This window comes from Pseudomonas sp. SG20052 (genome assembly GCF_031766055.1).
Taxonomy (GTDB): domain Bacteria; phylum Pseudomonadota; class Gammaproteobacteria; order Pseudomonadales; family Pseudomonadaceae; genus Aquipseudomonas; species Aquipseudomonas mandelii.
Window position 1 is genome coordinate 6698734 of the sequence record NZ_CP134498.1, and the last position, 57671, is coordinate 6756404.

The following is a 57671-nucleotide window of genomic DNA, read 5'->3' on the forward strand; positions in this document are numbered from 1 at the left end:
GGGGCTGAATCGTTTTTTCTTGAGACGGCTATTCACCTGAAGTACCAATGAAGAGTCACGGGTCAGAGGCACCCCCGGCATGATAGAGCTCGAACAAGAAGATCCAATTCCGCAAGGCGACCTTGCCCTGCAAATCACCGCGCTTCCGCGTGAAACCAACGGCTTTGGCGATATTTTCGGCGGCTGGCTGGTGGCACAGATGGATTTGGCCGGCACCGCAATGGCCAGCAAAGTTGCGGGTGGACGCGTAGCAACCGTGGCGATTGATCGCATGGCGTTCCTGGTCCCGGTGGCGGTGGGCGCTCAGCTTTCCTTCTATACCCAGGCGCTGGAAATCGGCCGCAGCTCGATTCAGATGATGGTCGAAGTCTGGAGCGACGATCCGCTGTCCAGCGAGTGGCGTAAAGTGACTGAAGCCGTGTTTGTGTTTGTCGCGATCGATGGCAGCGGCCGTACTCGTTCGGTTCCTCCGCGCGCGCGTTAAACACGGCGACCTTTCTGCGGTCCATTGCAGTCATTGTTCCTGATCGAGAGTTGCCCCATGAGCACGCCCAACGTTGAAGCCGTGAAACTGGATGAACTGAACTGCTGGCGCATCCGCCACGGTCAGGCCGAATTGCTGGTTGCCCAGCAAGGCGCGCACATCCTCAGTTATCAATTGGCCGGCCAACCGCCGCTGATCTGGCTTAACGATGAGGCCGTGTTCAAGACCGGCAAGAGCATCCGCGCCGGCGTGCCGGTGTGCTGGCCGTGGTTCGGCAATTTCAAGCGCAACCCGCAAAGCGTCCAGGCGATGCGCGTCAGCAACGAACCGCCGACTGCCCACGGTTTTGTCCGGGCGATGGATTGGGAATTGGGCGGCATAGAAACCGAGGGTGAGAGCCTGAAGGTGGAATTCGTCCTGCCCTACCCCGAAGGCGGCTTTCCAGGCTGGCCACATCAGGTGGATCTGAAGTTGAGCATCCGTCTGGATGAGCAACTGCACATCAGCTTGACCAGCCACAATCAGGGCACCGATACCGTCACCATCAGCCAGGCGTTGCACAGTTACTTCGCTGTCAGCGATGTGCGCACGGTGCATGTCGAAGGGCTGGATGGCTTGAGCTATATCGAAACGCTGGACGACTGGAAAACCGTGACCCAGACCGGCGATCTGCGCTTTACCGGCGAAACCGACCGTATCTACCTCAATACCCCGGCGAAGCTGAGCATTGTCGACCCGGCCTGGAAACGGCGCATTGAGCTGACCAGCAGTGGTTCGCGCTCGGCGGTGATCTGGAACCCGTGGATCGAACGCGCGGTGGCATTCAGCGACATTGCCGACGATGGCTGGCAGAAGATGCTGTGCATCGAGACGGCGAATGTGATGGATGATGTGGTGACGCTGAAACCCGGCGCCACCCACACTCTCGAAGTCAGCATCGCCAGCAACCCTTTATAAGCAACACCACAAAACCAATGTGGGAGCGAGCCTGCTCGCGATGACGTCATAACATCCAACATCAATATTGGCTGTTACACCGCTATCGCGAGCAGGCTCGCACACAGTGGATCTTTGTCAGTCTGGTTGGCGCTGTTACAAATCCGACTCCTGCACCACCCGCACCTTCGCCGCATCCAGCGCATACGCCGCGTCAGCCAAATCATTGTTGACCTTCTCGACCTTCAGCGTGCCGGTCACCCACAGCGGTGTGTAGATATCGTCCAGCTTCAAACCCTTCGGATAACGCACCAACACCAATTGGTTAGGTGGCGGTGGCGGCACGTGGATGCAGGCGCCCGGGTACGGGACAAGGAAGAACAGCGTGCTGCGGCCCTTGGCGTCGGACTCCAGCGGTACCGGATAACCGCCGATGCGGATGTTCTTGTCGTTCATCGACGGCACGGTTTTGGTCGAATACATCACCGCCGGCAAGCCCTTGCTCTGCTTCATGCCACCTTTTTCAGTAAAGGTGCCATCGCCTTCGGGGGAGTTGTGGTCGATTTCGGGCATGGCCTCGAGGGCTTTCTGGTCCGACTTGGGCATCAGTTCGAGCCAGTCGGTTTCCGGCAGTTCGCCGGCATGGGCAAGGCCCGTACCCAGTAAAAGAAAAGTCAGCAGAAAACGGCGCATGAAGGTGCTCGGCATAAGGAGAGGTCTGTGCAACGCCGAGCATTCTAGCCCTCCCCGCGTGCGGCGCGGAGAGGACTTCGTCGCTTGAATCAGTTCTTTCTGATCAAACCGTAGATCACCAGCAGCACCACCGCGCCGACCAGCGCACCGATGAAGCCTGCACCTTCGCCTGCGTGATAGATGCCCAGAGCCTGGCCGCCATAAGTGGCCGCCAGCGAACCGCCGATACCGAGCAGGATGGTCATGATCCAGCCCATGCTGTCATCACCCGGTTTCAGGAACCGAGCCAGCAGGCCGACGATCAAGCCGATAAAGATGGTTCCGATAATTCCCATGGCACTTCCCTCTGATTGAATGGCAATGCAGAAGCCTAGTCAGACTTTCGCATCCTGCCATGAGAGAACGGCGGACCTAGAATGGTTCCGCCGCTGCCACATGAAACTGTTTATTCGGCGATGAGCGCTTCGACCTTGAGGATCTGCGCGGCCAGTGTTTCGCGGTTTGCACAACGCAGGTTGGCGTGACCGACCTTGCGGCCAGCCTTGAACGCTTTGCCATAGTGATGCAGATGGCAATCGGCGATGGCCAGGACCTTTTCAGTCTCCGGGACTTTGCCGATGAAGTTGAGCATCGCGCTCTCGCCGACCTTCGCCGTCGAACCCAGCGGCAGGCCAGCAACAGCCCGCAGGTGGTTTTCGAACTGGCTGCACTCGGCGCCTTCAGTGGTCCAGTGACCCGAGTTATGCACGCGCGGGGCGATTTCGTTGGCCTTGAGGCCACCGTCGACTTCAAAGAACTCGAACGCCATCACGCCGACGTAATTCAGCTGCTTGAGCACGCGGCTGGAATAGTCTTCCGCCAAGGCTTGCAGCGGATGGTCGGTGCTGGCCACGGACAGCTTGAGGATGCCGCTGTCGTGGGTGTTGTGAACCAGCGGATAGAACCTGGTTTCACCATCGCGAGCACGCACGGCGATCAGCGAGACTTCGCCGGTGAACGGCACGAAGCCTTCCAGCAGGCAGGCCACGCTGCCCAGTTCGGCGAAGGTGCCGACCACGTCTTCCGGTTTGCGCAGGACTTTCTGGCCCTTGCCGTCGTAACCCAGGGTGCGGGTTTTCAGCACGGCCGGCAGACCGATCGACGCCACGGCAGCGTCCAGATCGGCTTGCGATTGAATGTCGGCGAACGCAGGGGTGGGAATCCCCAGGTCCTTGAACATGCTCTTCTCGAACCAGCGATCGCGGGCGATGCGCAGGGCTTCGGCGCTCGGGTAGACCGGGACGAATTGCGACAGGAAAGCCACGGTTTCAGCCGGGACACTTTCGAACTCGAAGGTCACCAGATCGACTTCATCAGCCAGCTGACGCAGGTGGTCCTGATCGCCATAATCGGCCCGCAGGTGTTCGCCCAACGCGGCTGCGCAAGCATCCGGTGCCGGGTCCAGGAAAGCGAAGTTCATGCCCAGCGGGGTGCCCGCCAACGCCAACATGCGGCCCAACTGGCCGCCACCGATTACACCGATCTTCATCGTCAACAACCTCAGGCGATGCGTGGGTCTGGATTTTCCAGGACGCTGTCTGTCTGCTCAGCGCGGAATTTTTTCAGCACCGCGTGGAACTGCGGGTGCTTGGCGCCGAGGATACTCGCCGACAGCAGGGCTGCGTTGATCGCGCCGGCCTTGCCGATGGCCAGGGTGGCAACCGGAATGCCCGCTGGCATCTGCACGATCGAGAGCAGCGAATCGACGCCCGAGAGCATCGACGACTGCACCGGCACGCCCAGCACCGGCAGGTGGGTCTTGGCCGCACACATGCCAGGCAAGTGGGCCGCGCCGCCGGCACCGGCGATGATCACCTCGATGCCACGCGCCTCCGCCTCTTCGGCGTACTGGAACAGCAGGTCCGGGGTGCGGTGGGCAGAGACCACTTTCACCTCGTAAGGGATGCCGAGCTTTTCCAGCATATCGGCGGTGTGGCTAAGGGTGGACCAATCGGACTTGGAGCCCATGATCACGCCAACCAGTGCACTCATCGTCGTGCCTCTTCTCTCTGGGCGCCCGCAGGCGCGTCAAAAAACAACAAGCCACGCAAAATGCGTGGCTTGATTGTACGAATTATGGCCAGTCAAGCCGGCCGAAGGCCGCGCAGTATACCTCAATGAAGCAGATAAACAGCCCCTGAAACGACCATCTGTCATACGGCGCAAAGTGCCGGTTTTATTGACTTGAAGGTCAGCGAAAGAACACCACAAATCCCCTGTGGGAGCGAGCCTGCTCGCGAATGCAATGTGTCAGTCGCCGACACTGTTGACTGAACCACCGCACTCGCGAGCAGGCTCGCTCCCACTTTTGATCTTCAGTGGTTTCAGGAACCCGTCGTGCCTTGGGCGGCGCCGCCTTCCAGTTTGCGCCACAGCAAACGAACGTTCGCCTTGCGCACCAGCGCACAGCGATACAGTCGGATCTCCAGCGGCACATGCCATTGCGGGCCGCCGCAGACCACCAGTTCACCGCGCGCCAGTTCGGCACGCACGCTCAATTGCGGCACCCAGGCAATCCCCAACCCCTCGAGCGCCATGCTTTTCAAGCTGTCGGCCATGGCGGTCTCATAGATGGTGGTGAAGCGCAGCGCACGCTGGCGCAGCAGCATATTGACCGAACGCCCGAGAAACGCACCGGCGCTGTAAGCGAGCAGCGGCACACTGGCCTCGCCTTCCAGATCGAACAAGGGTTTGCCCTCGGCATCCGCCGCGCACACCGGCAACATCTCGGTGTGGCCAAGGTGCAGCGACGGGAAGATTTCCGGGTCCATCTGCAAGGCCGCGTCCGGGTCATAGAACGCCAGCATCAAGTCGCAACCGCCCTCGCGCAGCGCATGCACCGCGTCGCCGACGTTGGTCGCCACCAACCGCGTGGCAATGTTCAGGCCTTCATTGCGCAACTGCGCGATCCAGCGCGGAAAGAAACCCAAGGCCAAAGAGTGAGCGGCAGCCACTTGCATCACTTCGCCCTGCCCGCCTTCCAGGTGATGAAGGTGGCGCAGCACTTCGCCGAGCTGTTCAACCACGGTCCGCGCGGTCACCAAAAACAACTGTCCCGCCGCCGTCAGTTCGACCGGCGTGCGCGAGCGGTTGACCAACGTCAGCCCCAGCGCGGCTTCCAGGCTGCGGATTCGGCGACTGAACGCGGGCTGCGTCACGAAGCGGCGTTCCGCAGCCTGGGAGAAGCTGCGGGTGGCGGCCAAGGCGCTGAAGTCCTCGAGCCATTTACTTTCCAGATTCATCACGTCCTCCCGGACACGCACCAATTTAGGTCACACGCTCGCCGCACACACGGCGTCACACCGGCATTATGCCGAATGTGCATAGGCCAGTGTTTAACAGCATTGGCCGAAAATTCTCTACAAGCCTAGCATTTGCAGCGTTCCGGCACAGACCGGGTCCTTATCGAGATGATTTCTATCATGTCCTCCGCTGCATCTTTCCGCACAGAAAAAGACCTGCTTGGCGTACTCGAAGTACCTGCTCAAGCGTATTACGGCATCCAGACCCTGCGAGCGGTGAACAACTTCCGTCTCTCCGGCGTTCCGATTTCGCATTACCCGAAGCTGGTTGTCGGCCTGGCGATGGTCAAACAGGCCGCCGCTGACGCCAACCGCGAGCTGGGTCACCTGAGCGAAGCCAAGCACGCGGCCATCAGCGAAGCCTGTGCCCGTCTGATCCGCGGCGATTTCCACGAAGAGTTCGTGGTGGACATGATTCAAGGCGGCGCTGGCACTTCGACCAACATGAATGCCAACGAAGTCATCGCCAACATCGCGCTGGAGGCCATGGGTCACCAGAAGGGCGAATACCAATACCTGCACCCGAACAACGACGTGAACATGGCGCAGTCGACCAACGACGCCTACCCGACCGCGATCCGCCTGGGTCTGCTGCTGGGTCACGACGCGCTGCTGGCCAGCCTCGACAGCCTGATCCAGGCGTTCGCTGCCAAGGGTGTTGAGTTCAGCCACGTCTTGAAGATGGGCCGTACCCAGCTGCAAGACGCCGTGCCGATGACCCTGGGTCAAGAATTCCGCGCCTTCGCCACCACGTTGAGCGAAGACCTGGCACGCCTGAAAACACTGGCACCTGAACTGCTGACCGAAGTGAACCTGGGCGGCACCGCGATCGGTACCGGCATCAACGCCGACCCGCGTTACCAGCACCTGGCCGTTCAGCGCCTGGCCCTGATCAGCGGTCAACCGCTGGTTCCGGCGGCCGACCTGATCGAAGCCACCTCCGACATGGGCGCCTTCGTGCTGTTCTCCGGCATGCTCAAGCGCACCGCGGTCAAGCTGTCGAAGATCTGCAACGACCTGCGCCTGCTGTCCAGCGGCCCGCGCACCGGCATCAACGAAATCAACCTGCCGGCGCGTCAGCCAGGCAGTTCGATCATGCCCGGCAAGGTCAACCCGGTAATCCCGGAAGCGGTTAACCAGGTAGCGTTCCAGATCATCGGCAACGACCTGGCCCTGACCATCGCTGCCGAAGGCGGCCAGTTGCAACTGAACGTGATGGAGCCGCTGATCGCCTTCAAGATTTTCGACTCGATCCGCCTGCTGCAACGCGCCATGGACATGCTGCGCGAGCACTGCATCGTCGGCATCACCGCCAACGAAGAGCGTTGCCGTGAGCTGGTCGAGCACTCGATCGGCCTGGTCACCGCGCTGAACCCGTACATCGGCTATGAAAACGCCACCCGCATCGCCCGTATCGCCCTCGAAAGCGGCCGCGGCGTGCTGGAACTGGTGCGCGAAGAAGGCTTGCTCGACGACGAAATGCTCGCCGACATCCTGCGCCCGGAAAACATGATTGCTCCGCGTCTGGTGCCTTTGAAGGCTTGACCGAACGCAGACTCTTGCGCTTTTAACGAAGAGCACCAGGAGCCACACGCTCACCAGGTCGAGGGACTAGACACCTCTCACCTTTTGAGGGCTTGGGGATTTATTCCCCAAGCCCTTTTTTTTAACTTCTGAAAGGAAAACCGTCTTCTGTAGGAGTGAGCCTGCTCGCGATGAACGATAACGCGGTGTAACTGAAATACCGCGGTGCCTGCATCGCGAGCAGGCTCACGCCTACAAAGGCCTGGCTCAAAAAGTCAGGTGTTTCAAAGGCTTCGTTTCGTCGCTTGCACCACAACCGTGCAGACGGACGGCACTCTCCTAGGTATAGTGCCGCCCCTCTTCGCGTGAGCGGTCGTCGGTAACGAGGCCCAAACCCATGCGAAACCCGAACTAATAACAAACCTGCGATATGGGCCCGGGACGAACACTCGCCTCACTGTTGTGCCACGTGCACACCGGTGTAACGCGATGTTTCTGCCTGCCCAACATTTGCCTACACAAAAAACAGCGAGGAATAATCCATGCTCGAAGTCATTAACGACTTCCTCTCAGGGAAAGTACTGATCGTGCTCATTGTCGGGCTCGGTAGCTACTTCACGATCCGCTCGCGTTTCGTTCAATTGCGCCATTTCTTCCACATGTTCGCGGTGTTCCGCGACAGCCTGAAAAGCAGCGCCGGCCAACTCAGTTCGTTCCAGGCCTTGATGCTCAGCCTCGCCGGCCGTGTCGGCGCGGGTAACATCGCCGGTGTCGGCATCGCCGTTACCCTGGGTGGCCCGGGGGCGGTGTTCTGGATGTGGGTGACCGCACTGGTCGGCATGTCCAGCAGCTTCTTCGAATGTTCCCTCGGCCAGCTCTACAAGCGCTGCGATGCCGACGGCACCTACCGTGGCGGCCCGTCCTATTACATCCAGCACGGTCTGCAGAAACGCTGGCTGGGCATGATCATGGCGTTCCTGTTGCTGGTGACCTTCGGGTTTGCCTTCAACGGCCTGCAATCCCACGCCGTGACTCACTCGCTGAACAACGCGTTCGGCCTCGACACCACCTACACAGGCCTGGCCCTGGCGGTGCTGCTCGGTCTGGTGTTCATCGGCGGGATCAAGCGCATCGCCAAGGTCGCTGACCTGCTGGTGCCGGTGAAAACCCTGGTGTACATCGGCGTGACTATCTATGTGATCGTGCTGCAGTTCGACCAGGTTCCGGGCATGTTGATGACCATCGTCAAAAGTGCTTTCGGTCTGGACCAGGCCTTCGGCGGCCTGATCGGCAGCGCAATCGTCATGGGCGTGAAACGTGGCGTTTTCGCCAACGAAGCGGGCCTGGGCAGTGCGCCGAACGTGGCGGCCGTGGCTTCCGTCGAGCACCCGGTGGCACAAGGCGTGGTTCAGGCGTTCAGCGTGTTCCTCGATACTTTCGTGATCTGCACCTGCACCGCGTTGCTGATCCTGCTCTCGGGTTTCTACACCCCAGGCTTCGAAGGCGACGGCATTGCCCTGACCCAGAACTCGCTGGCCGCCGTGGTCGGTGACTGGGGCCGCAGCTTCATTTCCGTGGCGTTGTCGTTGTTCGTGTTCACCTCGATCCTCTACAACTACTACCTGGGCGAGAGCAACCTGCGCTTCCTGATCGGTGAAAACCGCAAGGCGCTGATTGGCTACCGCGCGCTGGTGCTGGTGTTGATTTTCTGGGGCGCCATCGAAAACCTCGGCACGGTGTTCGCCTTCGCCGACATCACCATGACCATGCTCGCGTTCGTGAACCTGATCGCGCTGTTCCTGCTGTTCAAGGTCGGCATGCGCATCCTGCGTGACTACGATGACCAGCGTGCCGCCGGGATCAAGACGCCGGTATTCGATTCGAGCAAATTCCCGGATCTGGACCTGGACTTGAACGCCTGGCCAGCCAATCCGCCGGCCGCGGCTCCAAAGGCTGAAGCCGAACTGCAAGGCGTACCCGCAGCGCAACGCTGATGGGTAAACGACGGGCGCATCCTCTGCGCCCGTCAGTTAAAGTGCACAACTTGTGGGAGCGGGCAGGCTCGCTCCCACATGTCATCTCTTGCGGAGACTTTCCCATGGTTCCCAACTCCTACCCTGCCGCCCAGCACGTCATGGTGCTCTACACCGGTGGCACCATCGGCATGCAAGCCAGCGCCAATGGCCTGGCCCCGGCGTCCGGTTTCGAAGCGCGGATGCGTGAATATCTGCACAGCCAGCCCGGCGTGGTCGTGCCGCAGTGGCGCTTTCGCGAAATGTCGCCGCTGATCGACAGCGCCAACATGAGCCCGACGTACTGGCAGCAACTGCGTGAAGCGGTGGTCGACGCCGTTGATGTCCAAGGCTGCGACAGCGTGCTGATCCTGCACGGCACCGACACCCTCGCCTACAGCGCCGCCGCGATGAGTTTTCAATTGCTCGGCCTGAATGCCCGCGTCGTGTTCACCGGCTCGATGCTGCCGGCCGGCGTGACCGACAGCGATGCCTGGGAAAACCTCAGTGGCGCGTTGGTTGCCCTGGGCCATGGCCTGGCGCCGGGCGTTCATCTGTATTTCCACGGCGAACTGCTGGACCCGACTCATTGTGCGAAGGTTCGTAGTTTCGGTCGCCATCCGTTCAAGCGCCTGGAGCGTCAGGGCGGTGGTGTGAAGGCCACGTCGCTGCCGGCTCAATTGAATTACAACCAGAGCAAGCAACTGGCGAAAGTCGCGGTGCTGCCGTTGTTCCCAGGCATCGGCGCCGAGCAGCTTGATGGCGTGCTGAACAGCGGCATCCAAGGCTTGGTGCTGGAATGCTACGGCAGTGGCACCGGGCCGAGCGACAACCCTGAATTTCTCGCCGCTCTGGAGCGGGCGCGGGACAAAGGTGTAGTTGTTGTCGCCGTCACCCAATGCCATGAAGGTGGCGTTGAGCTGGATGTCTACGAGGCCGGTAGCCGGTTGCGAGGCGTGGGTGTGCTTTCGGGCGGCGGCATGACCCGTGAGGCGGCGTTGGGCAAGTTGCATGGGTTGCTGGGTGCCGGGCTGGACACCTCTGAAGTCCGGCGTCTGGTCGAGCTCGACCTTTGCGGTGAACTGGTCTGATACACCGCAGGACCTGTAGGAGCGAGGCTAGCCCGCGAAGACGTCCTTGAAGGCGCCAAAAGCTTCGCGGGCAAGCCTCGCTCCTACAAGTATTCATTCGCGGCATACAACTTGCTCGATTCCAGCATCCAATCGCTGGAACTTCCCATGCTCCACTCCCACCTCACCACCCTCAACGCCGTCTCCCTGGTGCTCAACACCTTCAAGGCCGAAGGCTTGTCCAGCGAAGCACTGCTGGCGGGAAGTGGCATCAGCGCGGCGGATCTGAGCCGGGCGGACACGCGCATCACCACCAACCAGGAGATGCAGGTGTGTGCCAACGCCGTCGCGCTCAAGCGTGATATCGGCCTGGAACTGGGGCGGCGGATGCACGTTTCGTCCTACGGCATACTCGGTTATGCGCTACTCACCTCTGCCACCTTCGGTGACGCTTTGCGCCTGGCGATGCATTATCCGGCGCTGTTGGGAACACTTTTCGAGTTGAGCCTGGAAGTCGACGGCGAGCGTGTGTGGTTCGTCGCTGCCGATTATCGAGAGAACCCGGCGCTGGCCGTGTTCAACGCCGAGTTCTGCCTGGTGTCGTTAAAAGTCATTTGCGATGACCTGCTCGGGCACCCGCTGCCATTGCTCGCCGCTCGCCTGGAACATATGGCGCCGGATTATCGGGCGAGCTACGCCGAACACTTCGACTGCCCGCTGCACTTCGACGCGCGAGATAACGCCTTCGCATTCGACAAGCGCTGGCTCGACCAGCCCTTGCCGCTGGCCGATGTCATCACCCATCAGGCCATGGTCGACCGCTGCCGCAAGCAGAACACCGAATTCACCGGGCGGCAGGCGTGGTTGGGGCGGATTCGGCAGTTGCTTCGTGCGCAACTGAATGCAGCCCCGGGGCTGGAAGGTTTGGCGTTGCAGATGAATTGCTCGGCGCGCACCTTGCGCCGCCATCTCAAGGACCTGGGGTGCAGCTATCAGGAATTGCTCGATGAACTGCGCTTCGAGCTGGCCAAGCAGATGCTCTGTGAGGATCAGCTGCCGATCTACCGGATCGCCGAGGCGCTGGGCTTCAGCGAAACCGCGAGTTTCCGCCATGCGTTCGTGCGCTGGAGTGGTGTGGCACCGAGTCAGTTCCGCCCTTGACCCCCAACTCTCTGTAGGAGCGAGGCTTGCCCGCGAAAGCGTCTTCAAGTACGCCAAACGCTTCGCGGGCAAGTCTCGCGCCTACAGGTGGTTGCCCAACACCGGGGCACTTGCGCGCCAATAAAGGGCGAATTCCGGTCAGATCTTTTGGCCATATCGATCCCCTTTTGGCCTTTCCTGCCGTTCTCCGAATCGCGCTACGCCGCAAGACTGTGTTCAACCGAATCAGCCTGCGGAGAACAAGAAATGCTGACGATCTACTCGGACGATCACCACCTGCACCACGGCCGTTGTGAATTGATGGACGGGCAACTGATGCCCTGCTTCGAAATGCCCTCGCGTGCCGACCATGTGCTGCAACGCGTGCAAACGCAGAACCTCGGCCCTGTCGAAGCGCCGAAGGATTTCGGCCTCGACCCGATCGCGCGCATCCACAGCCGCGACTACCTCGACTTCTTCAAAGGTGCCTGGGCACGCTGGACCGAATTCAAAACCGACGGCGATTTGCTGCCCTACACCTGGCCAGCCCGCACCTTGCGCCGGATCATCCCCACCAGCCTGCACGGCCAGCTCGGCTATTACAGCTTCGACGGCGGCGCGCCGATCACCGCCGGCACTTGGCAAGCGGCATACAGCGCAGCGCAAGTGGCCCTCACCGCGCAAGCCGCCATCCAGCGCGGCGCTCGCAGTGCCTTTGCCCTGTGCCGTCCACCGGGACACCATGCCGCCAGCGACTTGATGGGCGGTTATTGCTACCTCAACAACGCCGCCATCGCCGCTCAAGCGTTCCTCGATCAAGGCCACAAAAAGATCGCGATCCTCGACGTCGACTACCACCACGGCAACGGCACCCAATCGATTTTCTACGAACGCAGCGATGTGCTGTTCACCTCGATTCACGGCCACCCGGAAGCCGAATTCCCGTTCTTCCTCGGCTATGAAGACGAGCTCGGCGAAGGGGCCGGTGAAGGCTTCAACTTCAACTACCCTTTGCCGGCTGGCAGCGGCTGGGACCGTTGGAGTGCAGCGCTGGAGCAAGCCTGCAACGAGATCGAAACATACGGCGCCGGCATCGTCGTCGTGTCCCTGGGCGTCGATACGTTCAAGGACGATCCCATCTCCCAGTTCAAGCTCGACAGCCCCGATTACCTGGCCATGGGCGCGCGCATCGCGAAGCTCGGCAAGCCGACGCTGTTCGTGATGGAAGGCGGCTACGCGGTAGAAGAAATCGGCATCAATGCCGTGAACGTTCTCGAAGGTTTTGAAAGCGCCCAATGAGGAATTAGAACAATGAACAGACTCACGCGTTTTATCGCACCGGTACTGTGCGCCACAGTACTCGGTGGCGCCGCCCACGCTGAAGAGCGAACGTTGCGCGTCTACAACTGGTTCGACTACATCACTCCCAAGGCGCTGGAAGACTTCAAGGCGCAGAACACCCAGACCAAACTGGTCTACGACATCTTCGACACCAACGAAGCACTTGAGGCCAAGCTGCTGACCGGTAACTCCGGCTACGACGTGGTGGTGCCCTCCAACGTGTTCCTCGCCAAGCAGATCGAAGCCGGCGTGTTCCAGCCCCTGGACCGTAGCAAGTTGCCGAACTGGAACCACCTCGATCCGAAGCTGATGAAGCTGCTCGAAGGCAACGACCCGGGCAACAAATTCGCCGTGCCGTACATGTACGGGACCATCCTGATCGGCTTCAACCCGGACAAAGTCAAAGCCGCGCTGGGCGACAAGGCGCCGGTGGACAGCTGGGACCTGATCTTCAAGGAAGAGAACATCAGCAAGCTCAAGCAGTGCGGCGTCGCCCTGCTCGACTCGCCGTCGGAAATCCTGCCCCTGGCCCTGCAACACCTCGGCCTGGACCCTAACAGCAAGAAGCCGGCGGACTACGAAAAGGCTGAAGCGCTGTTGATGAAAATCCGTCCGTACATCACCTACTTCCACTCCTCCAAATACATGGCGGACATTGCCAACGGCGACATCTGCGTCGCGGTCGGTTATTCCGGCAGCTTCTCCCAGGCTGCCAACCGCGCCAAGGAAGCCAAGAATGGTGTGGTCGTCGACATGCGCCTGCCCAAGGAAGGCGCGCCGATCTGGTTCGACATGCTCGCAATCCCCAAAGGCGCGAAGAACCCGGAAGACGCCTACACCTTCATCAACTACCTGCTGCAACCCCAGGTGATCGCACCCGTCAGCGATTTCGTCGGCTACCCGAACCCGAACAAGGACGCCACGGAACTGGTCGACCCGGCGATCCGAAACAACCCGAACCTGTACCCGACCGAAACCGCGATGGGTACGCTGTACACCCTGCAACCGTTGCCGCGCGATGCCGAACGCGCGCGGACCCGGGCCTGGACCAAGATCAAGTCCGGGACCTGATACCCGACTGAAAACCGAAGACCCGCGGCGACGCGGGTCTTTTTTTGCCTGCGATATTTATGTACCACCCGACACGGGTGGCCACCCGATACCTTCTACCGATTCCGCGCTGCGCAATCAGCAGCGGCGCGCTCTCAGTCAGGAGACGACCATGTCCGAAACCGTTGCCCCGAGTGCAGAAGAGCTACTGACCCAACTGGTCACCGGCCCCTCGATCAGAGAAGTCGCAGCGGCCGCGCTGAGTCCTGCGCTCAACGCGCTGTATCCGCAGTTGAGGATTGACCCGACACTCGCCACGGTTGTCACCCCGACCTGGGTCGATACCGGCACCGAGGTAGTGCCCGGCCCTAACGTGTTTGAATCGCTCACCGATGTGTTGGTACGACTCGGTTTGTCAGGATCGACGGTGACGCTCATTGATGGAGAACACTTCCTGACCCTGCAACCGGGCGCGGAACCGCAGGCTCAACTGCCGGTGAAAATCGATGCCATCGGCAGCCTGCTCAATGCGCTCGCACCGCAGTTGTTCATCGCCTATCAGCAACAGCAGCTTGATTACTGGAACCAGGAGACAAGCCCTTCGACGCCGCGCTGGCATTCGCTCGCGAAATCGCTGCAGGACATCTGGAGCCCCGATCCCGCCTCGGACTGGGATGCGGATGAAAAAGCCATGGCCCAGGCCATCTTCGATCATCCGGATCGCGCAACTCGGACACAGGACAAGTACCTGACCAAGGCCTGCCTGATCGACACCGATCGGCTTGAGAACGCCGTCAGCGAACACCTGCGCGTTCTGGATATCGCCGTGTTCGTGGGCACATCGGGCACGCGCACCCTGGTGCTGACGCACTCGATTGCCGAAGGGTTCAAGCGTTACGAGTCGGTTGCCGCGCTGGGTGAAGCCGTGTTCAAACACCCTGGAACGTCAAGCGTCGAGCAGACCCTGCAATGGCGTCTGTATGAGCCCGAGGGCAACTTCTTTCACCACCAGGCCTGCGCGCTGATTGCGCTTGAGGTCGAAGCCATCGGTGCATTCGGTGCGGTCCAGCGCGCGTCTGCCACACCTCTTTCGCCACAAATCAGTGCGGCGGCAAAAAGCTTCACTGAATTTGAAGCCCTGCCGTCGTCACGCTTCAACAGGGTTCAGGGGTTGCTGACCGACTGGCTGAAAAACGCTTCGTCGGCGGACCTCTCCCGCTACAGCCGACACTTGATGGACCTGGCACAGCTGCGGGAACAGGACGCTGGAAAAACCTTCGACGAGGACATCGCGTCACTGCCGGCGTTTGCGCTGCAGACCCTGCGAGAGCAGATGATCAAGGATCATCCCGCGGCAGCGGACCTGGACCTGCAAGACATTGAAATCAGCATCACCAGCGTCGTGGTGCTCGGCGCTGTCGTGATACCCGGCAAGACGCAGACCACCACGCTGTCGCTGATTGAGCTGGCGCTGCAAAACCTGATTGCCGTTCCGCTGGGAAACAAGACGGTGAACTGCAAAAACGGCGACGCAGTGCCCATCTGGATGACCCCTGCCTATCTTGAAAAGCTCGTCACACAGGTCAATATCGGTGGGGTTTACCCGGCGCTGATCAAGCGCAAGTTGCTTGACGACCCGGCAGAAACGTTGCGACGACAGACGCTCTACACCCGCCATCTGCGTATCCAACTGCCCTTGCAGGCGCTGCAACAGAAGATGCGCGGCGAGGCGGGTATTGATGAACGTGGTTACCAGTACGTTAACGCCGTCATGCTGGAAAACGCTGCCGACCGCAGGGTAAACGGGCAGGAGATTGTCATTCGACCGCTGGCCTTTATGACCGGTGATCGCGCCGGCAGCCAAGGCGATGAAGTCGCCAACATGTTCGTCATCGGCCCCAGGCTCACCGATCAAGGGCCGTGCCTGCTCTACCGACCATTGCTCACCCCCTCGTTGATGCAATACCCGAGCGAGGCCAATCTGCTGTATGCCATCAAACACGAAAAATCACTTCGCCAATCGATCCTGGCCTGGCTGTCCGACGATGTTCGGTTCAACTATTCCCAGTATGTGTTCTCGGGTGATTTGCCTTCGGTCTGGACGTTGACCCAATTGCTGGTCGATCCCACGTCAGCCCTGGGCAAGATGGGCACGGTGACGCTCAGTGCAGCAGCCCTTGATGACACACCGCTGGCCGCCCTGTTCAAGGCCAACGCCAACGCCATGATTACCTTGGCGGACCAACAATCGGTGTCCAATGCGCAAGCCCGCTGGGCAACACTCAAGCAAGGCACATGGATGCTGTTCAATGTCGCTCTGCCCTTTCTTGGTCGCACCGCCGGGGTGGCTGCGTGGATCTGGCAGATCATGGACGACTTGCAGGACATTACCGAGGCAGCAGAGATCGATGACAGCTCACTCGCCTGGTCCGCCCTGACCGATCTGCTGTTGACCCTCGGCATGGTGCTGGCTCATCGCGCCGCCACTCGCAACAAACCCGTCTCGCGGTTGCCCGAGAAGGTCGAGCCGCCACGCGTCATACCCGAAAGCAAGCCTGCGCACACCATCACGGTGAGTCATCTGCCCGACCTCAATCAGCCTCCACCCTCCCATGAGGTAGCGATGCACGCCATCGCCACGCTGCCGCCTTCATCCCTGGGCGTCTTGCTTGATGAACTGGCCGTCGCCGAACCCAAAGGGATGGCCGCCGCCTCCAGCGAGCCCGGCCTTCGCCAACACCTCGGTTCGCTCAAGGGAAAATGGTATGCGAAGGTTGGCCAGCGATGGTTCGAGGTCACCCTCAACGACAATGACGATGTGCAGATCATTGATTCACGCCGGTCTCCCGCACGCACGGGGCCGTTGCTGATCAAGAACGCCAGGGGTGAATGGTTTATCGATACGCGGCTGAGGCTCAAGGCCGGAGGCAAGGAGAAACAACGGCTGGAGCAACAAAACCGGCAACGCCAGGCTGAACTGAAACAGCAAATGATCGCGTTCGAAAGCCAGACCCAAAGCCGCGAAACAGAGCTCAAGGAAGCTCAAAAAAACGCCCAGGCGACGACCGCCACCGACACCCATCGCCGCGTGTACCTTGAAATGCTCGACGCGCAGATGTCACTCCTCAGCACCAACATGGAACAGATGAAAGCCTTCAATGCTCGCGAGGCGATTCCCAATTACCGAAAAGCAATGATCAGTCGCCTGGATTTCCAGCTGTCGCTGCTGCAAAGATGGTTCGTTCAACAGCAGTCGGTTTTCGGCAATCAAATGCGCTTTTCCCTCGATCTTCTCGACAACCCGTCAACGGAAAATACACAGACCACCCGGCAAATCCATCAACTCACCGGCGAGTTGACCGCCAGCTACATCAATAAAATCGAGTCGGCACAGGCGTGCTTCGAGCAACTGAACCTGCTCGGCAAAGAAGCCATCGAAGTTATCCGCGACGTTAAAGCCAACATGCCGTCGTTCGATTTAAAGGACCTCAAACTGTTTCAGATCACACTCGGCCAGGAGTTGTGCCTCGACAACAGCGTTGAGCCCGCACCTGAAGCGCGCCAGGCACTGGAGAGCGTTGTCGAAAATGCAGGCCTTGCGATTCAGGCCTCACTGGACCTGATCGCTGACGAAGAAGTGCTGCACTTGCCGGATCGGATCGACGGGCTCAGCGATCTGGTGGAGCAACTGACGATCACCGACCAGCGCATCGTCGATCTGCCCACGGAGTTTCCCGGTCAGTTCCTGCAACCACCCCTCGACGTGATGCGCCAACGTCTCGACGGTTTTCAACAGCGTACCGTGAAACACCTGGCGAGCTTGCTGCGGGAGCGCAAGGCACTCGAGCCGCTACCCGGCCCTTCCCGTCCACCGACCGCGCCCGCCAAGCGAATCATCAAGACCCGCTACAAAGGTACTGTGGTGGGCCAGCCTCGTGCCGACTCCATGACACACGGTTCAGAACTGATCGACGTGACCTCGGCGTTGACCGGTAAAGTCATCTCGACTTTTCATGAGAAAACCCCGGGGGTCTGGGTTGAAAGAGTGGCCCCGCCACCGGTTTCCGCCATCGTTCTCCAACCCGACTTGAGTGCAAGCACCGCTCAAGGGCAGGCGTTGCTGGAGGGATTGGAAGCGTTCATTCGTCGAACGCAAGCCCATTCAAAAGGGATGCGTCGAATCCCCGTGGAAATCGAGGAGATGTTTCATCAGCAGGCTCACCGGCTGCAGGACGCCGCCAGCGCAATCGACGCAGCGTTGGTCGCGACCAATGCCACCGAGGGCGGTCCGGGATCCGTCGTCGTTTTGGTCAAGCAGCTAAACGACGCGGCGACCAAGCTGTATAACCAGGGACGCGTCACGCGAATCAGCATGACCAAACTACAGCCGCCGACAGCGGAGCGCGTCCGCTGGCTGCAAAGCGAAGGTCAGGTCGACATCGTCAAGAATCCAGGCCGACGCTTGCTCAAAAGCCGTAAACGAGACTATCTCGAGGAATATGAGGTCCGCGATCACAGCAACCAAAGTGTTCTGTGGTATGCCCACTTCCACTATGCGGAGCCCGCTTCACCTGCACAAACCTTCACCGCGGCACACCTGAAAACTGTGCAACAACGACTGCTGGGTGGCGCATCCGAGTCCCGCCACGCCAACGACGACCTCCAGGCGATCTCGATCTACCGCAGCGAGATCAGCCCGCAACTGGCGACGTCCCTGTTCTTCGCAAAAGTACCGGCCTCGGCCTCAGGGTCATAAACCGTACTGAACCCGAGACCTGCATTCGCGGGTCTTTTTTTACCCGCGATATCTATCTACCACCTCCAGTGGCCGACGCCTGATTACCGTCGATGCACCAAGAGGCTTTCCCGGCCTCGTCATTGCCCCCACCTAAGGACGCCAGACCTTTTCCAGTCGCCCGAGCGCGGCGCTGATGGCCGCCTCGGGCACCGCCGCGAAACCCAGGACCAGCCCCGCGCGCTGGTCCACTGGTTCTGTCGAATTCGGCAGCCAGTAGCCGCTCAGGGCATTGATCTCGACGTCGACACTCGCCGCCTGCTCCACCAGTTCGCGCTCGCGGGCCTGTGAGTCGACCGCCACGGTCAGATGCAGCCCTGCCGCGACACTCGGCAGGCTGCCGATGCCGGGAATATTCCGCGGCCAACCGGCCAGCAAGGTATTGCGCCGGCTCAGGGCCGCGCGACGCATGCGGCGGATATGCCGCTGGAAATGCCCGGCAGCCATGAACTCGGCCATGACCGCTTGGGTACTGACCTCGGAGTGCCGGACGTCCACCGCTCGACGTTGCGAAAACGCCTGCACCAGCGTTGGTGGCAACACCAGGTAACCCAGGCGCAGCGCCGGGAAGGCAACTTTGCCAAACGTCCCGACGTACAAAACCCGGCCCTGCCGGTCGAGTGCGGCCAACGGGGCCAGTGGCGCGCCGCTGTAGCGGTATTCGCCATCGTAGTCGTCCTCGACGATCCAGCCTTGGGTACGTTCGGCCCAGGCCAGTAACTCAAGACGTCGCGCCAGGCTCATCACCACCCCGGTCGGGTATTGATGCGACGGCGTGACATACGCCAGTCGACAATCGCTGAGACCATTCAATTCGTGGCAGTCGATGCCCTCACTGTCCACCGCCACGCCATGCAATCGCGCACCGGCCACGGCGAAGGCATGACCTGCCGCCCGATACCCCGGATTCTCGATCGCCACCCCATCGCCCGGTTCCACCAGCAGCTGTGCACAAAGGCTAATCCCCTGCTGCGCGCCGCTGGTGATCACTATTTGTTCAGCCGAACATTGCATTCCTCGTGAACTGCGCAAATACGCGGCGATCATGCCGCGCAAACGCTCGTCCCCTGCCGGATCGCCATAACACAGTTGCTGTAAATCCGGTTTACGCCAGAAAGCGGCATTCAGCTTGGCCCAGACCTCGAAAGGAAACAGATCGAACGCCGGAACACCCACCCGAAAAGCCCGCGGCGGACCGCTCGGCGGCAGGGCCAAATGGTTCTTTTCTACGCGCCCCAACGCGCCACTGTGGATAACTTTACTGGATGAAATCACAGGTAAATCCAGCCAATTTGTGGATAAGGCTGTGGGTAACCCTGTTGACAACCCTGTGGATACTTTTGTGGATAATTTTTTCCCGGATGCCGCGGTTTGAGGCAATTGCGCGACGTAAGTCCCGTCACCCACCCGCCCCTCGATAAACCCCTCGGCATAGAGCTGGTCGTAGGCCCGCACCACACTGTTGCGGGAAATTGCCAACGCCGCCGCCAGATCCCGGGTGGCCGGCAATCGCGTGCCACTGGCCAGTCGTCCGTCGAGCACCCGCAGGCGCAAGGCCTGATAGAGCTGGCGACTCAGACCTTGGCGACGGTCGAGTTCGATACCCGCGGGGTTGAAGGACAACGAAAGCGACGTCTCGCTCATGACAATGGACCTATGAAATTGGTCATTAATGGCTCTTACAACAGACCAATAGCCTGCCTAGGATGGATGCATTCGCCAAGGAATATTTCCATGTACAACCCCAGCGGCTTTGCCATCAGAGATTTGCATGAACTGCAGCAGCAGATAATCGACACGCGTCTCGCCATGGTGGTCACCCACGGCGAGCAAGGTTTGCAAGCCAGTCATCTGCCGCTGTTATTCAATCCTGAGCAGGGCCCGAATGGCACCCTCTACGGCCACTTCGCCCGGGGCAATCCCCAGTGGAAGGAACTGCAGAACGGCGCCGAAGCCCTGGTGATTTTTGCCGGTGCCGACGCTTATGTCAGCCCGGGGTTTTACCCGAGCAAAGCCGAGCACGGCAAAGTCGTGCCGACCTGGAACTACGTCGCCGTGCACGCTTACGGAACCGCCAACGTGTTCACCGAGGCCGATCGCCTGCTCAACCTGGTGAGTGCGCTGACCGATCGTCACGAAGCGAGTCGCCAGCAGTCGTGGAAAGTCACCGACGCGCCCGCCGACTACATCGACGGCATGCTCAAAGCCATCGTCGGGTTTGCCCTGCCGATCCAGCGCCTGGAAGGCAAGCGCAAGCTCAGTCAGAACCGCAGCGCTGCAGACATCGCCGGTGCGCGCGAGGGGCTCGCCGCCAGCCCTGATGTGCATGACCAGGCCCTCGCCCACTTGATGCGTTAAGGAATGAACATGAGTCAGATTGAAATTCGCCCGGTCAGCGCAGACGATCACGCCGCCTGGCTGCCGCTGTGGCAAGCCTACCTGCGCTTCTACAACACCGAATTGCCCGAGGCGGTCACGGACAGCACCTGGCAGCGCATGCTTGACCCGAATGAACCGACTCACTCGGCGTTAGCCTGGGTCGATGGCAAGGCGGTCGGCATGGTGAACTTCATCTACCATCGCTCGAACTGGAGTATCGAAAACTCCTGCTACCTTCAAGACTTGTTGGTAACGCCGCAAACCCGGGGCACCGGCATCGGCCGCAAGCTCATCGAATTTGTGTACGCCACCGCCAAAGCGGATGGTTGCTGCAAGGTCCACTGGCTGACCCACGAAACCAACGCCACCGCGATCCAGCTCTACGAGCGCATCGCCGAACGCCCCGGTTTCATCCAGTTTCGCAAAGCCCTTTAAGGTTCAAGGAGAACACTATGTCGACTTCACTCGCAGACTGGAAAGGCGCCCCGGCGCCGTCGGTTCAAACCATCGAAGGGCGTTTCATCCGCCTGGAAAAACTCGACCCGTCGCGTCACGCCGAGGGTTTATGGAAAGCCCTGCAAGGCCCGGGATCAGACCCGAAACTCTGGGACTATCTGCCTTACGGCCCTTTCCCGGAGCGTAGCGCTTTCAATGATTGGCTGAACAACCATGCGGCCAACAGCGACCCGTATTTCTTCAGCGTGATCGACCGTGCCAGCGGTGATGTACAGGGCCTCCTGAGTCTGATGTCGATCGTCCCCGCCCAAGGTCGCATCGAAATCGGCCACGTCACCTTCGGCGCGCCGATGCAGCGTTCGCCGAAAAGCACCGAGGCCGTTTACTTGCTGGCCAAGGAATCCTTTGCACTGGGCTACCGGCGCCTGGAGTGGAAATGCAATAACGGCAACGCCCGCTCCAAGTACGCGGCCGAGCGGCTTGGGTTCAGTTTTGAAGGCGTGTTCCGTCAGCACATGGTGGTCAAGGGACAGAACCGGGATACGGCGTGGTATTCGATTCTGGATTCAGAATGGCCGGCGATTGGCGCGGGGTTTGAGCAGTGGCTATCCGATGAAAACCAGACGGAGTCCGGGCAGGTGAAAACACTGGCTGAGTGCCGCAGTTAATTCGTCGATTGTACTGACGTCTTCGCGAGCGAGCCGGATCGCCCGCGAAGTTTTGGATGTTCATTAACGCCTCGCTAAATCCCGCCTCCAGCCCAGCGAACCTGAAGTATCACAACCGTCCTCAATCAACATTGGCGAAATGCAGGCGCATTTATGAATGAAGCCCATACCCGCAACTTCAATCCGTTGCTACACCCATTAAGCAATAGCGGAGCTTGAGTTTTCTTAGTTCAAGTCTCGCCGAATCCGCACTACACCCATCTTCAGTCCAAACGGCTTGAACACGGCATTCAGCGATTTCAACGTTTGATTCCCTTCCCCATGCTCGATATGTACCAGCGTGCGCACCGAAATTTTGCACATTTTTGCGAATTGGGTCTGGTGCAGCCCTGTGGCCTCTACTCGTAATCGACGAACTGCCTCGCCTATCTCAAGAGTGCCTTGAGCCAGCCCTTCCTGGATACTTTCAATGAGTACAGTACGCTCGGCCACGGTCATGCTCATTTCAGGTCCCACTCTTTCAAACGCTGCTCCAGATTTTTCAAGGCAATTCGCGGGTGATTCATTGTTTCGTCGGGCAAGCCACTGGCGGTCAAAATGTCGGGGAGTGCTGCCAGATGTTTGGCATCCTCGCGCAATCGTTCGAAAGAATTCGACGCGTCACTCACCGCAGCTAATGGATCATTTGGATCGGCAATGTCAGCCAATGCTCGACATACGCCACGCCAATCAACGTCACCCGCTCTCTCCAGCTCTTTTGGCCATTTGGTAGTGCGTGTCACACCTTCGTCGTCCATCACCATAGGCGCCAGATCATAGATCGGTGCTAAACGAAACGAAGCTGTGTCCCGAAGGATTGCGGTGTTGCGGCCATGGTTATCTGAGTTGCCGAGGATTTTATTGATCAGATCCCGACGCAGGTAGTCAGCAACAAGATTCGGGATTTGGTCCGTCTGCCCCGCTTCACGCCAGAGTCTCGCAAGTAGCCGGATAACCTCCATGTGGTCCATTGCGCTACCGGGCGTGGTTATTTGCGCCAAAGAATAGATCGACTCCACGGCAAAACGCTCGACCCCCTGAGGGGTTACTTGTCGGTCAAAACGCTGCATCCACAAACTAGGTTTGGTCGCCTCTTCCAACGCCAAGCCCTGTTCTGCCACCGTCTCGATGTCTAGTTTCTGTAGTGCTTTGTAGTAGTGGTATTCGCTTCTGAGGATATCTTGATCGTTCCTGTTTCCTTTGTTGCGAGAGAACTTCACGAACCAGTGCTGGGTAACGTCTGCGTCGTCCAATACTGCGTCCGGGTATAAATTTCCATCCTTACCCTGAACTAACAAAAGTTTGGGCGCCTCGCCACCCGCCCCCGTTGCTCCACCAATAGCGGCGCCTTGCTCATAGGCATATTCGAGAAACCGGTTATCACGACTAATGACCTCTTGGCGTTTAAACCCTATAGCCTCACGCTGATCTACCGCCTCGACGGACTCCTTTATGCGCATATTGCCAATCGGTGCCGGAGTGCTTCTGGCCACTAAATAAAGATCAGTACTGATATCAGCAGGCTTGTCGCGACCTATGCGCGCCAGAAGAAATCTCTTGGCTGCACCGGAAGGAGCAATATCGTGCAGAAATGCTGGTGCATTGGATCGCTTGCCCTCCCATTCAAGGGGAAACCTGGCACTCACCGCCTTGGCAAATGGAGCTCCGATGTCCTCAATATTTTCGATGAGATAAGGTGTTGCGTAGCCGAAGTTACATCGACTTTCGAATCCTTTTTCAGGGCTGTCGAAGCTCAAGACCATGGCGTCGTGCCATTTCCCTGTAATGAAAATCTGTAAAGTCAGGTCGTACATGCCATCAGCACCTGCATAAATGCATTTCTTGAGGATTTCTTAAGCCTTGAGTGCACTATAGTGCGTTTGTGAAGCTCCAGGCCTACGCTTAAACGCATTAAAATGCAGATACCTCACGATTAGCCGTTTTAGAATGCAAAATAATGCAGATACAGGGGGCGCGCAGACATCATTCTGTAAAAACCCTCCGCTATACCAGACGGCCCGCTTATAACAAAAAGGCCGTCTCACATGCCCTTCTCCCCCCAGCGCCTGGCACTCAGCATCGCGTTGTTGATCAGCACCGGCGCCCACGCCGCACCCTTCAAGAATGTGCAGATCGACACGCCGACCACCACTGCGCAAACCCTTGGCGGTGCGGACACGCTGACGATTTCGGCGTCGGGCAGCATCACCAACGCTGGCAAGGCAGTGAGCCTGAAAGACGGCACCAGCGGCGTGGGTGTGGTGATCGATAACTCGGGCAGGATCATCTCGACCGGCGGCCGGGCGATCGACAGCAGCGGTGACCTGACTCAGGCACGCAACTACAGCATTTATAACCGCGCGGGTGGGCAGATTCTCGGTTTCAACGACGCGTTGCGCATCGACAGCAACTTCGCCAGCGGCAGCTTGCTGATCGACAACAGCGGCATTATCCGCTCGACCACCGGCCAAGGGCTGGACCTGGATGCGCTGCGCAGTGCCGGGGTCAAAACGACGATCATCAACCGCGCAGGCGGGTTGATTCGCGGGGACGCCAGCGATGGCATGAAGACCGGCGCCAACGCGATAATCACCAACTATGGCGAGATCTCTACCGGCGACGCTCGAATCGCTGACAACAAATTCGACGGTATCGACATCGACACCGCGACCGGCGTGACGGTGACCAACTACGGCAGCATTTCCGGTGGCCGCCATGGCATCACCACTGACCTGGGCGCGACACTCACCAACTACGGTCAAATCACCGGCCGCAATGGCTCGGGCTTCGGCTCCGATGGCGACGGCACCGTCATCAACCACGGCACGATTACCGGTGCTTATTCGGGCCTGCAACCCAATGGCGACGGTGATGGCGTGGACATCGACAAGCTCGCCCACATCGAAAACTACGGCACCATTCAAGGTGTCGGTGCCGGCGGTGTCGATAAAGGGGGGTTCGCCAACGGCAGCGAAGGCATCGCGTTGGGTGGCGGCTATGTATTGAACGCCAACGGGGCGCTGATCAGCGGCGCCAACAGCGCCATTTTGGTGGACGACGGCAGCGGCGGTTCGGGCGTGGCCGCGACCACGCTGGAAAACTTCGGCACCATTCAGGGCCTCGACGGATTCGGCGTGAAGTTCGTCGGCGGGTTCGATGACAGCGTGATCAACGGCGGCACGATCAGCGGCAGCAATGGCCTGGCGCTGGATTTGGGTGGCGGCAACGACAACCTGACAGTGCGCAATGGCAGCCGCTTCGTCGGCATGGTCGACGGCGGCAGCGGTGACGACCGCGTGGTGATGGACGACGCGGCGGGCGGCCATTTCGGTGCGAGTCGCAACTTCGAATGGCTGGAGGTCAGGCACGGGGCCTGGACGCTGACCGGCAGCGGTGATTTCAGCGACGGCGGCGCGGTGCGCAATGGTGCAACGCTGATCAACCAAGGCGGCATCGCTGGCACTTTGACCGTCGATGCGGGCGGTGTATATGCCGGTGGTGGTTCGGTCGGCAACTTGCTGGTCAACGGGACGTTACGGACCAACACTCAACTCGGCACAGCAACCATCACCCACGACTTGACCATGGGCAGCGGCGCGACCCTGGCCTACGGCGTCAATGCCGATGGAAGCAGCGCGCCGCTCCAGGTCGGCGGCTTAGCCAACCTGAACGGCTCAACCCTGGCGGTGAACCCTGGCAGCGGCACTTATCCGTGGCAGAGCCACTACACCGTCCTGCAAGCCGCGAGCATCAACGGCACCTTCGGCAAGGTCACCAGCGACTACGCGTTCATCACGCCGACCCTCGCTTACACCCCGACACAAGTCGACCTGACCTACACGCGCAACGATGTCGCCTTCAACCAGTTCGCGGTCACGGGTAACGGCAGCAACGCCGCCAACAGCCTGGCCTCGATGGGCAAAAACAACGCGCTCTACAACGCACTGCTGAACACCACCAGCGCCACGGCCGGCGCGGCGATCGAGCAACTCGCCGGCGCCAGCAACGCTAACCTGACCAGCGCCACCCTCAGCGCCAGCAGCCAGATCGGCAGCAGCATGCTGTCGGCGATGCAGCAAATGGGCGGTGGTCCAGGATTGCTGGTCGGCCTGGATCAGCGCGACACCCCAGTACTCGCCGCCGCTGGCGTTCCCTCCGAAGCCCGCAACCTCAATGACCCGAACGCCCAAGGCCGACTCTGGCTGCAAGCCATCGGCGGCTACGGCAAGCTCGATGGCGAGCATGGCAGCAGCGGCCTGGAGCAGCGCACCAAAGGCAGCGTGCTCGGGGCCGACTGGACGCTCAATCCACAATGGCGATTGGGTGTTCTGGGCGGTTATTCGAAAACAGATCTGGATGCCACGGGAGTCGATGGCAATGTCGAGAGCTGGCACGCCGGCGTCTATGCCTTGCGCCAAAGCGGTCCCTTCGCTTTGCGCCTTGGTGCCGCGTACAGCGGTCATCAAGGTGAAAGCAAACGCACGGTGGCCTTCAACGGCTTCAGCGACCGCCCAAAAGGCGATTACGACGCCGACAGCCAACAGGCCTTCGCCGAACTGGGCTACGCAATGGGCAGCGGTCGACTCAGTGCCGAGCCGTTTGCCAACCTCGGCTACCAGCGTTATCACCGCGACCGCTACCAGGAAAAAGGCGGCGGCGCCGCCCTTCAAGTCGACAAACAAACCCAGGACAACTTCAGCAGCACCTTCGGCCTGCGCCTGGCGCACCTGAGTTCGCTGGAGAACGGTATGAGCCTGACGCCCCGTATGACCGCAGGCTGGAAGCACACCTATGGCGATGTCAGTAACTCGACGCGTCAGGCTTTTGTGGTCGGGGGAACGGCGTTCAGCGTTGATGGCAGTTCACTGGACCGTGACAGTCTGGTGCTGGAAGCCGGGCTGGACCTGGGCATTTCGGCGCGGCATTCGGTGGGGATTGGGTACAGCGGAGAGATGGGGAGCAACAGCCGCAATCATGGGGTGATTGGGCAGTGGCAGATGAGTTTCTGATCCGTAAAAAACAGACCAGTCCGGAAAGGTTGTAGGCAAATACTCCACCGTGTGAAGGCCAATGCACACGTAATCTGCGGAGTAGGATTTTTGCTACAACCGAATTTCCATGGCCCTTCAAAAATGCCGGAAACGCCCGGCATTCAAGGACCAGCGCTCCCTCCTAGAGTTTGACCTTCTCAAAAACAAGGTCAAATTCAATGCCCACGCCGTCCACTTATCGCCCGCATCGACTCGCCCTGGCGATCGCCCTCTCCCTTGGCTGCATCGATGTATCGATGGCTCAGCAACCAGAGATTGATGCGGCTGTCGAAGCGCCCGACAAAAAAGCTCGAACAACCGCTTGGCGAAAAAGTGATGATCTTTTGGCGATCAGGAACTTCATTGGTCCGATGCAGCATGCCGTCAAACCCGCTTCACTAAAGCCACAAGAACCGGTAATTCAGCCGCCAACTGATTCGGCTGCCCCGGAACCTGTAGATCTCGCAGCGCATCTTTACGACTTTCCCGAAACTGCCGACGATTCGCTCCCACCACCATCGCCCGCAACACCGGAAGGTGAACCCGGCCCGGTTTCGGCTGAGGTGCCAGCGAATCCTGCTCCACCTGTGGCGGCTACCGCGGAACCCATCGATCCAGCGGAGCCTCTTTACGAGTTACCCGGGAACAATGATGTCCCGTTCGAAACGGTAGATAACGATTTACCGATGACGTTCGACGAATTCTCAAATGCCGATGGCGTCAAGCGCACCACTGCAGCAGGGCGGTACGAAAGCATCGACGGCGTCTCACTGGCACTGGGGATGGGAGATGACCTTCTTATCATCGGTAGCGGAGTCAGCTTTGCAGGAGAAATTCAGGGCGGTGGCGGGAAAAACGCAATACTGCTCGACTCCCCCGAGGGCGGCGTACTCGACAAAACCAGTCACTTTTCCGGGTTGCGAGTCGCGCAAGGCGCTTGGTCTTTGACGGGTAAAGACGACTTCGACCGCGGAGCCGAGGTATTGGACGGCGCAACGCTGTTCAACATGGGCAGCATCGCGGGTGATGCCATTGTTCGCGAAGGGGGTCGCTACGGTGGCCAAGGTGAAGTTCGCAATCTTTATGTAGACGGTACATTGCAGGTCAACGAGCGGCTTGGCGCTCCACGCATCAAAGGAGACCTGATATTCACAGAGGGTGCCACGCTCTCCTACGGCGTAACGGCTACCGGCAAGCCTCCCACCATCATCGTCGAAGGTATTGCAGCGCTTGAAAATGCCTCACTGGAGGTTGCTGCACTGCCGGGCAACTATCCCGACAGCAGTGATTACACAGTGCTTAAAGCCGGCCTGGTGGAAGGTACATTCGGTAGCGTCACGAGCAATCTGGCGTACATGACGCCGAAGCTGTCTTACTCCAAGACTGATGTGGTGCTCAACTACGCTCGCAATGAAGTACCGATAGAGGATTTCGCCGCAGACGACAATGCTCGAGCATTTGGCCAAAGCGTGGCCGAGCCGACGGCTAAAACAAGTGAGTCCAATGCGGCCGTCACCGCCCTGCTCACCACCGACAAATCCACCGCCACCTACGCTCTTGAGCAACTGGCCGGTGACAGCAATGCCAACCTCGCCAAGGCAACCCTCAACAGCGACAGCCCCGTCAGCGCCTCCTTGCTCTCGACCATGCGCCAACTGGACCGCGCCAGCGCGTACAACCCACGCGGCAACCGTTCCAACTCGCCACGACTCGCCGCCGGCAGCCCGGAAAACGGCAGGGTCTGGCTGCAAGCCTTGGGACACGGTGGAACGCTGGATCGCGACCACTACGCTCTGCAAACGTCGACCAAAGGCCTCGTTCTGGGCGCAGATTGGGGTGTCGATGAGGAATGGCGTGTCGGTGTGATGGGCGGCAAGTCTGAGACTCGCCTGGACAGCCGCGAACTAGACGGCGATCTCGACAGCTGGCACTTGGGCGCCTATGCCCTGCGCCAGAGCGGCCCCATGTCGCTGCGCCTGGGCGCGACCTACAGCAATCACGACGCCGGCACTAAACGTCGGGTTGCCTTCAACGGTTTCAGCGACCGCCCCGAAGGCCGTTATGCTGCCAGCACCCAGCAGGCCTTCGCGGAAGTGGGTTACAACCTGGGTCGAGCCAATGTCAGCATCGAACCCTTTGCCAGCCTTGGCTACCAACGCTATCAGCGCGACGGTTACACGGAAAAAGGTGGCGCGGCAGCGTTGAAAGTCCACGGCCAGACCCAGAACAACCTCAACAGCACGTTCGGCCTGCGACTGGCGAAGATCAACACCCTGGATAACGGCATGCAACTGACCCCGAGGTTCAGTGCCGGCTGGAAACACACCTACGGGGATATCGACATCGACACCCGTCAGCGACTGGCAACGGGCGGAAAGAACTTCACCGTTTCCGGTGCGCCGCTGGACCGTGACAGCTTGCTGGTTGATACAGGTCTGGACCTTGGCTTGTCAGCGAAACATACGTTGGGGGTCGGCCTTAACGGCGAGATTGGCACTGACAGCCGCAATCACGGCGTAATGGGACAGTGGCGGATGGCGTTCTGATCAACCATTGATTCACCGCAGTCCCAGTGGGAGCGAGCAGGCTCGCTCTCAAATTTTCAAACGCGAAACTGCGGGCAAAAAAAAAGGGGAGCACATGCCCCCCCGAGGTTTAAAATGGTGTATCGAGGCTGTTAACTCAGCCTTCGATCTCGATCAGGATTTCGCCCGGGTTCACCCGGTCGCCCTTCGCCACATGGATGGCGGTGACTTTACCGGCGATGGCCGCCTGGACTTCGGTTTCCATCTTCATCGCTTCGGTGATCAGCACGGCCTGGCCGGCTTTCACGGTATCGCCTTCCTTGACCAGCACGTCGACGATGTTGCCCGGCATGGTGGTGCTGACGTGGCCCGGAGCTGTGGCTTGCTTGCGCTTGCTGTTGCCGCCGCTGACGAATTCGTTGAGCGGTTCGAACACCACTTCTTCCGGCATGCCGTCGATCGACAGATAGAAGTGACGCTTGCCTTCAGCCTTGACGCCAACACCGGTAATGTCGACGCGGTAGGTTTCGCCGTGGACGTCGATGACGAACTCGGTCGGCACGCCTTCACCACCGGCCGAGGTCACACCGCCCGCTTCAGGAATCGGCAGCAGCACTTCTGGCGTCAGGGTGCCGGCCGCGCGTTCTTCAAGGAATTTGCGGCCGATGTCCGGGAACATGGCGTAAGTCAGCACGTCTTCTTCAGACTTGGCCACGGCACCGATCTCGGCACGCAGCTTGGTCATTTCCGGCTTCAGCAAATCGGCCGGACGCACGTCGATCACGTCTTCGCTACCAATCGCCTGACGACGCAGTTTCTCGTTCACAGTGCCCGGCGCCTTGCCGTAGCCGCCTTGCAGGTAGAGCTTCACTTCGTTGGTGATGGTCTTGTAGCGCTCGCCGGCCAGCACGTTGAAGAACGCCTGGGTGCCAACGATTTGCGAGGTCGGGGTCACCAGCGGCGGGAAACCAAGGTCTTCACGAACTCGCGGGATTTCGGCCAGCACCTCGGCCATGCGGTTCAGGGCCCCCTGCTCTTTCAGCTGGTTGGCCAGGTTGGAGATCATCCCGCCCGGTACCTGGTTGACTTGCACACGGGTATCGACTGCGGTGAACTCGCTTTCGAACTGGTGGTATTTCTTGCGCACGGCGTAGAAATACAGACCGATCTCTTGCAGCAGCTCCAGGTTCAAACCGGTGTCGAACTCGCTGCCTTTAAGGGCGGCGACCATCGACTCGGTGCCTGGGTGGCTGGTGCCCGAGGCGAAGCTGGAGATCGCGGTGTCGATGTGGTCGGCACCGTTTTCGATGGCCTTGAGTTGGCACATCGTGGCCAGGCCAGCGGTGTCGTGGGAGTGGATGAACACCGGCAGCGATTGCTCGGATTTCAACGCCTTGACCAGTTCGCCGGTGGCGTATGGCGTCAGCAAACCGGCCATGTCCTTGATCGCCACCGAGTCGCAACCCATGGCTTCCATTTGCTTGGCTTGAGCCACGAACGCGTCAATGGTGTGCACCGGGCTGGTGGTGTACGCGATGGTGCCTTGGGCATGTTTGCCGGCCGCTTTTACGGCTTCGATGGCGACGCGCAGGTTACGCACATCGTTCATGGCATCGAAGATGCGGAATACGTCGATGCCGTTGACCGCGGCCTTGGCGACGAAAGCCCTGACCACATCGTCGCTGTAATGGCGGTAGCCCAGCAGGTTCTGGCCACGCAGGAGCATTTGCAGGCGCGTGTTAGGCAGCGCGGCGCGCAGTTGGCGCAGACGCTCCCACGGGTCTTCTTTGAGGAAGCGTACGCAAGCGTCGAAAGTCGCGCCGCCCCAGCATTCCAGCGACCAGTAGCCGACTTTGTCGAGCTTGTCGCAGATCGGCAGCATGTCTTCGGTGCGCATGCGGGTGGCGAGCAGCGATTGGTGGGCGTCGCGCAGGATGGTGTCGGTTACAAAGATCTTCTTGCTCATTCTTATATTCCTCACAGGCCTGCGTGGGCGGCGATGGCGGCGGCGATGGCCAGGGCCAGCTCTTCGGGTTTGCGCTTGATCGAGTAGTTGGTCAGTTCAGGGTGGCTATCAACGAAGCTGGTATTGAACTGGCCGCTACGGAATTCAGGGTTACGCAGGATTTCCTGGTAGTACGCGGCAGTGGTCTTGACCCCTTGCAGACGCATGTCGTCGAGGGCGCGCAAGCCACGGTCCATTGCTTCTTCCCAAGTCAGCGCCCACACCACCAGTTTCAGGCACATGGAGTCGTAGAACGGCGGAATGGTGTAGCCGGTGTAGATGGCCGTGTCGGTGCGCACGCCGGGGCCGCCGGGCGCGTAGTAACGGGTGATCTTGCCGAAGCTCGGCAGGAAGTTGTTTTTCGGGTCTTCGGCGTTGATCCGGAATTGCAGCGCGAAACCGCGGTGCTGGATGTCTTCCTGTTTCACCGACAGCGGCAGGCCGGACGCAATGCGGATCTGCTCACGGACGATGTCGATCCCGGTGATTTCTTCGGTGATGGTGTGTTCCACCTGCACCCGGGTGTTCATCTCCATGAAGTACACCTCGCCCTCGGCGAGCAGGAACTCCACGGTGCCGGCGTTCTCGTAGCCCACGGCCTTGGCTGCGCGCACAGACAGGTCGCCGATGTAGGCGCGCTGTTCCGGGGTCAGTTGCGGGCTTGGCGCGATTTCGATGAGCTTCTGGTTACGGCGCTGGATCGAGCAATCACGCTCGAACAGGTGCACCACGTTGCCAAAGCTGTCGCCGAGGATCTGCGCTTCGATGTGTTTCGGGTTGACGATGCATTTTTCCAGGAACACTTCCGCCGAACCGAAGGCCTTGGTGGCTTCGGAAATGACGCGCGGGAAGGCTTGTTCGAGTTCTTCACGGCTGTCGCAACGACGAATACCCCGGCCACCACCACCGGACGTGGCCTTGAGCATGACCGGATAACCGATGCGGTCACCTTCGACCAAGGCTTCGGCGATGTCCGCAACGTTGCCTTCGGTCCCCGGGGTGACGGGTACGCCTGCCTTGATCATGCTGCGACGGGCTTCGGTTTTGTCGCCCATGCGGCGAATCACTTCAGCCGATGGACCGATGAACTTGATGCCGCGCTCGGCGCAAATGTCCGCCAGCTCAGCGTTTTCCGACAGGAAACCATAGCCGGGATGCAAGGCATCACAACCGGTTTCGACCGCCAGATTCACCAGCTTGCGTGCATTCAGGTAACCGGCCAATGGCTCGGCACCGATGCTGTGGGCCTCATCCGCACGCTTCACATGCAAGGCATGGCGGTCGGCGTCGGAATAGATCGCGACCGAGCGAATGCCCATCTCGGCGCAGGCACGCACGATTCGTACGGCAATCTCACCACGGTTGGCGATCAGGATCTTTTTTATCACTTGGAGGTTCCCTTGAGCCGGTGGTACCCACGACCTGCTAGACCAGGTCGACGCGTGACTAAATGTTTCGACTTAGTCGCAGCCCCACACTAGCCCCCACAAGGGATTAACAAAAATGATTAATAATTGGGTTAGCCATAAGTAAAGACTTATAGTTGATCCATCAGCTTGTGGCGAGAGTGCTTATAAAATGCGTAAGTCATTGATGCGTATGACATTGCGTCAATTGCAGATCTTCAATGAGGTCTGTGATTTGAGGTCGTACAGCCGGGCAGCCGATGAAATGTCCCTCACCCAACCGGCCGTCAGCTTGCAGATTCGTCAGCTTGAGGAGCTGATTGGTCAGCCTTTGTTCGATTACGTCGGCAAAAAACTCTACATGACGGAAGCCGCCGAAGCACTACAGCGTGCCAGTCGAGACATTTTCGGGCGCCTGGAAAACCTCGATATGCAGCTGTCGGACATGCAGGGATCGTTGCAGGGACAGCTGAAACTGGCGGTGGAATCCAGCGCCAAGTATTTCGTCCCGCACTTGTTTGCTGCGTTCAAGCGTCAGCATCCGGAAGTGAATCTGCAACTGACGGTGGTCAACCGAGGGCAGGTGATCCGTCGGTTGTCTGATAACCGCGACGACCTGGTGATCATGTCCATGGTGCCGCAGGACATGGGGCTGGAGTTTCTGCCGTTCCTCAACAACCCGATCGTGGCCGTTGCGCCACCGGACCATCCGCTGTGTCACATGGGGCCGCTGCGCCTGCAAGACCTCGAGCCTTACACCCTGCTGCTGCGCGAGCCCGGCTCTGGAACGCGTATGGCGTGCGAAGAGTATTTCAAAGAGAAGCGCGTGCACTTCAACCAGACGCAGGAGGTCTCATCGGCCGAAGCCCAGCGTGAATGTGTGCTGGCGGGTCTGGGCGTCGCGCTGTTGACGCGCCACGCCCTGAACCTTGAGTTGGCGACCGGCGGATTGATCGAGTTACCGGTCGAAGAACTGCCGCTGTACCGCAGCTGGTGCCTGGTGCAGGCCAAGGCCAAACGGCTGTCGCCGGTGGCCCACGCATTCCTTGCGTTTATCCGCAGCGAACGGGTGCAGATCAGCGCCCTGGTTGAGCGTTTCGACGGGAAGTTGCGGGAGCTGCCTGCCAGTAGTTGAGTTCCAGATCAGAAAAATCGCCGATCTCGGCCAGCAACTGGCGGCGCTCGCAGCGATCTTCGATGGCGCGGCGAAATTCCATGCGGCGCTGGTCTTCTTGCTGGCGACGGGTTTTGACGGCGCTGTTGCGTTCTTCGTAGGGCTGGGCCATTTCGAGTCTCCCAAGGCGATTACGGGAGTTTCAAGATAGGCGCGAGGGATGACGGTTTGGCGGCGGGTGGGTTACAGAACGATGAAACTCGCAGACTGACCGCGAACCTGTGGCGAGGGAGCTTGCTCCCGCCCGGCTGCACAGCCGTAGTAATGAGCCTGATGCGATTGGTCAGAACATCGCTGTGAATGGTTTGGGGCCGCTCCGCAGCCCAGCGGGAGCAAGCTCCCTCGCCACAATTCCAGCCATTATCAGTCGTCGAGGGCTTTCACTGATTTGGGCGACAGCCGCAAGCTGCGCAGACTGCGTTTGACGCTTTTGAGGTGGTTGACCAGGCTCGGCCCGCGCGCCATGGCCACGCCCATCGCCAATACGTCGATCACCACCAGGTGAGCGATACGCGAGGTCAGCGGCGTGTAGATTTCAGTGTCTTCATGCACATCAATCGCCAGGTTGACGGTCGACAGCTCGGCCAACGGCGTCTGGCTCGGGCACAACGTGATCAACGAGGCGCCGCTCTCGCGCACCAGGTTAGCGGTGATCAACAAATCCTTGGAGCGCCCGGACTGGGAAATACAGATCGCCACATCGGTCGGTTTCAAGGTGACCGCAGACATCGCCTGCATGTGCGGATCGGAATACGCCGCCGCAGTCAGCAGCAAACGGAAGAATTTGTGCTGGGCATCCGCCGCCACCGCGCCCGACGCGCCAAAGCCGTAGAACTCGACGCGTTGGGCCTGGGACATCAGCGACACAGCCCTCTGCAATTCCACCGGATCGAGCTTCTCGCGAACCTCCATCAAGGTGTGCAGGGTGGTGTCGAAGATTTTCAGGCTGTAGTCCGCGACCGAATCGTCTTCATGGATCGCAAACTGACCAAAACTCGCACCTGCCGCAAGGCTCTGCGCGAGCTTGAGTTTCAAGTCCTGGAAACCGGAACAACCGATGGCGCGGCAGAAGCGCACGATGGTCGGCTCACTGATGCCCACGCTATGGGCCAGGTCGGCCATGGAGCTGTGCATCACCGCCGCCGGATCAAGCAGCACGTGGTCGGCGACCTTGAGCTCCGACTTGCGTAAGAGGTGGCGTGACTGGGCGATGTGTTGCAGCAGATTCAAAGGTCTGGACTCTTTGTTATTGGCAGGGGCCGGGGATGTAGCAAGCTTGTAGTTATACTACATGAATCGGCTTTTTGCCTGCTCAATGCGTAACTCGATGTCCCCATTCCACGCCACATACGCTTGATGTAGCACTTACAAGGGTTTTGCGTCCTCACCTAAAAGCGCCGCCAGGTCATCGGCCTCGACTGGACGGCTGATCAGGTAACCCTGCACTTCATCGCAGCGCTCGGCTTTCAAGAATTCCAGCTGCTCTGCGCGCTCCACACCTTCAGCCACCACTTTCAGCGACAAGCCATGCGCCATGGCGATGATCGCCCGGGTGATCGCTGCGTCCTCGCTGCCCTGCCCCAGACCGCGGATAAACGCCTGATCGATCTTCACGTAATCCACGGGAATGCGCTTGAGATAACTCAGGGACGAATAGCCCGTGCCGAAATCGTCGATCGCCAGTTTCACGCCCAGATCCCGCAGCTGCTGGAACGTCGCGATGATGTGCTCGACGCTGTCCAGTAGCTGGCTTTCGGTGAGTTCGAGCTCCAGGTAGTGCGGCGCCAGGCCGGTTTCTTCCAGTACCTGCCGCACCAGGCTGACCAACTTGCCCTGGCGCAATTGATGCACCGACAAATTGACCGACACGCGAATCGGCTCAAGCCCCTGCCGTTGCCATTCGCAGGCCTGCCAACAGGCTTGGCGCAACACGAACTCGCCGATCGGACCGATCAGCCCGGTTTCCTCCGCCAGACCGATAAATTCAGCGGGCGGCACACGCCCCATGGTCGGATGATCCCAGCGCACCAACGCTTCGGCAGCGTTCAGGCGCCCGGTGGCGAGGCATAGTTTCGGCTGGTAATAGACTTGCAGCTGCTTCTCTTCGATCGCTTTGCGCAGCTGATTTTCAAGCTGCAATCGCTCAAGGGTGCTGGCTTGCAAGCTCTCGGTATAGAACTGGAAGTTGTTGCCGCCCAAGTGTTTGGCGTGCTGCATGGCAATGTTCGACTGGCTGACCAGCGCGGAAATTTCTCTGGCGGTGTCCGGCAACATGCTGATGCCCATCGAGGCGCTGACCACCAGTTCATGGCCATCGACGGTGATCGGCAAACGCAGTTTGGTCGACAACCGGGTCGCCACGCGCGCCAGGCTCGACAGGTTGCCGTAGGCATCGAATATCACCGCAAATTCGTCACCGGAAAGCCGCGCGATGGTGTCCGCCTCGGGCAATGCGTTGACCAGCCGCCGGGCCATTTTCTGCAGCAACTGGTCAGCGACTTCATGGCCAAGGCTGTCATTGAGCAGCTTGAAACGATCCAGGTTGATATGCAGCAGTGCCAGGCTGCGACGCCCCCCCTGACGCACCCGCTGATGAGCCTCGCGCAGCCGTTCGCGGAACAGCGAACGGTTGGCCAGGCCCGTGAGTTCATCGTAATGGGTCAGATAGCGCATGCGCTCTTCGGATTCCCGTCGAGCGGATAGATCGGCGAAGAAGCCGACGATATGGCTCACCTTTCCCCGAGCATCCCGAACAGCGTTGAGTTGCAGCCACTGTGGATAGAGCTCGCCGTTTTTGCGGGTTTCCACCAGCTCGCCCTGCCACGTGCCGTGCTGTTCCAGCGCATGATGGATCGCGCCGTAGTGCCTGCGCGCATCGCGGCTGCACGGCAACTCGACGACGTTGCGCCCGATCATGTCGTCGATGTCGTAGCCGGTGACCCGGCTGAAAGCCTGATTGACCGCGATCAGCGCGTAATTGGGGTCGAAAATCACGATGCCTTCGCTGGCCGCCTCAAACACCGTCGCCGCCAGTTGGCGCTGTTCTTCCTGGCCCTTGCTCGCGCTGATGTCGCGGCGGGTGCCGACCATGCGGATCACCCGACCATTTTCGCTGCGCTCGACCGCTCGTCCACGGTCCTCGATCCAGACCCAGTGACCGTCGCCGTGCCGCACCCGGTATTCGATCTGGTAATCCTCGCTGCGGCCTTTCAAATGCTCGACCAGGGCACGACGCAGCGACGGCAAGTCTTCGGGGTGAAGGCGAGGCTTGAGGTGGCTGAGCATCGCGGTGACGAATTCCGGTTCCAGGCCGAACAACTCTTGAAGTTGGGTGTGATGGACTTCGTCAGTTTGCAGGTTCCAGTCCCACAGCCCGAGTTCACTGGCCTTCAACGCCAGCGCCAGTCGCGCTTCGCTCTTGCTCAGGGCCTGGTTGGCCGCGTCCAGTTCGAGGCTGCGCTGGGCGACCCGGTTTTCCAGCTCGACCTGGGCTTCGCGCAACTTGTCTTCGGCGCACCGGCGATGATCAATCTCTTTGGCCAACTCGTGATTGAGCTGGTCGCCGCAGCTCTGCGCCTGCTGCAGATGCTCGATCAGGGCCTGATTCTGAAAGCGCCGTAGCAAGCCGCTGTCGATCAACCTGTTCACCTGCCAGGCCACCACGCTCAACGCGCCCAATAAAATCAGCCCGAACCAGCCCCAACCCTGGCCTTGTTCATCTCCACCCCAGAAGAGATAGGCGATGGCCGGCAACAGGCAGGGCAAGGTAAAGGACAGGAATGCCGGCAGGCTGACCGCATACGCAACGCTGGCCGACAGGGCGGCGGCGCCGATCAGGCCGAATACCCAGGCTTGCTGCATGAAATTATCAGCGGGAACCAGAGCGATGCCGGCACCGGCCAGGGTCAGGCCTGTCATGGCGGAGCCCAGCAGGAACATGCGACGCCAGACCGGATGGGCCTGGCGATTGGGAATGGCCGAATCGAAGGCCGCGACTTGAATCACCCGCAGGGCCACCAGCGATAGAAGCCAGATCAGCCAGACACTGACGATGAAGTAGCGCTGCGGACTCCAGAGCAGTGCGGCACAGACCAGCCCGTTGATCAGCATGAACAGCGTAGGCAGCAGCGAGCCCTGGTAGAGCAGGCGCGTGCGCTCGACCGCCATTTCCATGGCGTACTGTTTGCGGATAACCCGGGGCTCCACAGAAGGGCCCGACAGGTCGGAGCTGAGGGTCATAGGCAATGTTCTTGTTCTTATAATGGTGAGCATGAGCCCGAAACGTGGACGGAGCATACACAAGCCGATGCCCTTACCAAACTGCCCCGGATCATAAAATCGACAAAATTTCAGCCCCCCGCCGCCGCCTGAAAACCCTTGGAGCGAGCCCCGCCAACGCTTGCAGCCAGTGACTGACCGGTCGTCATTCGTGCTTCTTTCATCGGCTAATGCAAAGCTCGGTTTGCCCGGTGTGACGGCGCACCCTAGAATGCCCCGATGCGCGATGATCTCTCCCTTCTGCTGAACTCCCTCAACGATGCCCAACGCCAGGCCGTAGCTGCCTCCGTGGGTCGTCAGTTGGTCCTGGCCGGTGCTGGTTCCGGTAAAACCCGAGTGCTAGTGCACCGTATCGCCTGGTTGATCCAGGTCGAGAACGCCTCGCCCCACTCGATCCTGTCGGTGACCTTCACCAATAAGGCCGCTGCCGAGATGCGTCATCGCATCGAGCAGCTGATGGGTATCAACCCGGCCGGCATGTGGGTCGGCACCTTCCACGGCCTGGCGCACCGCTTGCTGCGGGCGCACTGGCAGGAAGCCGGCCTGAGCCAGACCTTCCAGATTCTCGACAGCGACGACCAGCAACGGCTGGTCAAGCGGGTGATCCGCGAGCTGGGGCTGGACGAGCAACGCTGGCCGGCCCGCCAGGCTCAGTGGTTTATCAACGGGCAGAAAGACGAAGGTCTGCGCCCACAACACATTCAAGCCAGCGGCGACCTGTTCCTGGCGACCATGCGCAGCATTTATGAGGCCTACGAGGCCGCTTGCCTGCGCGCCGGTGTTATCGACTTCTCCGAATTGCTGCTGCGTGCCCTCGACCTGTGGCGCGATCACCCGGGCCTGCTGGCCCATTACCAGAAGCGCTTCCGGCACATTCTGGTGGACGAGTTCCAGGACACCAACGCCGTTCAGTACGCCTGGTTGCGTCTGCTGGCCAAGGGCGGCGACAGTTTGATGGTGGTGGGCGACGACGATCAGTCGATCTACGGCTGGCGCGGCGCGAAAATCGAGAACATTTATCAGTATTCCGACGATTTCCCGGATGCCGAGACCATTCGTCTGGAGCAAAACTACCGCTCCACCGCCGGGATTCTCAAGGCTGCCAACGCCCTGATCGCCAACAACACCGGGCGCATGGGTAAAGAACTGTGGACCGATGGCGGCGAAGGCGAAGCGATCAATCTGTACGCCGCGTTCAACGAGCACGACGAAGCACGCTACGTGGTGGAAACCATCGAAAGCGCGCTGAAAACCGGCTTGGCCCGTAGCGATATCGCGATTTTGTACCGCTCCAACGCCCAATCGCGCGTTTTGGAAGAAGCGTTACTGCGCGAGCGCATTCCGTACCGCATCTATGGTGGGCAGCGCTTCTTCGAGCGCGCCGAAATCAAGAACGCCATGGCCTACCTGCGTTTGCTGGAAGGTCGCGGCAACGATGCGGCGCTGGAGCGGGTCATCAACGTTCCGGCCCGTGGCATCGGCGAGAAAACCGTTGAAGCGATTCGCGACCATGCGCGCCACAGTGACGTATCGATGTGGGAAGCCATGCGCTTGCTGGTCGCCAATAAAGGCCTGACCGGGCGTGCCGCTGGCGCGCTCGGCGCATTTATCGAGCTGATCGAGAACCTTGCCGCCAAGTGCATGGAAATGCCGCTGCACCTGATGACCCAGACGGTTATCGAACAGTCGGGGCTGATTGCCTACCACGAAGCGGAAAAAGGCGAGAAAGGCCAGGCCCGGGTAGAGAACCTTGAGGAACTGGTCAGCGCCGCGCGCAACTTCGAAAACGCTGAAGAAGATGAAGACCTGACGCCATTGGCGGCGTTCCTCGGCCACGCGTCGCTGGAGGCCGGTGATACCCAGGCCGACGAGCACGAAGACAGCATTCAGCTGATGACCTTGCACAGCGCCAAGGGCCTGGAATTCCCTTACGTGTTCCTCGTGGGCATGGAAGAAGGCCTGTTCCCGCACAAGATGAGCCTGGAAGAGCCGGGGCGTCTTGAAGAGGAGCGCCGTCTGGCTTACGTCGGCATTACACGGGCGATGCAGAACCTGGTGATGACCTACGCGGAAACCCGACGCCTGTACGGCAGCGAGACCTACAACAAGGTGTCGCGTTTCGTGCGCGAAGTGCCAAAAGGCCTGATCCAGGAGGTGCGGCTGTCCAACAGCGTCAGCCGTCCGTTCGGTGGTGGTCAGCAACAGAGCTCCAGCAGCCTGTTTGGCGGCAGCGAGATTCCGGACACCGGGTTCAGCCTCGGTCAGGCCGTGCGGCATTCGGTGTTTGGCGACGGCGTGATCCTCAACTTTGAGGGCGCCGGAGCCCAGGCCCGGGTGCAGGTGAACTTCAGCGAAGGCAGCAAGTGGCTGATGCTCGGTTACGCCAAGCTGGAAGCTATTTAGGCGCCCATGATCGTTCCCACGCTCGGCGTGGGAATGCATCCCGTGACGCTCCGCGTCACAGTGGACGCAGAGCGTCCATGGCGGCATTACCACCCAGAGCGTGGGAACGATCTATCTGCGCCGCACCCGCTACGGGCATTCCTACAGAACTTATCTCCTCGTCCTACAGACCAAAGTTAACAGGCCCTATTGCGCTGACCGAAGCTGAACGCAACCTGTCAGGCAAAAGCCAGAAACACTCTGCCGCTAGCCAGTAACACTTCAGCTGTGCAACATGGCGCGCGTGCCATCCACAAATGGGAATTCCCTTTATGAAACGTTTTCTTAGCATCGCCATGGCGTTGTGCATCGGCCTGACGATGAGCCTCGACGCCAACGCCAAGCGCTTTGGTGGCGGCAAGAGCTCCGGCGCTGCGCCGACTCACCAGACCAGCCAAATGGCTCCTTCTTCTGCCGCCGGTGGTGCTGCCGCCACTGCGGGCGCGGCCGGTGCCGCTGGCGCTGCCGCCAAGGCCGGCGGAGCTTCGCGCTGGCTCGGCCCTCTGGCCGGCATCGCTGCCGGTGGCCTGCTGGCCTCCATGTTCATGGGCGACGGCTTCCAGGGCATGCAGATCTTCGACATCCTGATCATGGCTGTCATTGCGTTCCTGATCTTCCGCTTCATCGCCGCTCGTCGTCGCAAGCAACAGGAGCACCTGGCTCCAGCTGGCGCACCGATGCAACGTGAAGTGTTCGAGCAGAAGCCAGCCGGCATGGGTTCGATCTTCGGCGGCTCGGCGGCACCTGCTGCCGCTCGTCCGGTAATCAACGCGCCAGCCTGGTTCAATGAACAGAACTTCATTGAAGCGGCCCGCAACCACTTCCAGTCCCTGCAGCAACACTGGGACTCCAACGAAATGGACAAGATCGCCGAGTTCGTGACCCCGCAATTGCTGGAGTTCCTGAAGCGTGAACGTGCCGACCTCGGCGAAGGTTTCCAGTCCACCTACATTGATAACCTCAATGTTCAACTGGACGGCGTGGATGATCGTGCCGACAAGACCATCGCCACCCTGACCTTTACCGGTGTGTCGAAGACTTCGCGTTTCGACCAGGGCGAAGTGTTCAGCGAAAGCTGGAACATGGAACGTCCGCAGGGCGAAAACCAGCCTTGGCTGGTGGCCGGTATCCGCCAGAACGGCTGATCCCCTCCGCGTTACGCATGCTGTAATAGAAACCCCGGCCTCGGCCGGGGTTTTCTATTTCGCAGTTGCATCTGTAGCGAGCTACTGTATAAACCGCCCCAACTGAACCGCGCCATCAAGCAAGAGGATCCCGGACGTGGAAGAAATCATCGAACAACTGCGTGAAGCCAACGAACCGGTACCGGTCCCCTTGGAGTTGCCTGACGAAGACCAGATCGTGGAAATCGAGGAACAACTGTTCATCGATATTCCCTTCGTCTTCAGAGAGTTTTTGCTGACTGTCAGCGACGTTGTCTACGGCAGCCTGGAGCCGGTGACCGTCACCGACCCGCAATCCCACACCTACCTGCCAGACGTTGCTGCCAACGCCTGGGATGCGGGTGTTGATCGCAGCATGATCCCGATCTGCCAGGACGGCGACAATTACTACTTGGTCGAAGAAGACGGCACCGTGGTGCTGTGGTTGGCCGAAGAAGAGCTGGTCGCCGAAGAAACCTGGGAATCGGTGTGGCACTGGGCGCGGGACGTCTGGCTGGAAAGCTGAGTCGTCTGACGCGCCGCGTGGTCAATGCCCGGACGACTCCTTGTGGTTGTCCAGTGTTTCGAGCAACGCCACCTGCATCCGCGTGTGCACGCGGATAAACCAGCGCCAGAGCAGTGCTGCCACCCCGGCGGCCACCACGACGATCAGTACCAGCAACTTGTTGGTCGGCAAAATACTGGCCGACAAGGCTGCCAGCAGCAGGAAGATCACCAGCAGCGAGAGGATCGGGATCACTTCGGCGATCACCCGGCGCACTCGCTGCGTGTGGCGCCCTGCCATCTCCGGCTTCACGCCCATCTCCGCCAACAGCATCGACAGCGCCTTGAGCTTACGATAAGCGGCGATCAGAAACGGCAGCGACAACAGCAACGCCCCGCCCCAGATCAACGCTTTCTGCCAGCTCGGATCGCTGATCCACGCTTGCAGGTACACGGACATGCGTTCGGCGAAATACGCGCCGGAAAAAAAGATCGCAATCACCAGCGCCAGATTGACCCCGACCTGCAACAGAATCCGCCGGATCATCGACGCCAGCAGCGCGCCCTCGCCCTGTGGCTGAATGCTGCGCAGCCACTCGCCGTACATCCCCAACACTCGCGCCAGCCGCTGCGGCATCACCGCGGCAAGCTTGATCGACAGAGGATCAGCCGCGCGGATCAGATACGGCGTCAGCAACGTGGTAATCACCGAGACTGCCACGGCGACCGGGTAGAGGAAGTTGCTGGTGACCTGCAGCGTCATGCCCAGCGCAGCGATGATGAAGGAGAATTCGCCAATCTGCGAAAGCCCCATCCCCACGCGCAGTGAGGTGCGTCCGTCATTGCCGGCGATAAAGGCCCCGAGGCCGCAGGAAAGCATTTTGCCGAGCACAACGGCCACGGTAATCACTGCGATTGGCCAGGCGTATTGCAGCAGGATCATCGGATCGAGCATCAACCCGATCGCCACAAAGAAGATTGCACTGAACAGGTCGCGAACCGGCTCGATCAAGCGCTCGATCTTCAGCAATTGCCGTGACTCGGCCATGATCGCCCCAATCAGGAACGCGCCCAGGACCATGCTGTATTCAAGCTTGACCACCAGCAGGCAGAAGCCGAAACACAGGCCCAGCACAGTGATCAGCAGCATTTCATTGCTTTCGAACTTCGCCACATAGGCCAGTAATCGCGGCACCAGCAAGATGCCAATGACCAGTGCCACGATCATGAACAGCGAGAGCTTGCCCACCGTGGAAAACACTTCGCCGGAACTGACCGTGCCGCTGACCGCGATGCTCGACAGCAAGGCAATGATGCCGATACCGAGGATGTCCTCGACAATCAGCACACCGAAGATCAGCTGGGCAAAGCGCTCGTTCTTCATCTTCAGGTCGTTGAGCGCCTTGACGATGATGGTGGTCGAGGAAATCGCCAGGATCGCGCCGAGGAACAGCGAATCCATGGTGTTCCAGTCAAACCATTGGCCGATTTCGTAGCCGATCCAGATCATCAGCACGATTTCGAGGAACGCCGCGATGAATGCCGTGGCACCGACCTTGAACAGCTTGCGCAGGCTGAACTCCAGGCCCAGGCAGAACATCAGGAAAATCACCCCGAGTTCCGCGAGGGTCTTGATGGTTTCTTCGTCGTGGATCAGGCCGAACGGCGGCGTGTGCGGACCGATGATGAAGCCGGCGACGATATAACCCAGTACCACCGGCTGTTTGAAGCGGTGGAACAGCACCGTCACCACCCCGGCGACCAACATGATCACTGCCAGATCCTGAATAAAACTGATGGCATGCATGGTGTCGGGCTCCTTGAGGTGGACGTCCGGAGGTTAACACCGCGACTTCCGCCAGAAAGGCGGTGCAATATATGGAAACAGATCGATCCGGCGTGACGGCGAGCAGCCGCCCGGCGTCCCGATAACTGTGGTTTGAAAAAACCGACCAGGCACCCGCAGAGGTGCCGCCCTTCCGCCATTCTGCCTTGACCCGTGAGAACGCTATGGAACCCGGAAACGCCCAGCTGTCGATGACGGTATTGATGACCCCTGACATGGCCAACTTCTCTGGCAATGTTCACGGCGGTACCCTGCTCAAATACCTCGACGAAGTGGCCTACGCCTGCGCCAGCCGTTACGCCGGCCGCTACGTGGTGACCTTGTCGGTGGACCAGGTGATTTTCCGCGAGCCGATTCATGTCGGCGAACTGGTGACCTTCCTGGCCTCGGTCAATTACACCGGCAACACTTCCATGGAAGTGGGCATCAAGGTGGTGACCGAAAACATCCGTGAGCGCTCGGTGCGCCACACAAACAGCTGCTTCTTCACCATGGTGGCAGTGGATGACGACCGCAAACCGGCTGCCGTACCGCCGCTGCAACCGCAGAACAGCGAAGACAAGCGCCGCTTCATGCAGGCTCAGCAACGCCGGCAGATTCGTCAGGAACTGGAAAAGCGGTATCAGGAAATCAAGGGCGATGCCTGACGTGTTCGGGGTTTAGATCGCTTTCGCGGGCAAGTCTTGCCCGCGAAGCTTTTAAAGACTGATCGCGGTAGCTTCGAACTTCACCCGCGGATGCGCAATCCGGTCCTGCGCCCGCACCAGTTCCAGCTCATAGCTGGCACACGCCTGAGTTTCCAGCAGCACTTCATGCACCGCCGCCGCCGTGAACTCGAAGGCCGCCAACAGGCTGTCGCCTAACAGCACACGCGCCAGGAACAGCCCCGACGTCAGGTCGCCAACACCCACCGGCTGACGCGGAAACGCCAGCAGCGGACGACGCAGGTGCCAGCTGCCTTCCGCCGTTACCAACAACATCTCGAAGCCATCCGCCGGCTTGCCGGGATAGTCCAGATGTTTGACCAACACCGCCTTCGGTCCGCGCGCCAGCAGTGCGCGTGCCATCGCCAGGCAATCGAACAGCGACTGCGGCTTGCGCCCCGAGAAACTGTCCAGCTCCAATTGGTTCGGGCACATGAAGTCCGCCACCGAAGCCGCCTCTTCCAGCAGGAAATCGCTGACTTCGGCCGGCACGCTGCAGCCCTTCTCCGGATGGCCCATTACCGGGTCGCACAAATACAGCGCCTTGGGGTTCATCGACTTGATCCGCGCCACACCCGTCAGGATCGCCCGGCCCTGAGCCGCACTGCCGAGGTAACCGGACAGCACCGCATCGCAATTGCCCAGCTCGCCAATCGCCGCGATCCCTTCAACCAGATCGGGGATCTGGTGCGGTGCCAGCACCTCACCGGTCCACTGGCCGTATTGCGTGTGGTTGGAGAACTGCACGGTGTTGAGTGGCCAGACATTCACCCCGACCCGCTGCATCGGGAAAACCGCGGCGCTGTTGCCAGCGTGGCCGAACACCACGTGGGACTGGATGGCGAGCAGATGGGGCGTACGTTTCATGCGGTGAGTTCCGTAAAACGATTGAAATTCGAGCCGCGCAGTATGCGACGAAACACGGCCTGTACGACAGACCGGCGACGCAGTTAAGCTGGCACTATCTTGTTGGAGCAATTTGCTGATGCTGACCCTCGGAAATATCTTCGTGCTGATGCTGCTCGCCGCTGGCGGCGCATGGCTGTGGCACAACCACGGCTTGCGCGAGCGCGCGCTGGAAAGGGTCAAGCTGCATTGCACCAAGCTCGGGATCGAGTTGCTGGACGGTAACGTGGCGCTGAAAAAGATCGCGTTCATCAAAGACGCCAACGACCGGCGGCGCCTGGCTCGTGTGTATAACTTCGAGTTCACCGTGACCGGCGAAACCCGCCACAACGGCACCATCACCCAATTCGGCGCCCACAGCGCGCAGATCGAACTGGCGCCTTACCCAATGCCGTTCGACGACACGCCTGCTGTGGTCGACGTGGAGAAGCCTCGCGCGGAAGTGATCGAGCTGAGCCAGTGGCGGCAAGAGCACACCAAGTGGCGTCCTTAACCAGTCCGACAGTCGGCCAACGCTTTTTGCAGTGAAGCCACTTCCTGCGGCTCACCGAAAATCAATTCGATCCTCGAATCCTGGCGCCATTCGCTCGGCTGCCATTCCAACGGCGAGTTATCCAGCGCATTCGCTGATACCCAACCGTCGACGCTGTGGATAACCAGCTTCGCTCGCCGCCAGGCAAAGCTTTCAAGCCACTGGCCAACGCGAGCCGCGTCGAAGGTCTGAGTCGGATGCCACCGCCAACCGACGCTCCAGCCGCCGTCCTGCGCCTGACTCAAGCAAATCGGCAGCGCAGGATCGGTCCAGATGGCCGGCATCTGCGCCAACCCCTTGGGCACGATAAAGTTATCCACACCCGCCTCCGCCTGAACGCCAAGGCCCGGTAATTCGCTCAACGGCAGGCGCGCTTGCTGCGTCCAGTACAAAGGACGAGCAGGCAGCTGCGCGGCGATTCGCTGGCGATCATTGACGTCGAGACCTTCCGCCTTGTTCAGCACCAACAAACCGGCACTGCTCAACGCCTCCTGTTGCGCCTCGGGCAATGGTTTGCCAGCGGCGAGCGCCTGGGCATCCCAAACCAGTACACAAGGTTGTACCGCCAGTACGCCTTGCCACGGCGCTTCACTCAATTGCTTGAGCAACTGCGCCGGGTGGCCCAACCCTGATGGCTCGATGAACAGCCGATCCGGCCGCGCCTTGCGCAGCAACCGCCCGAGGCCGATCTGAAACGGCGCACCGTTCACGCAACACAAACAGCCCCCGGCCACTTCCCCCAGTGCGATACCATCGGCGTCCCGGGTCAGCAGCGCGGCATCGAGGCCGATCTGGCCGAACTCATTGATCAGTACCGCCCAGCGCTCGCTCGCTGGCCGCTGCGCCAGCAGGTGCTTGATCAAACTGGTCTTGCCCGCGCCCAATGGGCCGGCAATGACGTGAGTGGGAATGTTCTGCAACATGGTCGATGTTTTCTGAGGAGGTAATGGATGCGGTTGATGGAATTGTCGTTGCTGTTGGCGCTCTGTTCCGGTGAGGCGCTGGCCCAGGCTTGCGTGGTACATAGCACAGCCGAGCGACTTGACGTGAAAGTCTGCCAGCAGAACCGCAACATCCCGCAAAAGCTCTTCGCCGACGGATTCTGCCAGCCGAACCTTCCCGGGCAGAAAGTCGACGTGCAATACGTCGACCAATGTCCCACGGGCGCGTTCGGCGTGTGCAGCAACGCCCAAGTCGCCAATATGCCTTACCGACAGGATATTCACTATTACGGCGTAGCCACCGATGCGGCGTATCTGAAGCCGTTTTGCGAAGGCCAGAGCCAGGGCAACTGGCTCAAGCCTTAGGCCAGCCAATCCAGGGTCAGGATCAAACGGCGTTCGCCCGATGCGAGTTGCGGCGAACGGTGGATCAGACCGAATCCTTCGTTGCCGTGCCATTTCTCGCCTTTCAGCAGTGCCACTTCACCGCTGACGATCTGCTCGATCAGCGAATGCTTCGTGGGCTCGGCACCAGGCTGGCCCAGTTGCCGGCGATCCATCACCCCTTCTTTCAGCCACTGACTGCCAGCTCCGGAATACGTCGTGATTAACCGCACCGGCACATGATCGACGTGAAAACGCGGGCACATGGCCTTGTCCAGAACGCGCACGCGCAGGCCGATGCGCTTGGCGCCCAACAGACAAGCGAATGCGCTGACCAGCCAGGACACGTCGGCAATGAAACCGGCATAGCCTTCGAGATCGCGGAAACCGGATGCCAATTCATGCAGATCGGGCTCGGTGTCTTCGTTGGGTAACTCCAGGACCAGCGACTCGGCCAGTGGCTCGTTCAGGGACAGCAACAAGCACCCGAAATCACTGATGTGCGCCGGGAGCTGGCGCTGCCAGATCGCCAGATTTACCCCGTCTTCAAGAATTCGGGTCAGGGTTTGCGGCGTTTCACCTTGAACCTGATGAACGACCGGCCGCAGCTTCAGACTGGGCGCCAGCATCAGGCGGCAACCTCTTCGTCCCAAGGGCCGAACGGATCTGACAGCAAACGCCAGCCTTCGATACCCAAGGCCATTTCATCATCGCTCAGCAGGCAATTGTCGAGTTCGGCGGTGAGTTGCGCAAAGTCGATGTTCTGACCGATAAACACCAACTCCTGACGGCAATCGCCGGTGGCTGCCGTCCAGTTTTCCATGATCCCGGCCGTGCTTTCTTCGTCCTGCGGCCACTGGGTTTTCGGCACGAAGCGCCACCAGCGCCCGGCGAAACCATGGCGCATCAAGCCGCCGGCCTGGGACCAGCTACCCGCGTCCATATGCTTGCTGGCCAGCCAGAAAAAGCCTTTGGAGCGCAACAGTTTGCCGTTCACCCATGGTCGATCGATGAAGCTGAAAAAACGTTGCGGATGAAACGGTCGGCGAGCTCGGTAAGCCGTCGAGGCGATGCCGTACTCCTCGGTTTCCGGCACGTGTTCGCCGCGTAACTCCTGCAGCCAGCCTGGCGCTTGAGCCGCCTTTTCAAAGTCGAAACGCCCGGTGTTGAGGATTTCCTTCAGGGGGACTTCACCCATGACCATCGGGATGATGTGCGCCTGAGCGTTGAGGCGTTCAAGAATCGCGATCAGCTCCTCACGTTCGTGGCGGCTGATCAAATCGATCTTGCTGATGAGGATCACGTCGGCGAATTCGATCTGCTCGATCAGCAGGTCGGTGATCGAGCGCTCGTCCTCCTCGCCCAATGTTTCACCACGGGAAGCGAGGCTTTCGGCCGCCTGATAGTCGAGCAGGAAGTTCATGCCATCGACCACCGTGACCATGGTGTCGAGCCGCGCGATGTCGGCCAGGCTCTGCCCCTCTTCATCACGAAAAGTGAACGTTTCGGCCACGGGCAATGGCTCGGAGATGCCGGTGGATTCGATCAACAGGTAATCGAAACGCCCCTCCTTGGCGAGCTTGCTGACTTCTTCGAGCAGGTCTTCGCGCAAGGTGCAGCAAATGCAGCCATTGCTCATCTCCACGAGTTTTTCTTCGGCACGATTCAGGCTGACATCGCGCTGGACTTCGCTGCCATCGATGTTGATCTCGCTCATATCGTTGACGATTACCGCGACTCGCAGGTTTTCGCGATTACGCAACACGTAATTGAGCAGCGTGCTTTTACCGGCGCCGAGAAAGCCGGACAGGACGGTCACGGGGAGACGATTGGGCATCAGGATTTCCTCACAGAGATGCCCGATCGCAGTGTCGGGCTGATTTCAATGTTATAGTATAACAATGCAATCAAGCCAGTCTGCTCTTGCCCTTCACGATAAAGGGTACGATGCTGAAACCCGCCCACGCCGTGAGAATTCCCATGCGCATTGCCCTGAAATCAGCGCTGGTTACCTTTTCGCTGTTGCTCGCCATAGACGCCCGGGCTCAGATCCCGAACCTGGCCACATGCACCCGAAGCGCCAATCTGCTCGCCTGCGTGGATGCCGATGGCAATGCCTATAGCGTCAACACCGTTGGCAGCACGATCTACTTGCGCGGTTTCGAAAGGGTAGGCAAACGCTATTGGGCGCAGACCAACAGCCGTTACGGTCAGCTCACGTTTTTCACCGGCATCGCCTCCGACGGCGAAGCCTGGGTCGGTTACAACCGGCGAGTCGGCTGGACTACGATCAACCGCTTCTCCAGCTCAGGCGGCAGTAGCGCCAGGTTCACCTGTAGCAGGATCAGCGGCTGCTAGGCCTGCGCTTTTTTCTGTTGCTGTTGCCAGGCGATGTAGCTGTCGAGCGGCGGGTTCTTCTGAAAATAGCGCTGCAATCCTTCGAATAATCCATCAGCCACAGCCTGCTGATGGCGGGCGGTTACCAGTCGCTGACTGTCGCGGGCGTTGGAAATGAAGCCGGTTTCCACCAGGATCGATGGCACGTCCGGCGACTTCAGCACCGCGAATCCCGCTTGTTCCACACGCTTCTGATGCAGCGAGGTGATGGCCGCCAGACTGCCGAGCACGGTGCTGCCCAGCTGCAAGCTCGCGGCGATAGTGGCATTCATCGACATGTCGAGAATCACCCCGGCGAGCATTGGGTCCTTGTCCTTGAGATTGAGCAGACTGGTGGCGCCCAACAAGTCCGCGCCGTTCTCCCTCTGCGCCATGAAACGCGCCGTGGCCGAGGTGGCGCCGCCCTCCGACAAGCAATACACCGACGCGCCTGAAGCGGTGAGACGCGGCGCCGCGTCCGCATGCACCGAGATGAAGATATCGGCGTTGTGCTTGCGGGCGATCTCGACACGTTTACGCAGCGGAACGAAGAAGTCGTCGTTGCGCACCAACTTCACGTCGAAGCCCTTCTCGCGTTTCAACCGCTTGGCCAATAGCTGGGCGATGGACAGGACGACGTCTTTCTCTCGCTCCCCTTTGGCGCCCACTGCACCGGGGTCTTTGCCGCCGTGACCGGGGTCGACCACCACGATGATGTCGCGCCTGGGGTGAGCCTTGTCGACCCTCGCCTGGGTCGCCTCGGCGATGTTGAGCGGCGCTGATGGCTTCAGATCGAGGACCAGCCGGTCGCCTTGGCCATCCTGCGGCGGCAGCAGAAAGCTGTTGAGCTGAACCGGGCCGCTGAGGTCGAGGACGATCCGCGTATCGCCCTGACCAAAACGCCCGGACCGGATCGAACGAATGACCGTATTGCCAAGCGCCAGTTGGCTGAAGTCGCCGCTGAGGCTGGCACCACGCAGGTCAACAATCAGCCGCTCGGGAGTGCTTAGCGAGAAGGTTTTGTACTGCACCGGCCCGCTCAAATCGAACACCAGACGCAGCTTGTCATCCGATCGCCAGAGCCGCGCGTTGCGAATCTGCGTAGCCGAAACACCAAAGGGCAACGCGAAGGCCGCGCAGGCCAGCATCCAGTTGAGCAAGTGACGTCTGTGCATGTTGGAAGCCGCTCGTGAAAAAGGCATGGTCGATTTCAATGTAATAACATAACATGTGGAACCCCACTCCTACGACGGACCTGCTCATGAATGCGCTGACTCTGCCGGATATCGCCGCGCAGGCTTCCCGCCAAGCCCTGCCACTCGACTGGGTGGGCATGTGCGGCATCGCTCTTCCTATGTTGTTCGATGGCCAACGGCTTAGTGCAAAGGTGGACGCCGGCGTGAGCCTCGATGATGGAGAAGCGCGCGGTATTCACATGTCCCGGCTGTATTTAGCGCTGGAAGCACTTGAGCAGGAAAACCTGACGCCCGCCCTATTGCGGCGAGTTCTTCAACGTTTTCTCGACAGTCATGAAGGGCTGTCCCACGGCGCTTACTTAAAAATTGATGCGGATTTACTGCTCAAAAGGCCGGCGTTGATCAGTCCGCTGGCCGGCTGGAAAACCTATCCAGTGAGCATCGAAGCGCGTTTGAAAAACGCGATGTTCCACGTGGAACTAAAAATCGATGTTCCATACTCCTCGACCTGTCCGTGTTCAGCCGCACTTGCCCGGCAGTTGATTCAGCAACAATTCGTCGACGACTTCGCCAACAAGTCGCTGCAACACGCTGATGTATTGGCGTGGCTTGGTTCTACCAAAGGCATCGTTGCGACACCGCACAGCCAACGCAGCAACGCACGTTTACAGCTGCGGCTGGACGACTACCTGGATGACCTGCCGCTGATTGCACTCATCAATGACGCCGAAGCGGCACTCGGCACCGCCGTACAAACCGCGGTGAAGCGTGCCGATGAACAAGCCTTCGCCCTGGCCAATGGGCAAAACCTGATGTTCTGCGAGGACGCCGCTCGCCGATTGAATCTGGCCTTGAAACGCTCTCCCGGTATCAACGCTTTCCACATACGCGTCGTCCACGCCGAAAGCCTTCATGCCCACGATGCCGTTGCCGAAAGCCGATGGAACTGGGTAACCGCATGATCCGTTGTCAGGCATTGCGCTGGGGGGCGCCCGGTCAACCGCTTACGCCCCCTGTGGATTTTGAATTGCCCGAAGGCAGTCTGACTGCCGTGATCGGCGCCAATGGCTCGGGTAAAAGCAGTCTGCTGAAAGTCATCGCGGGGCTGCAAAAACCCTTGGCCGGAAAAGTCAGCCTCGCTATTCCACGCAAGGGCTCGCTTTCCTTCCTCCCTCAACAGCAACACCTGGACAGGCAATTCCCCATCAGCCTTCAGGAGTTGGTAGCCGCTGGTTTCTGGGGCAGCAAGCAATCGCCAGAGATACGCCACCAACGTATCAAAGCCGTGCTGGAAGACTGGTGCCTGACGGGATTGGAGCAGCGCCCGTTGATGGCCCTTTCCGGCGGCGAATTGCAGCGCGCCCTGCTCGCTCGCTTGAGTCTTGCCGAAGCGCCTTTGCTGTTACTCGATGAACCCCACGCCGCACTCGATGAGCTGGGCCAGTCGCTGCTCTGGAAACACCTTCATAACTGGCACGCCGAAGGTCGAACCCTGGTGGTCGTGTGTCATGACCTGGCCGCCGTTCGCCAACATATTCCTCAAAGCCTGCTGATCAAAAGCAGCGGCTGCATCCTCGGACCCAGTACCGAACTGATCCGCCAACCACAGCAAGTGCAGGTGGCCTGATGCTCGCTGCCGCTCAGCTTTGGCAACCGTTCCACGAGTTTGTATTCATGCGCCGGGCACTCTTGGGCGGATTGGTCTTGGCTTGCAGCACCGCGCCGTTGGGTGTGTTTCTGATCCTTCGCCGGATGAGCCTGATCGGCGACGCGGTAGCTCACGGCATCCTGCCGGGTGCAGCGCTCGGTTTCTGGTTCGCCGGTTTGAGCCTCCCGGCACTGACCATTGGCGGACTTGGTGCAGGCCTGAGCATGGCCGGACTCGCCGCATGGATCACCCGCCGAACGGGGTTGCGCGAAGACGCGAGCCTCGCTGCGATCTATCCGATTTCCCTCGCCAGTGGCGTGCTGATCCTCGGCATTGCCGGCAAACGCCTGGACCTGCTTCACCTGCTGTTCGGCTCCGCGCTGGCGGTCGATGGGCCGACGCTGACCGGCATGCTGTGGGTCTCCGGGTTCAGCCTGATCGCCATGGCGCTGATCTACCGGCCCTTGCTGCTGGACACCCTCGACCCGCTTTTCCTGCAAACCGTCAGCCGTCTTGGCCCGCTGGCTCACGGCGTATTCCTGACCCTGGTGGTGCTGAACCTGGTGATCGGCTTCCAGGCCATCGGTGCCTTGATGGTGGTCGGTTTAATGATGTTGCCGGCCGCCGCGTCGCGGTTCTGGAGTCGCCGTTTACCCATGTTGATAGCGATTGCCGCCATGCTCGGCTGCCTCTCGGTATGGCTTGGCTTATTGCTGTCGTTCTATTACTCGCTGCCCAGCGGCCCGGCGATCGTGCTGGTGGCGGGCGGTTTGTATGCGCTGTCCGTGGTGTTCGGTCCGGTGCACGGTTTGCTGCGCCGCCCACCTTTGCTCACATCCCAATGAGGTTCTTTCCGATGCGCGCTTTACTCGTGCTGTTCAGTCTGATGCTGTCGATGTCGTTGTCTGCGGCGGAAAAACTTCAGGTGGTCACCAGTTTCAGCATCCTTGCCGACATGACCCATCACGTCGGCGGCGACCATATCCAGATCACCAACATGGTCGGTCCTGACGCCGATGCCCACACCTACGAGCCAACTCCGGACGATGCCAAAGCCTTGCTCAAGGCCAGACTCATCATCAAAAACGGTTTGGGTTTCGAGCCATGGCTGGACCGCCTGGTGACCAGCACCGAGACCAAGGCCTCCGTCATCAGTGCGAGCCACGGCGTCATCCCGCGCTCCCTGAATGAAGACGGCGAGACCGTGCCCGACCCTCACGCCTGGCACAACCTGGCCAACACCGAGCTGTACATCAGCAACATCACCAAGGCGCTGATCGCCGCCGACCCGGCGAACACAGCCGACTACCAACGCAACAGCCAGGCCTACCTGAAACAGATCTACGCACTGCTCGCCCAAGCCAAGGCCAAGCTCGGTTCGCTACCACCGGGCAATCGCAAGATCGTCACCTCTCACGATGCGTTCGGTTATCTGGGCCAGGCCTACGGCATCGACTTCATGGCGCCGCAAGGCCTGTCGACGGAACGCGAACCTTCAGCTGCGGAAGTCGCTGCACTGATCACCCAGATTCGTCAGGCCAAGGTCAAAGCGGTGTTCATGGAAAACATCAAGGACGCCCGTCTGCTCAAGCAGATTGCCGATGAAAGCGGCGCGCACATCGGTGGCACGTTGTACTCCGATGCGCTCGCCGCAAGCGGTCCGGCGAGTACCTTTGCCGGCCTGTTCGAATACAACCTCAACACCCTCTACGACGCGTTGAGCAAGCCATGATCCGCAAGAACCCCTCAGGCGATTTGCCACTGATTGCGGAATCCGCCTATGTGGATAAAACTGCGATCATCTGCGGCAAGGTGGTGATTGGCGAAAACGTCTTCGTCGGCCCCTACGCCGTCATTCGGGCTGACGAAGTGGACGCGTCAGGCGAGATGGAGCCCATCACTATCGGCGCCAACTCGAACATTCAGGATGGTGTGGTGATCCACTCCAAGTCCGGCGCGGCGGTGACCATTGGCGAGTTCAGTTCAATCGCTCACCGCTCCATCGTTCATGGCCCTTGCACGGTTGGCGATCGAGTGTTCATCGGTTTCAACAGCGTACTGTTCAACTGCGCGGTCGGCGATGGCTGCGTGGTGCGGCACAACTCGGTGGTCGACGGTCGTGACTTGCCCGAAGACTTCTACGTGCCCTCCACCACCCGTATCGGCCTCAACACCGACCTGTCGCAGTTCCCACCGGTGAGCGTCAGTGCCTCGGAATTTTCCGAGGACGTGGCGCGCACCAACGTCGACCTGGTGCGCGGCTACAAAGCCCTGCAGAACGAGTTTTAACCATGAGCAGCGTGCTGATTCGCAATGCCAGATTGGTGAACGAAGGTCGGGAATTCGATGGCGACCTGCTGGTGAGCAACGGCAGGATCGTGAAGATCGCGGGCAGTATCCACGGAGAAAATGCCCACGTCGAAATCGATGCACAAGGACAGTGGCTAGTGCCTGGAATGATCGATGACCAGGTGCATTTCCGAGATCCCGGGGCACCGGACAAGGGTAGCTTTTACACCGAATCGCGGGCGGCCGTGGCGGGCGGCATCACCAGTTTCATGGACATGCCCAATACAAATCCGGCAACCCTGACCCTCGCGGCACTCGATGACAAGAAGCGTCGAGCAGCGATCAACTCCGTCGCCAACTACGGCTTTCACTTCGGCGTGAGCAACGACAACCTCGACACCGTGGCGGCGCTCAATCCCTGTGAAGTAGCCGGTGTGAAAGTGTTCATGGGCGCCTCTACCGGCAACATGCTGGTGGACGATCCGCAGACGCTCGAACGATTGTTCGCCGAGGTGCCGACCCTTCTGCTGGCCCATTGCGAACACACACCCAGCATCGAAGCCAATGCTGCAAAAGTCCTCGAGCGTTTAGGGGAGCACATTCCCGCCTCGGTGCACCCGCAGATTCGCGATGCCGAAGCGTGCTTTCGTTCGTCCTCAATGGCCGTGGACCTGGCCAGGCGACACGGCACCCGCCTGCACGTTTTGCATTTGACCACCGCGCGTGAACTGGCATTGTTCGAAGACAAACCGCTGACACATAAGCGCATTACCGCCGAAGTCTGCCTGCATCATTTGCTGTTCGATGATCGCGACTACCCGAGCCTCGGCAACCTGATCAAATGCAATCCGGCGATCAAGACCCAGGCCGATCGTGATGCCCTGCGCCAAGCCCTGATGAGCAATCGGCTGGACGTCATCGGCAGCGATCACGCGCCGCACACCTGGGCGGAAAAACAACGGCCCTACCACCAGGCCCCGTCCGGATTGCCATTGGTGCAACACGCCCTGCCCGCGTTAATGGAACTGGTGATCGACGAAGTGCTGCCGATAACTGCCCTCGTGGCCAAGACCAGTCATCGCGTGGCTGATCTGTTTGCCATTCCCGACCGTGGCTATCTGCGCGAAGGCTACTGGGCCGACCTCGTTCTGATCAAAGCCGAGCCAGAGGGCGTAGCCGTTTCCAGGCAGCCGATCTTGTCGCAATGCGGCTGGACACCCTTCGCTCGCCAGCGTTTTCGCCACAGCGTCAGCACCACGATCGTATCGGGGCAAATCGCCTGGCACGACAAACGTCTTAATGACAACTGCCAGGGTTTACCCCTACGGTTTATGCGCTAACGCGCGTTAATTGCACTCGAGAGCACCGACATGATTCACATCACCCTGAGCGATGGTTCATTGCGTGAATACGACCAGCCGTTGTCGGTGTATGAATTCGCCGCGAGCATCGGTGCCGCGCTGGCCAGAGCGGCCGTGGCTGGTCGGGTGGACGGTGTTCTGGTGGACTGTGAATTCATGATCGAGGCCGATGCCCGGGTCGGCATCGTCACGCCTCAGGAGCCCGATGGGTTGGAGATCTTGCGACGCTCCTGCGCATTGATGCTGGCAGTGGCCATCAAGCAACTCTATCCAAAAGCGCAATTACAGATCGGATCGGCGATGGGTGATGGCTTCTTCTACGAGTTTGCGTTTGAGCGTCTGTTACACCTGGTCGACCTGGCCGGTATCGAAGCGCGCATGAGGACCCTGGCTGCAACCAACCATTCGATCCGGCGCAGAAAGCCGCCACCCGGATCGACGCCCCCGGAAAAGTCATTGCCCTATCTCCTTGGGGACTTCGAGTGTCTGTCAGTGGGGCCGCATGTTCCCGCAACCCGGGTGTTGCAGGCATTCGCGCTCGATCACATCAGCGGCACCGCGCCACAACGGATTTATGGAACGTGCTGGCCCAGCCAACAGGAACTGGATGACTGGCGGGCGCCGCTGCACGTGATCATTGTCAGCATGGACGAGCGTCAGGCGGATTACGCACAGTCGGTGACCGAGGCGTTGCGCCGGGGTGGCGTGCGCGCTCGTGCCGATCTGCGCAACGAGAAAGTCCGCCACAAGATCCGCGAGCACAGTCAGCAAGTGCCGTATCTGGTGGTGATCGGTGAGAAAGAAAAAGCCGGCGGGTTTGTCAGTGTGCGCAGCCGCACCGGAGAGGATTTCGGCAGGATGGCGGTTGATGCGGTGTGTGAGTGGTTGAGGTCAATTGGCATTGCGAGAGTCTGAGCCGGCTCCTTCGCGGGCAAGCCTCGCTCCCACAGGATCTGCATCGACCCTGTAGGAGCGAGGCTTGCCCGCGAAGCTTTTAAGCCCTCGGCTTGACCGTCCCGCAATCCTGACCCAA

General features: G+C 60.0%; 49 protein-coding genes (1 of these 49 running past the window's edge). 29 read left to right on the top strand and 20 right to left on the bottom strand.

Annotated features, from left to right (window positions below):
• The first annotated feature begins 79 nt into the window (after positions 1-79).
• Complete coding sequence (locus RHP74_RS30810) at positions 80-484, top strand: acyl-CoA thioesterase (RefSeq protein ID WP_007896491.1); 405 nt, start codon at positions 80-82, stop codon at positions 482-484.
• A 57-nt stretch (positions 485-541) separates the two neighbouring features.
• Entirely contained in the window at positions 542-1441 is a 900-nt protein-coding gene (locus RHP74_RS30815) for a D-hexose-6-phosphate mutarotase (protein WP_311096944.1), read from the top strand.
• 135 nt (positions 1442-1576) lie between these two features.
• Here the strand turns inward: RHP74_RS30815 and RHP74_RS30820 are convergent, their stop codons facing one another.
• The 5 genes from RHP74_RS30820 to RHP74_RS30840 all read right to left on the bottom strand — a co-directional run bounded on the left by RHP74_RS30820 (position 1577) and on the right by RHP74_RS30840 (position 5394).
• Entirely contained in the window at positions 1577-2113 is a 537-nt protein-coding gene (locus RHP74_RS30820) for a DUF3299 domain-containing protein (RefSeq protein ID WP_102594569.1), read from the bottom strand.
• Positions 2114-2202: 89 nt separating this feature from the next.
• Positions 2203-2448, bottom strand: coding sequence for a GlsB/YeaQ/YmgE family stress response membrane protein (locus RHP74_RS30825; RefSeq protein ID WP_010465333.1), 246 nt, complete (start codon positions 2446-2448; stop codon positions 2203-2205).
• Between the two features lie 110 nt (positions 2449-2558).
• Positions 2559-3641: a 5-(carboxyamino)imidazole ribonucleotide synthase gene (locus tag RHP74_RS30830; protein WP_077748549.1), complete on the bottom strand. Its 1083-nt coding sequence runs from the start codon at positions 3639-3641 to the stop codon at positions 2559-2561.
• 11 nt (positions 3642-3652) lie between these two features.
• Positions 3653-4144, bottom strand: a complete 492-nt coding sequence (purE, locus tag RHP74_RS30835; RefSeq protein WP_008150032.1) for a 5-(carboxyamino)imidazole ribonucleotide mutase — start codon at positions 4142-4144, stop codon at positions 3653-3655.
• Between the two features lie 332 nt (positions 4145-4476).
• Positions 4477-5394 carry a LysR substrate-binding domain-containing protein gene (locus RHP74_RS30840; RefSeq protein WP_077748548.1) on the bottom strand — a complete coding sequence of 306 codons (918 nt, stop codon included), beginning with the start codon at positions 5392-5394 and terminating at the stop codon, positions 4477-4479.
• A 180-nt stretch (positions 5395-5574) separates the two neighbouring features.
• Between RHP74_RS30840 and aspA the strand changes: the two genes are divergently transcribed.
• The 7 genes from aspA to RHP74_RS30875 all read left to right on the top strand — a co-directional run bounded on the left by aspA (position 5575) and on the right by RHP74_RS30875 (position 18347).
• Positions 5575-6999, top strand: a complete 1425-nt coding sequence (aspA, locus tag RHP74_RS30845) for an aspartate ammonia-lyase (RefSeq protein ID WP_010465341.1) — start codon at positions 5575-5577, stop codon at positions 6997-6999.
• Between the two features lie 521 nt (positions 7000-7520).
• On the top strand, positions 7521-8972 hold the full coding sequence (locus RHP74_RS30850) for a sodium:alanine symporter family protein (protein ID WP_010465343.1): 1452 nt from the start codon (positions 7521-7523) through the stop codon (positions 8970-8972).
• 104 nt (positions 8973-9076) lie between these two features.
• Entirely contained in the window at positions 9077-10081 is a 1005-nt protein-coding gene (locus tag RHP74_RS30855; protein ID WP_311096948.1) for an asparaginase, read from the top strand.
• 147 nt (positions 10082-10228) lie between these two features.
• Positions 10229-11221: an AraC family transcriptional regulator gene (locus tag RHP74_RS30860; RefSeq protein ID WP_311096950.1), complete on the top strand. Its 993-nt coding sequence runs from the start codon at positions 10229-10231 to the stop codon at positions 11219-11221.
• A 246-nt stretch (positions 11222-11467) separates the two neighbouring features.
• On the top strand, positions 11468-12499 hold the full coding sequence (locus RHP74_RS30865; RefSeq protein WP_311096952.1) for a histone deacetylase family protein: 1032 nt from the start codon (positions 11468-11470) through the stop codon (positions 12497-12499).
• Between the two features lie 12 nt (positions 12500-12511).
• The gene (locus RHP74_RS30870) at positions 12512-13612 is read left to right on the top strand and encodes a polyamine ABC transporter substrate-binding protein (RefSeq protein ID WP_010465352.1); all 1101 of its coding nucleotides are present in this window, start codon (positions 12512-12514) and stop codon (positions 13610-13612) included.
• Between the two features lie 151 nt (positions 13613-13763).
• Positions 13764-18347, top strand: coding sequence for a dermonecrotic toxin domain-containing protein (locus RHP74_RS30875; RefSeq protein WP_311096955.1), 4584 nt, complete (start codon positions 13764-13766; stop codon positions 18345-18347).
• 132 nt (positions 18348-18479) lie between these two features.
• Here the strand turns inward: RHP74_RS30875 and RHP74_RS30880 are convergent, their stop codons facing one another.
• Complete coding sequence (locus tag RHP74_RS30880) at positions 18480-20030, bottom strand: PLP-dependent aminotransferase family protein (protein WP_311096957.1); 1551 nt, start codon at positions 20028-20030, stop codon at positions 18480-18482.
• Positions 20031-20120: 90 nt separating this feature from the next.
• Here RHP74_RS30880 and RHP74_RS30885 point away from each other — a divergent pair, with 90 nt between their 5' ends.
• From RHP74_RS30885 to RHP74_RS30895, 3 genes are read left to right on the top strand one after another with little or no spacing between them, the layout of a single operon-like run.
• Positions 20121-20744: an FMN-binding negative transcriptional regulator gene (locus RHP74_RS30885; RefSeq protein ID WP_311096958.1), complete on the top strand. Its 624-nt coding sequence runs from the start codon at positions 20121-20123 to the stop codon at positions 20742-20744.
• Positions 20745-20753: 9 nt separating this feature from the next.
• The gene (locus tag RHP74_RS30890; RefSeq protein ID WP_083375434.1) at positions 20754-21200 is read left to right on the top strand and encodes a GNAT family N-acetyltransferase; all 447 of its coding nucleotides are present in this window, start codon (positions 20754-20756) and stop codon (positions 21198-21200) included.
• 17 nt (positions 21201-21217) lie between these two features.
• A complete protein-coding gene (locus tag RHP74_RS30895; RefSeq protein WP_311096960.1) occupies positions 21218-21889 on the top strand; it encodes a GNAT family protein in 672 nt (223 codons plus the stop codon).
• 225 nt (positions 21890-22114) lie between these two features.
• Here the strand turns inward: RHP74_RS30895 and RHP74_RS30900 are convergent, their stop codons facing one another.
• Positions 22115-22393 (bottom strand): helix-turn-helix domain-containing protein, encoded by a 279-nt coding sequence (locus RHP74_RS30900; RefSeq protein WP_083375432.1) that lies wholly within the window; start codon positions 22391-22393, stop codon positions 22115-22117.
• Complete coding sequence (locus RHP74_RS30905; RefSeq protein ID WP_311096963.1) at positions 22390-23742, bottom strand: HipA domain-containing protein; 1353 nt, start codon at positions 23740-23742, stop codon at positions 22390-22392. Before RHP74_RS30905 ends, RHP74_RS30900 begins: the two co-directional genes overlap by 4 nt.
• A gap of 231 nt (positions 23743-23973) precedes the next feature.
• Between RHP74_RS30905 and RHP74_RS30910 the strand changes: the two genes are divergently transcribed.
• Complete coding sequence (locus tag RHP74_RS30910; protein ID WP_311096965.1) at positions 23974-26937, top strand: autotransporter domain-containing protein; 2964 nt, start codon at positions 23974-23976, stop codon at positions 26935-26937.
• A gap of 200 nt (positions 26938-27137) precedes the next feature.
• Positions 27138-29504, top strand: a complete 2367-nt coding sequence (locus tag RHP74_RS30915; RefSeq protein ID WP_311096967.1) for an autotransporter domain-containing protein — start codon at positions 27138-27140, stop codon at positions 29502-29504.
• Between the two features lie 136 nt (positions 29505-29640).
• Here RHP74_RS30915 and oadA read toward each other — a convergent pair whose 3' ends face one another.
• On the bottom strand, positions 29641-31449 hold the full coding sequence (oadA, locus tag RHP74_RS30920; RefSeq protein WP_010465372.1) for a sodium-extruding oxaloacetate decarboxylase subunit alpha: 1809 nt from the start codon (positions 31447-31449) through the stop codon (positions 29641-29643).
• Between the two features lie 11 nt (positions 31450-31460).
• Positions 31461-32876 carry an acetyl-CoA carboxylase biotin carboxylase subunit gene (locus tag RHP74_RS30925; protein WP_010465373.1) on the bottom strand — a complete coding sequence of 472 codons (1416 nt, stop codon included), beginning with the start codon at positions 32874-32876 and terminating at the stop codon, positions 31461-31463.
• 190 nt (positions 32877-33066) lie between these two features.
• Here RHP74_RS30925 and RHP74_RS30930 point away from each other — a divergent pair, with 190 nt between their 5' ends.
• The gene (locus RHP74_RS30930; protein ID WP_010465374.1) at positions 33067-34029 is read left to right on the top strand and encodes a LysR family transcriptional regulator; all 963 of its coding nucleotides are present in this window, start codon (positions 33067-33069) and stop codon (positions 34027-34029) included.
• Here RHP74_RS30930 and RHP74_RS30935 read toward each other — a convergent pair.
• From RHP74_RS30935 to RHP74_RS30945, 3 genes are all read right to left on the bottom strand, one after another.
• Complete coding sequence (locus RHP74_RS30935; protein ID WP_010465375.1) at positions 33971-34180, bottom strand: PA3496 family putative envelope integrity protein; 210 nt, start codon at positions 34178-34180, stop codon at positions 33971-33973. The two genes, RHP74_RS30930 and RHP74_RS30935, sit on opposite strands and share 59 nt — an antisense overlap.
• 251 nt (positions 34181-34431) lie before the next feature.
• Positions 34432-35298, bottom strand: coding sequence for a transcriptional regulator HexR (gene hexR, locus RHP74_RS30940; protein ID WP_008027445.1), 867 nt, complete (start codon positions 35296-35298; stop codon positions 34432-34434).
• 135 nt (positions 35299-35433) lie between these two features.
• Positions 35434-38307, bottom strand: a complete 2874-nt coding sequence (locus tag RHP74_RS30945) for an EAL domain-containing protein (protein WP_010465376.1) — start codon at positions 38305-38307, stop codon at positions 35434-35436.
• A gap of 258 nt (positions 38308-38565) precedes the next feature.
• On the opposite strand from RHP74_RS30945, the gene uvrD reads away from it, so the two are divergent.
• The 3 genes from uvrD to RHP74_RS30960 all read left to right on the top strand — a co-directional run bounded on the left by uvrD (position 38566) and on the right by RHP74_RS30960 (position 42477).
• A complete protein-coding gene (uvrD, locus tag RHP74_RS30950; protein WP_010465377.1) occupies positions 38566-40749 on the top strand; it encodes a DNA helicase II in 2184 nt (727 codons plus the stop codon).
• A gap of 311 nt (positions 40750-41060) precedes the next feature.
• The gene (locus tag RHP74_RS30955) at positions 41061-41933 is read left to right on the top strand and encodes a Tim44 domain-containing protein (protein WP_010465378.1); all 873 of its coding nucleotides are present in this window, start codon (positions 41061-41063) and stop codon (positions 41931-41933) included.
• 136 nt (positions 41934-42069) lie between these two features.
• Positions 42070-42477: an SMI1/KNR4 family protein gene (locus RHP74_RS30960; RefSeq protein WP_010465379.1), complete on the top strand. Its 408-nt coding sequence runs from the start codon at positions 42070-42072 to the stop codon at positions 42475-42477.
• 21 nt (positions 42478-42498) lie between these two features.
• Here RHP74_RS30960 and RHP74_RS30965 read toward each other — a convergent pair whose 3' ends face one another.
• On the bottom strand, positions 42499-44262 hold the full coding sequence (locus RHP74_RS30965; protein ID WP_010465380.1) for a cation:proton antiporter: 1764 nt from the start codon (positions 44260-44262) through the stop codon (positions 42499-42501).
• Positions 44263-44465: 203 nt separating this feature from the next.
• Here RHP74_RS30965 and RHP74_RS30970 point away from each other — a divergent pair, with 203 nt between their 5' ends.
• Positions 44466-44948: an acyl-CoA thioesterase gene (locus RHP74_RS30970; protein WP_010465381.1), complete on the top strand. Its 483-nt coding sequence runs from the start codon at positions 44466-44468 to the stop codon at positions 44946-44948.
• A 51-nt stretch (positions 44949-44999) separates the two neighbouring features.
• Here the strand turns inward: RHP74_RS30970 and pdxY are convergent, their stop codons facing one another.
• Positions 45000-45872 (bottom strand): pyridoxal kinase PdxY, encoded by an 873-nt coding sequence (pdxY, locus tag RHP74_RS30975; RefSeq protein ID WP_010465382.1) that lies wholly within the window; start codon positions 45870-45872, stop codon positions 45000-45002.
• Between the two features lie 118 nt (positions 45873-45990).
• On the opposite strand from pdxY, the gene RHP74_RS30980 reads away from it, so the two are divergent.
• The gene (locus RHP74_RS30980; protein ID WP_311096977.1) at positions 45991-46404 is read left to right on the top strand and encodes a DUF3301 domain-containing protein; all 414 of its coding nucleotides are present in this window, start codon (positions 45991-45993) and stop codon (positions 46402-46404) included.
• Here RHP74_RS30980 and RHP74_RS30985 read toward each other — a convergent pair.
• Positions 46401-47366: a CobW-like GTP-binding protein gene (locus RHP74_RS30985; protein ID WP_311096978.1), complete on the bottom strand. Its 966-nt coding sequence runs from the start codon at positions 47364-47366 to the stop codon at positions 46401-46403. The two genes, RHP74_RS30980 and RHP74_RS30985, sit on opposite strands and share 4 nt — an antisense overlap.
• Before the next feature lie 27 nt (positions 47367-47393).
• Between RHP74_RS30985 and RHP74_RS30990 the strand changes: the two genes are divergently transcribed.
• Positions 47394-47750 (top strand): hypothetical protein, encoded by a 357-nt coding sequence (locus RHP74_RS30990; protein ID WP_010465385.1) that lies wholly within the window; start codon positions 47394-47396, stop codon positions 47748-47750.
• On the opposite strand, the gene RHP74_RS30995 is transcribed toward RHP74_RS30990, so the two are convergent.
• Both RHP74_RS30995 and zigA read right to left on the bottom strand, forming a co-directional pair.
• Complete coding sequence (locus RHP74_RS30995; protein WP_145306485.1) at positions 47747-48397, bottom strand: DUF1826 domain-containing protein; 651 nt, start codon at positions 48395-48397, stop codon at positions 47747-47749. The genes RHP74_RS30990 and RHP74_RS30995 overlap by 4 nt on opposite strands.
• A complete protein-coding gene (zigA, locus tag RHP74_RS31000) occupies positions 48397-49605 on the bottom strand; it encodes a zinc metallochaperone GTPase ZigA (RefSeq protein WP_154502311.1) in 1209 nt (402 codons plus the stop codon). The genes RHP74_RS30995 and zigA overlap by 1 nt, the downstream gene beginning before the upstream one ends.
• A gap of 143 nt (positions 49606-49748) precedes the next feature.
• On the opposite strand from zigA, the gene RHP74_RS31005 reads away from it, so the two are divergent.
• Positions 49749-50126, top strand: a complete 378-nt coding sequence (locus RHP74_RS31005) for a hypothetical protein (RefSeq protein WP_010465388.1) — start codon at positions 49749-49751, stop codon at positions 50124-50126.
• Here RHP74_RS31005 and RHP74_RS31010 read toward each other — a convergent pair.
• The gene (locus RHP74_RS31010) at positions 50123-51319 is read right to left on the bottom strand and encodes an N-acetylmuramoyl-L-alanine amidase (protein WP_311096981.1); all 1197 of its coding nucleotides are present in this window, start codon (positions 51317-51319) and stop codon (positions 50123-50125) included. The two genes, RHP74_RS31005 and RHP74_RS31010, sit on opposite strands and share 4 nt — an antisense overlap.
• An 86-nt stretch (positions 51320-51405) precedes the next feature.
• Between RHP74_RS31010 and folE2 the strand changes: the two genes are divergently transcribed.
• The 7 genes from folE2 to RHP74_RS31045 are packed head-to-tail and all read left to right on the top strand — an operon-like array spanning position 51406 to position 57553.
• A complete protein-coding gene (gene folE2, locus RHP74_RS31015; RefSeq protein ID WP_311096983.1) occupies positions 51406-52302 on the top strand; it encodes a GTP cyclohydrolase FolE2 in 897 nt (298 codons plus the stop codon).
• Positions 52299-52967 carry a metal ABC transporter ATP-binding protein gene (locus RHP74_RS31020; protein WP_083375422.1) on the top strand — a complete coding sequence of 223 codons (669 nt, stop codon included), beginning with the start codon at positions 52299-52301 and terminating at the stop codon, positions 52965-52967. Before folE2 ends, RHP74_RS31020 begins: the two co-directional genes overlap by 4 nt.
• The gene (locus RHP74_RS31025) at positions 52967-53833 is read left to right on the top strand and encodes a metal ABC transporter permease (protein WP_311096986.1); all 867 of its coding nucleotides are present in this window, start codon (positions 52967-52969) and stop codon (positions 53831-53833) included. Before RHP74_RS31020 ends, RHP74_RS31025 begins: the two co-directional genes overlap by 1 nt.
• Positions 53834-53844: 11 nt before the next feature.
• Positions 53845-54720, top strand: a complete 876-nt coding sequence (locus tag RHP74_RS31030; RefSeq protein WP_311096988.1) for a metal ABC transporter substrate-binding protein — start codon at positions 53845-53847, stop codon at positions 54718-54720.
• Entirely contained in the window at positions 54717-55277 is a 561-nt protein-coding gene (locus tag RHP74_RS31035) for a DapH/DapD/GlmU-related protein (protein WP_311096990.1), read from the top strand. The genes RHP74_RS31030 and RHP74_RS31035 overlap by 4 nt, the downstream gene beginning before the upstream one ends.
• Positions 55278-55279: 2 nt before the next feature.
• Entirely contained in the window at positions 55280-56617 is a 1338-nt protein-coding gene (locus RHP74_RS31040; RefSeq protein ID WP_154912720.1) for a dihydroorotase, read from the top strand.
• Positions 56618-56647: 30 nt separating this feature from the next.
• Positions 56648-57553, top strand: a complete 906-nt coding sequence (locus RHP74_RS31045; RefSeq protein ID WP_311096992.1) for a His/Gly/Thr/Pro-type tRNA ligase C-terminal domain-containing protein — start codon at positions 56648-56650, stop codon at positions 57551-57553.
• Between the two features lie 79 nt (positions 57554-57632).
• Here the strand turns inward: RHP74_RS31045 and RHP74_RS31050 are convergent, their stop codons facing one another.
• On the bottom strand, positions 57633-57671 hold the 3' portion of the coding sequence (locus tag RHP74_RS31050; protein WP_010465397.1) for a DUF3617 domain-containing protein. It continues 483 nt past the right edge of the window; only the last 39 of its 522 coding nucleotides appear in the window; its start codon lies beyond the right edge, outside the window; the stop codon is at positions 57633-57635.

Coding starts and splice junctions, on each gene's coding strand:
- RHP74_RS30895 (WP_311096960.1), top strand. CDS start 21,218: ATGTCGACTTCACTCGCAGACTGGAAAGGCGCCCCGGCGCCGTCGGTT.
- RHP74_RS30985 (WP_311096978.1), bottom strand. CDS start 47,366: ATGTTGCAGAACATTCCCACTCACGTCATTGCCGGCCCATTGGGCGCG.
- RHP74_RS30885 (WP_311096958.1), top strand. CDS start 20,121: ATGTACAACCCCAGCGGCTTTGCCATCAGAGATTTGCATGAACTGCAG.
- RHP74_RS30995 (WP_145306485.1), bottom strand. CDS start 48,397: ATGCTGGCGCCCAGTCTGAAGCTGCGGCCGGTCGTTCATCAGGTTCAA.
- RHP74_RS30875 (WP_311096955.1), top strand. CDS start 13,764: ATGTCCGAAACCGTTGCCCCGAGTGCAGAAGAGCTACTGACCCAACTG.
- RHP74_RS30860 (WP_311096950.1), top strand. CDS start 10,229: ATGCTCCACTCCCACCTCACCACCCTCAACGCCGTCTCCCTGGTGCTC.
- RHP74_RS30820 (WP_102594569.1), bottom strand. CDS start 2,113: ATGCGCCGTTTTCTGCTGACTTTTCTTTTACTGGGTACGGGCCTTGCC.
- folE2 (WP_311096983.1), top strand. CDS start 51,406: ATGAATGCGCTGACTCTGCCGGATATCGCCGCGCAGGCTTCCCGCCAA.
- RHP74_RS30855 (WP_311096948.1), top strand. CDS start 9,077: ATGGTTCCCAACTCCTACCCTGCCGCCCAGCACGTCATGGTGCTCTAC.
- RHP74_RS30850 (WP_010465343.1), top strand. CDS start 7,521: ATGCTCGAAGTCATTAACGACTTCCTCTCAGGGAAAGTACTGATCGTG.
- RHP74_RS31020 (WP_083375422.1), top strand. CDS start 52,299: ATGATCCGTTGTCAGGCATTGCGCTGGGGGGCGCCCGGTCAACCGCTT.
- RHP74_RS30990 (WP_010465385.1), top strand. CDS start 47,394: ATGCGGTTGATGGAATTGTCGTTGCTGTTGGCGCTCTGTTCCGGTGAG.
- RHP74_RS30815 (WP_311096944.1), top strand. CDS start 542: ATGAGCACGCCCAACGTTGAAGCCGTGAAACTGGATGAACTGAACTGC.
- RHP74_RS30910 (WP_311096965.1), top strand. CDS start 23,974: ATGCCCTTCTCCCCCCAGCGCCTGGCACTCAGCATCGCGTTGTTGATC.
- RHP74_RS30840 (WP_077748548.1), bottom strand. CDS start 5,394: ATGAATCTGGAAAGTAAATGGCTCGAGGACTTCAGCGCCTTGGCCGCC.
- RHP74_RS30830 (WP_077748549.1), bottom strand. CDS start 3,641: ATGAAGATCGGTGTAATCGGTGGCGGCCAGTTGGGCCGCATGTTGGCG.
- RHP74_RS30980 (WP_311096977.1), top strand. CDS start 45,991: ATGCTGACCCTCGGAAATATCTTCGTGCTGATGCTGCTCGCCGCTGGC.
- RHP74_RS30890 (WP_083375434.1), top strand. CDS start 20,754: ATGAGTCAGATTGAAATTCGCCCGGTCAGCGCAGACGATCACGCCGCC.
- RHP74_RS30935 (WP_010465375.1), bottom strand. CDS start 34,180: ATGGCCCAGCCCTACGAAGAACGCAACAGCGCCGTCAAAACCCGTCGC.
- RHP74_RS31045 (WP_311096992.1), top strand. CDS start 56,648: ATGATTCACATCACCCTGAGCGATGGTTCATTGCGTGAATACGACCAG.
- RHP74_RS31005 (WP_010465388.1), top strand. CDS start 49,749: ATGCGCATTGCCCTGAAATCAGCGCTGGTTACCTTTTCGCTGTTGCTC.
- RHP74_RS31010 (WP_311096981.1), bottom strand. CDS start 51,319: ATGCACAGACGTCACTTGCTCAACTGGATGCTGGCCTGCGCGGCCTTC.
- uvrD (WP_010465377.1), top strand. CDS start 38,566: ATGCGCGATGATCTCTCCCTTCTGCTGAACTCCCTCAACGATGCCCAA.
- RHP74_RS30880 (WP_311096957.1), bottom strand. CDS start 20,030: ATGAGCGAGACGTCGCTTTCGTTGTCCTTCAACCCCGCGGGTATCGAA.
- RHP74_RS31040 (WP_154912720.1), top strand. CDS start 55,280: ATGAGCAGCGTGCTGATTCGCAATGCCAGATTGGTGAACGAAGGTCGG.
- RHP74_RS30930 (WP_010465374.1), top strand. CDS start 33,067: ATGCGTAAGTCATTGATGCGTATGACATTGCGTCAATTGCAGATCTTC.
- RHP74_RS30915 (WP_311096967.1), top strand. CDS start 27,138: ATGCCCACGCCGTCCACTTATCGCCCGCATCGACTCGCCCTGGCGATC.
- aspA (WP_010465341.1), top strand. CDS start 5,575: ATGTCCTCCGCTGCATCTTTCCGCACAGAAAAAGACCTGCTTGGCGTA.
- RHP74_RS30810 (WP_007896491.1), top strand. CDS start 80: ATGATAGAGCTCGAACAAGAAGATCCAATTCCGCAAGGCGACCTTGCC.
- RHP74_RS30955 (WP_010465378.1), top strand. CDS start 41,061: ATGAAACGTTTTCTTAGCATCGCCATGGCGTTGTGCATCGGCCTGACG.
- RHP74_RS30900 (WP_083375432.1), bottom strand. CDS start 22,393: ATGAGCATGACCGTGGCCGAGCGTACTGTACTCATTGAAAGTATCCAG.
- RHP74_RS30825 (WP_010465333.1), bottom strand. CDS start 2,448: ATGGGAATTATCGGAACCATCTTTATCGGCTTGATCGTCGGCCTGCTG.
- RHP74_RS30865 (WP_311096952.1), top strand. CDS start 11,468: ATGCTGACGATCTACTCGGACGATCACCACCTGCACCACGGCCGTTGT.
- RHP74_RS30945 (WP_010465376.1), bottom strand. CDS start 38,307: ATGACCCTCAGCTCCGACCTGTCGGGCCCTTCTGTGGAGCCCCGGGTT.
- RHP74_RS31035 (WP_311096990.1), top strand. CDS start 54,717: ATGATCCGCAAGAACCCCTCAGGCGATTTGCCACTGATTGCGGAATCC.
- RHP74_RS31025 (WP_311096986.1), top strand. CDS start 52,967: ATGCTCGCTGCCGCTCAGCTTTGGCAACCGTTCCACGAGTTTGTATTC.
- RHP74_RS30970 (WP_010465381.1), top strand. CDS start 44,466: ATGGAACCCGGAAACGCCCAGCTGTCGATGACGGTATTGATGACCCCT.
- pdxY (WP_010465382.1), bottom strand. CDS start 45,872: ATGAAACGTACGCCCCATCTGCTCGCCATCCAGTCCCACGTGGTGTTC.
- zigA (WP_154502311.1), bottom strand. CDS start 49,605: ATGCCCAATCGTCTCCCCGTGACCGTCCTGTCCGGCTTTCTCGGCGCC.
- oadA (WP_010465372.1), bottom strand. CDS start 31,449: ATGAGCAAGAAGATCTTTGTAACCGACACCATCCTGCGCGACGCCCAC.
- RHP74_RS30965 (WP_010465380.1), bottom strand. CDS start 44,262: ATGCATGCCATCAGTTTTATTCAGGATCTGGCAGTGATCATGTTGGTC.
- RHP74_RS31030 (WP_311096988.1), top strand. CDS start 53,845: ATGCGCGCTTTACTCGTGCTGTTCAGTCTGATGCTGTCGATGTCGTTG.
- RHP74_RS30870 (WP_010465352.1), top strand. CDS start 12,512: ATGAACAGACTCACGCGTTTTATCGCACCGGTACTGTGCGCCACAGTA.
- purE (WP_008150032.1), bottom strand. CDS start 4,144: ATGAGTGCACTGGTTGGCGTGATCATGGGCTCCAAGTCCGATTGGTCC.
- RHP74_RS30905 (WP_311096963.1), bottom strand. CDS start 23,742: ATGTACGACCTGACTTTACAGATTTTCATTACAGGGAAATGGCACGAC.